The sequence below is a fragment of the Nostoc linckia z4 genome, assembly GCF_002608075.1.
GTDB lineage: Bacteria > Cyanobacteriota > Cyanobacteriia > Cyanobacteriales > Nostocaceae > Nostoc > Nostoc linckia.
The window spans coordinates 1-57,671 of record NZ_LAHA01000048.1 but is presented as its reverse complement, the minus strand read 5'-3'; the positions used below and the strand labels follow the sequence as shown (position 1 = coordinate 57,671).

Below are 57,671 nucleotides of genomic sequence, written 5' to 3'. Positions count from 1 at the left end.
TGTAACTGTTGAGTATGGTCGTGAGACATTTGTCCTGGAGGTAGCAAATTTGGAGGGAAAGCTTGGATTTCCATCACTTCCAAAGCATCTTTAACTTCCATTGTCCCAGTTACTTCGGCTTCAACCACAACACAAATCGAATGAATTCTGGGATCGCGGTCTGGTGAGGAGTAAACTCCTACTAAACGGTTAATTTTCACCAGTTCTAATCCAGTTTCCTCCATCAATTCCCGGCGGACTGTGTTGGGAATATCTTCTCCCCAATCCACAATACCTCCAGGCAATGACCAAAGACCATTGTCCCGCCGCCGAATCAGTACAATCCGACCGTCGGGTAAAATTGGGATAATACTAGTACCAGTAATGGGATGACGAAATATAATACCCAATACTGTTTGTCCAATACGCCATAAGCTACGTGTGGACTCGACAGCTGAAGGAAAAAAAGCAATAACGTTCAATCTTCAAAGTTTATGTGTTGTATTCTATATTTCTCTACCACTGACATCAGCCTCAATCTATAAAATATTATTGAGTTTTGTTTTATACAAAAATGTTTGTGGTTCGAGATTTTATTCTAACGATTTACGTAGAACACTCTCAATTCTAACATCAAGTTTATAGAGAAGCACTGTACTTATATATACATAATATTTTCACATTATTCTCTCTTAGAAAGCTCTCAATGCCAGCAGCCAGCCTTCAGACTTTGCTCTTTATCCATTGCAAATAACTAATATAGGAATCGTATTTGATTTTTGAAATTATTTATCTAATTTCAAAGGCACAATGCAAGCGCGACCTTGGACAAATAAGGAATGGGCAATAGAAAATCAAACTTTTAAATCTTTACAAAGTCTTGTTAAAAATCAAATCATAATTTGATAAAACAAATCATTTACAACTGCTAGATTTGTCAATCAAACTGAACTCAAGTTTTTCATAAATACAATACTACAAAAACTAATTAGCTAATTTATACAACAGATTGCTTGGGAGTCAGGTACAGATAATCCTAGCTAACATGTTCTCTACCTTGTATTTCATTTATCTAAAATACGGTGTGTATATTTTAGATATTTGTGTGTGAAAAACGATATTTTTATCTACCTCTAGTCAGATATTGTTCAATTTTAATTGACAAAATCAAGTCAAGTACGGTAGACTAGAAAATTGTTTAAAGCGTATCGATTAGTCACTAGGCTACAAGTATATCAAAAACATTGGTAACTGATATTACATAAGTTATGCCTAGTTGCGATTTTTTTGTTGTTTATTTATGAGGTGAACATGGCTAAGCGCCGTAACCCGAAAAAAGAAAAGGCGCTACGGAACCAGGCGTATGCCCGGAAGTTTCGTAAACGGACTACGACAGGAAGAATGCAGAGAAGGTTCCAACAAAGACCACCGAAGAGTGAGGAAGATGAAGGCGCAGCAGCAATTGACGCTGAGTAAGTTGCCTGTTAATATACTTACTTTTTAAGTCTTTTAGAATTTGAGGGCGTATATTTTTACGCCCTCAATTATTTTGGGGCATAGGGCATGGGGAAAGGGAAAAGGGGAAAGGGGAAAGGGAAAAGGGGAAAGGGGAAAGATTAAATTTAAGTAGGCCGATGTAAATAATTATTGTTGGGATAAGGCAGGGGGCAGGGGGCAGGGAGCAGGGGGAGAAAGAGTTTGAGCCTTATTTACTTTTCTTTACATAGTTTGGTTTTATTTCACCGACTTACTTATTTCCTTTTCCCTTTAACCTTTAACCTTTTCCCCCTCAATTATTTTAGGAAAAGGGGAAAGATTAAATTTATTTCCTTTTCCCTTTAACCTTTAACCTTTTCCCCCTCAATTATTTTGGGAAAAGGGGAAAGATTAAATTTATTTCCTTTTCCCTTTAACCTTTAACCTTTTCCCCCTCAATTATTTTGGGAAAAGGGGAAAGATTAAATTTATTTCCTTTTCCCTTTAACCTTTAACCTTTTCCCCTGCCCCCCCCATTCCCTCTATTCGCCAATTTGAGCGCGAGCAGCTATGAGTGCTTCACGTACCTGTGCAAAGCCTGTACCACCGTAACTGTTGCGGGCAGACACGACTTGACGGGGGGATATGGCCTGATAAATATCTGCGGCAAATGCTGGATGTAGTTGTTGCCACTCGTCCAGTGTCAAATCTTTTAGGAGTTTACCTGCGGCAATACTGGTTTTTACGACTTTACCCACGAGATTATAAGCTTCTCGGAAAGGGACACCTCGTGCTGCTAGATAATCTGCGACATCGGTAGCGTTGGAAAAGTCTTCTGTCACCGCTTCGGCTAAGCGCTGGGTACGAAATTCTAAGCCTTCTGCCAACAAAATTGTCATTGCTTCTAGTGAGGCTTTGACTGTGTTGACGCTATCAAATAAACCTTCTTTATCTTCTTGCAAGTCTTTGTTATAGGCCAGGGGTAACCCTTTCATAATCACCAACATTGCTTGGAGATGACCAAATACGCGCCCTGTTTTTCCTCGCACCAATTCCGGGACATCGGGATTTTTCTTTTGGGGCATGATACTGGAACCAGTGGCACAGCTATCTTTGAGGGTAACAAAGCGAAATTCTTCAGATGACCAAATGATGACTTCTTCTGCAAGCCGACTGAGGTGAACCATAATTAAGCTAGCAGCACACAAGAATTCGATCGCAAAATCGCGATCGCTCACTCCATCTAGGCTATTAGCATAAATGTTGTCAAAATTCAATAGCTTGGCTGTATAATGGCGATCGATGGGGAATGTAGTCCCGGCTAAAGCACCACACCCCAAAGGTGAAATGTTCACTCGGCGAGAAACATCGCTTAGTCGTTCCCAGTCCCGTTGCGCCATTTGAAAGTATGCCAGCAAATGATGAGCTAAGCTCAGGGGTTGGGCGCGTTGGAGATGAGTATACCCAGGAATTAAAGTTTCTACGTGTTTTTCGGCTATCTCTAAGAGAACGTCTTGAAATCCCCGCAATTGACCTTTGATTTGTTGGATTTGGTCGCGGAGGTAGAGTCTAGTATCAGTGCCGACTTGGTCATTACGCGATCGCGCTGTATGCAGCTTCTTACCCACATCGCCGACAATTTCCGTCAATCGTCGTTCAACTGCAAAATGCACATCTTCAGCATCAACACCAGGCTGAAATTTTCCCTGGCGGTACTCTTGGCGAATTTGGTCTAAGCCTGCAATCAGTTGCTCGGCTTCTTCTTGGGAAATTATCCCCGTGTAACCCAGCATCTTCGCATGAGCTTGAGAACCAGTCAAGTCATATTCTATTAATTCAATATCAAAATTTATACTGGCATTAAAACGAGCGATGGCCGGATGTAATGCTGATTCAAACCGCTGACTCCAAGTTTGTTCTTTAGTCATAGATTATGAGTGATTTGGCATCAATTTTGGATTTTAAATTTTAGATTTTGGATTAATCTAAAATCTAAAATCCAAAATCTAAAATTACTTTAACCGTAGCTAGTTAGATTCCGAATGATATAGCCAATGACTAAACCAATCAACAATGCCCAGACTTGACCTGTTTGTATAAAATGGTTCCAAGCTTTTTGCATTTGACCCATGAGGTCTGGGTCGGTAATGGTTTGTGCTAGTGCCGTGAAATTTACAGGCAAATGCCAAAATAACTGATATATGAAATCGTTGTAGTGGCTCATGTTTGGTGGTTAATTAGGTTGTAGATGCCAAATTTCAGTATCAGTCTATTTATGAAAAAATTACTGATATAGCAGATTTTCAGTAGAGACTTGCAATTGGTAGTCTCTACAGGACGCACAATCCTTGATATTTTCGTTGATTTGGATAATTCACATCAGACGTAATTCTGAATTCTGCTATAAATACTGAAATCTTGGTTATGACTTTAATGTCTTAACTCAAGATCCAGAGGATGCCAACCGCAATTTCTCGGCTGTCCGTAAAATTTGCCCCGCCAAAACTGCTGCGCCAAAACCGTTATCGATATTCACTACACCTACCCCCGCTGCACAAGAGTTAAGCATTGTCAATAAAGGTGCTAGACCGCTAAAACTGGCACCATAACCGATGCTAGTGGGTACAGCAATCACTGGACAATTTGCCAAACCAGCAACAACGCTGGGTAAAGCGCCTTCCATTCCTGCGACAACAATCAACACCGATGCGGAATCAATGACGTGACGATTATTTAGTAAGCGGTGAATGCCTGCAACCCCAACATCCCAGAGGCGTTTGACTTGAAAACCAGAAAGTTCAGCTGTCACAGCGGCTTCTTCAGCAACCGGTAAATCAGCAGTACCAGCAGAAAGAATACCAATTTCTCCTTGAAATTGTGGTTCGATGCTAGGAGGAGTAATGGCACAAATTCGCGCCATTTCGTAATATCGCAAACCTCTAACTTTTGCTTGCAGTGTGCTATAAACTCCTGGTTCAATGCGAGTTGCCATCACCACCGGACTGCGGAGGCGCATCACCTCGATAATTTGAGCAATTTGCTCTGGTGTTTTCCCAGGGCCCCAAATCACTTCTGGGAAACCAGTTCTTAACTGGCGATGGTGGTCAATTTTGGCAAACTCACCGACACTTTCATAGGTCAAATCTTTGAGAGAATCTAACGCTATGTCTGGGGAAACCTTACCATTGGCAACTGCTTCTAAGAGCGATCGCAAATTTTTTTCATTAGTCATTAGTCATTAGTCATTAGTCATTGGGCATTGGGCATTGGGCATTGGGCATTGGGAAGGGGAAAGGGAAAGGGGAAAGGGGAAAAGGGGAAAGATTAAATTTATTCCTTTTCTCTTTAACGTTTAACCTTTTCCCCTACCTCCCCATCTCCCCAGCTCCCCAGCTCCCTCATCTCCCCATACCCCATGCCCCATTTAATCAACTACTTTCAGTTCGTAGAGGTTCCAGAATGGGCCACCAAGAGCAGTATACTCAATACCTTGGAAGCGATCGCGTACTGCTTGTAAATTTAACCCTTCCACTAAATGAATAAACGGTAACTGTTCTGAGGCAATGCGTTGATATTCGTAGTAAATTTCTTTGCGCTTGTTTTCATCTAATATCTGTGCGCCTTTAATATAAAGGCTATCAATTTGTTTTTCCCAATCAGAAACTTCCCAACCAATTAACGGCGGATCTCCTGGTTGTGCCCCTTGATTAAATGCGTGAGATGCACCGTTAATTCTCCAGATATTACTAGCACTGTGGGGTTCAACACCACCCCCAGCGAATCCCCCAAGATAACAATCCCAATTTTGTGTTACTTTCAGTTTTTCTAAATAAGAATTGAAACTGAGGATTTGCAAATCAACTTGAATTCCAATTCTTGCTAAGTCTCGTTGGATTTGAGCCGCCATATCACCTCTGACTTTCCTTTCAGAATTCGTCAAGAGTGTAAATCTAACTCGGTTGCCATCAGCATCTAAGAGTTGATTTTGGGCATTGTATTTAAACCCAGATTCTAATAGTAATTTCTTCGATTTTTCTGGGTCGTAATTATATACTTTTAATCCCTTGTCTGGAGGAAGAAAATAGGGACTTTTCACATAAACAAATGAATTTTGTAGTTCCCCTATTCCCCGATAAGCATTGATTCTCATGGTTTCACGGTCTAGAGCATAGGCTATGGCTTGTCTAAACTCCTTTTGATTAAACCAGCGGGATTTGATGGGATTGACTAAAGGTTGACCCTGAGAATTTTTAGCTTTATTGAGATTGAAAGAAATAAAAGTTGTACTTGTATTTGGGCCGCCGTTATAAATTTTAAACTTACCTCGGTTTTCTTCTCGTTTGATTAAACTAAAACCTTCGGGAGGAATATCTAAATCATCTAATTGTCCAGAGCGAAAATTAATCAATTGGTTTTCAGTAGATTCAATAATTTGCCAAACAACGCGATCGATGTACGGCTGAGAATTACCCTGAGGATCTTTGCGCCAGTAGTATGGATTGCGTCGAAATATAACTCGCTGACTGGGAACATAACTTTCCATAACATAGGGGCCGTTACCAACAATTTGTTTGGGATCTGTGCCTGTTCCCCACATGGAAATAAATTTAGGATTTCCATTAGATTCAGTTGTGCGAATTGCTTCCTGTAGAGCATGAGCAGGCATAATCGGTATGCCGCCTACATATCTGACAAAAGGTGCAAAGGGTTCTTCTATACTGAATTCTACCCGGCGATCGTCGATTTTTTTCACCTTTGGCAAAGTGCCCTTTTCACCAACTCTTAAGCTATCTTTTAAAGAAGTCGGGATTTTGGGATTCAGATAGATTTCGTTATAGGTAAATACAATATCATCGGCGGTCATTGGTTTACCATCTGACCACTTGAGTCCTTCTCGGAGAGTGATTACAATCCTTTGTGCATCTTCAGAAACTTCCCAAGATTCTGCCAAACCAGGTTCTAGTTTTGTAGTTATCGGATTTTCATTAATCAATGAGTCATATATAAACCCAAAAACACTGTATGCTGACTCATTCAAAGCATAATTAAAGGTTGACGGCTCACTCAAAACTGCGGTAACAATTTGTGGAACTTGAGCGGCTGCGGTTTTGAAGTTACTAGGATTACAGGCGCTAACTGTAAATGCTATTGCTGAACCCAGGACTATTGTTAACCAAAAACGTTTAATTGTAAAAAAAATCGATGGTAATTTCATAGAATTAAATGTTGACAGTTGATTGTTGACTGTTAACTGCGAACAGTCAACAGTTAATAACTTTTAGTCGAATGATTTATTTTTGGGAATTCTCCTATACACATTCAGTTCATTAATAAAATCAGACTGCTATATTTATTCCTGTAATAATAAAACTACAGCATAAGCACAAATACCTTCTTCTCTTCCTACTGGGCCTAATTTTTCATTGGTGGTAGCTTTGATGCCAATTTGATTTGGTTGTAACTCTAAAACCGTTGCTAGTTTATCCCGCATCTTCTGAATGTGGGGTTTTAATTTAGGACGTTCTGCCACTACCACCGAGTCAATATTTCCTATTTGCCAGCCTTGCTGCCGAATTAATTGATGTACTTGAGTTAATAGTATTAAACTATCTGCTCCCGCCCATTGGGGATCGCTGGGAGGAAAGTAATGGCCGATATCCCCCAAAGATAACGCCCCAAGCATGGCATCCATAATGGCATGAGTGAGTACATCCGCGTCACTATGACCCAACAAACCCAGTTCATGGGGAATTTGGATTCCCCCCAAAATTAAAGCGCGATCGCTCACCAATCGATGAATATCGTAGCCGTTACCAATACGAATTTTAGTCATTAGTTATTAGTCATTAGTCATTGGGCATTAGTCATTGGGCATTGGGCATTGGGCATTGGGCACAAGAAGTGAAGGTGTAGAGGAGAAAAACTCATCTCCCCATCTCCCCATCTCCCCATCTCCCCATCTCCCCATCTCCCTAATCTCCCTCATCCCTATGCCCCATGCCCCATGCCCTATTCCCCTCTTCCCATTGTTCCAGGAGATCGGGACGGCGATCGCGTGTTTTTTGAATTTGTTGTTCGTAACGCCAACGGGCGATGGCGGCATGATTTCCAGATAGCAGTACCTCTGGAACTTTCAAGCCACGAAAATTTGCTGGGCGAGTATATTGTGGATAGTCCAATAACCCCTCTTCAAAACTTTCTGCTGTCAATGACTCGGTTTTACCTACGGTTCCTGGTAGAAGCCGGACTACGCCATTGATTAAAGCCATTGCTGGAATTTCGCCGCCAGTCAGAATAAAATCTCCTAAAGATACTTCACGAGTTACCAAATGCAGTACCCTCTCATCTACTCCTTCGTAATGCCCACAAATCACTACCAACTGGTCATAATTTGTTGCTAATTCTCGCAACAATGGTTGATTAATTGTTTGACCTTGGGGACTCATTAAAATAACTTCTCTGCGAGGTAGAGTCGGCAGCGACTCCACAGCATTGAAAATTGGTTCTGGCTTCATTAGCATCCCTACGCCACCACCATAAGGCTCATCATCTACCTTACGGTGCTTGTCAGTTGTAAAGTCCCGTGGATTAATCAGATGCACTTGGGCAATCTGTTTGGTTAAGGCTTTACCCAGCAGTCCAGAACTGAGAACAGAGTGAAAACAGTCAGGAAAAAGTGTAACTATATCAAAACGCACAGTAATTCGTATTCAAGGACACTAATCTAAAGAATGAATGTCTAACAAACACAGGAAGCCAATGTTGGGTCAAACTACAGTTAAACTTTATCAATAGTATCTAAAAGTACCAAGAGTCTTGGATTTTAGATGGGATCTAAAGTTTTTCTAATTACTTAATTTATGTTTAAATGTTGTCACAACTACATTTAAATTAATAATCATATCAAGTTAACAACTTTCAGGATGCATCGAGCCAGCCTCAGAAAAAAGCGTGGTCTGATCTGTTCATCCCCAATCTCAAAGGGGAAAACTGATACTTTGATGCCTGTTTCTTCTCTTGACGGAAACGTGAGGCTAACAAGTCGGCAAAACCGACGCCACTTGCTAACCTTTGGAAATCCTAAGGCCAAACAAGTTTGCGAAAGTTCGCAACCAATGTCTCTCCAGCGCACTGGCTCTAAAAGGGGGGTTAACCGCTTGCAAGAAGCGTCCACCCTAGCTTACTAAGTAAGAACTATTTTGCCAGTCTGGAAATGTACAGGTGAAAAACAAGGCGCTAGCAGCATAGGAAGGGCAACAAAAACCTTTAAACTGAGGTCTCGTGTGCGTTAAACAAGAATTTGGAACTGTGGCCCAGGATAATCCAAACTTCACAAAGTGTCCTCTCAAAAGTTGCAAAGCGCAAAATCATCGGACTCCCGATCTTGTTAAATTCACACGCCATTCGCCACAAGCCGGGAAACCCGTTCGGCAGTTACTCATAGGGAAACCCCCTGTTTTGCGGACTGCCTTATCAAGGCGATGGCTCCTGAAGTTGTTGACAGGAGAAACACAATGCCGGAATTAAAAGCTAAATCGCTGGAAATGAGGACACCCCAAGCAACTAAAACCGCCGTTCTAGTTATCGGAGGCGCAGAAGACAAAGTTCACGGGCGCGACATCCTAAGAACTTTTTTTGGACGTGCCGGTGCTAGTAAAGGCTATATTACAATTATTCCATCTGCCTCTCGCGAACCCGCTATCATCGGTGGTCGGTATATTCGGATTTTTGAAGAAATGGGTGCCCAGAAGGTAGAGATTTTAGACATCCGCGAACGAGAACAGTGTGAAGCCTCCCAAATCAAAGCATCCTTAGAAGCCTGTAGTGGGGTATTTTTGACCGGAGGAGATCAACTGCGGCTCTGTGGCGTATTGGCAGATACGCCAGCGATGGAAATTATCCGGCAGCGGGTGAGGTCAGGGCAACTTACCTTAGCAGGCACCAGCGCCGGAGCAGCAGTAATGGGGCATCATATGATTGCTGGCGGCGGTAGTGGAGAGTCGCCAAATCGTTCTTTAGTGGATATGGCAACGGGTTTGGGATTTATTCCTGAAGTGATCGTTGACCAACACTTTCATAACCGCAATCGGATGGGGCGGTTGATTAGCGCCATCGCAGCCCATCCCGATCGTTTGGGTATTGGCATTGACGAAGATACTTGTGCAGTGTTTGAACGTGATGGCTGGCTGCAAGTTATGGGTAAAGGCAGTGTCACCATTGTCGATCCTACTGAGCTGACCCACACAAACGAACCTCACGTTGGTGCTAATGAACCCCTAACGGTGCATAATCTACGTCTGCATATCCTCAGCTACGGCGATCGCTTCCACCTGTACCAGCGCACTGTATTGCCTGCTGTACACCGAATCTCCAGCTGACGGCATAAAGTACCTAAGGTTACACTGAGTTGACCAGAAATTTTAGATTTGGGATTTGGGATTTTAGATGAAAACAGCTTTTTGGTTGATGCTTGGCCACAAAGTTGGCGAAACAAATGTCAAAAATTCTTGTTTCGTAGCGTATCGTCATGCCGACTCGGTTGAGCTACGCTATCGTAAATCTAATAATTCAGAGAGCTAAGTAACCTTGTGGTTTCTTTCATCTAAAAGATACCCCCAGGCTTCTAAAACTCTGCTATTGCCAATCTAAAATCCAAAATTGGTTGACCGCTCATTTATTTCTTGTTGTAGAAAAATGATGAGAATACCATGTAAAAAGAAAAAACTGTTTGCAGTGAACAGTTTAGCGGTCAATTCCAGTAAGAAACTAGAATTTTGGTTCCGAATCTCCATCTACCTATTCCCATGAGAATCCTCAAGATCCAGACCTTACGCGGCCCAAACTACTGGAGCATTCGACGCCACAAGCTGATCGTCATGCGCCTCGATTTAGAAAACCTTGCCGAGACGCCCTCGAATGAAATCCCTGGCTTTTACGAAGGATTAGTTGAGGCGCTGCCTAGTCTGGAGGGTCACTATTGTTCCCCTGGCTGCCGTGGTGGTTTTCTGATGCGAGTGAGAGAAGGCACGATGATGGGTCACATCGTGGAACATGTAGCACTAGAACTCCAAGAATTAGCCCTAATGCATGTCGGTTTTGGTCGCACTCGCGAAACTGCTACACCCGGAATTTATCAAGTAGTGATTGAGTACTTGAATGAGGAAGCAGGGCGTTACGCCGGACGTGCTGCCGTGCGATTATGCCAGAGTATCATCGATCGCGGCCGCTACCCCAAAGCAGAACTGGAGCAAGATATCCAAGACCTGAAAGACTTTAGCCGTGATGCTTCCTTGGGGCCTTCTACGGAAGCGATCGTCAAAGAAGCCGAAAAACGAGGTATTCCCTGGATGCCTCTGGAAGCCCGCTTTTTGATTCAACTAGGCTACGGGGTCAATCAAAAGCGGATGCAGGCAACAATGACCGATAACACCAGCATTTTGGGCGTAGAACTAGCTTGCGACAAAGAAGCCACCAAACGCATCCTTGCAGCCGCCGGTGCCCCAGTACCCAGAGGTACAACCATTAACTTCTTGGACGATTTGGAAGAAGCCATTGAATACGTAGGTGGCTATCCCATTGTCATAAAACCCCTTGATGGCAACCACGGACGCGGTATCACCATTGATATTAGAACCTGGGAAGAAGCTGAAGCTGCCTATGAAGCCGCTAGACAAGTTTCTCGTTCAATTATTATCGAAAGATATTATGTCGGCCGCGACCACAGGGTACTGGTAGTTAATGGCAAAGTAGTGGCAGTAGCCGAACGAGTGCCAGCTCATGTGACTGGTAATGGCAGATCCACCATCGCCGAATTAATTGAAGAAACAAATCAAGACCCAAATCGTGGCGAAGGGCATGATAATGTCCTCACTAAGATTGAACTAGACCGCACCAGTTACCAACTGCTAGAAAGGCAAGGCTACACCTTAAACAGTGTACTACCTAAAGGTACTATTTGCTACCTGCGGGCAACAGCTAACTTGAGTACAGGTGGCATTGCCGTAGACCGCACCGACGAAATCCACCCAGAAAATATTTGGTTGGCACAAAGGGTAGTCAAGATTATCGGTTTGGACATCGCTGGCTTGGATATTGTCACCTCCGACATTAGCCGTCCCCTGCGAGAAGTAGATGGGGTGATTGTTGAAGTTAACGCGGCTCCTGGTTTTAGGATGCACGTAGCCCCCAGCGTTGGCATTCCCCGCAACGTCGCTGGTGCGGTGATGGATATGTTGTTTCCCAACGAACAATCTAGCCAAATTCCCATTCTCAGCGTCACGGGTACAAATGGTAAAACCACCACCACCCGACTCTTAGCACATATTTATAAGCAGACTGGTAAAGTAGTAGGTTATACTACTACAGATGGAACATATATCGGTGATTACTTAGTAGAATCTGGCGATAATACAGGCCCCCAAAGTGCCCATCTCATCCTGCAAGACCCCACAGTGGAAGTAGCAGTATTGGAAACAGCTCGTGGCGGGATTCTCCGTTCTGGACTGGGTTTTGAAGCAGCAAATGTAGGCGTAGTGTTAAATGTAGCTGCTGACCACTTAGGCATAGGCGATATAGATACCATCGACCAGTTGGCTCATCTCAAGAGTGTAGTGGCAGAAGCTGTATTCCCAGATGGCTATGCAGTACTCAACGCCGACGATCGCCGCGTCGCTGCTATGTCAGAAAAAACTAAAGCCAACATTGCTTACTTCACCATGAATCCCGACTCGGAATTGGTGCGGAAGCACATCCAAAAGGGCGGAGTTGCAGCGGTATATGAAAATGGCTATTTGTCCATTGTCAAAGGCGATTGGACACACCGTATAGAAAGAGCAGAAAATATACCTTTAACAATGGGCGGACGTGCGCCGTTTATGATTGCCAACGCCTTAGCGGCAAGTTTAGCAGCATTCGTGCAAAACGTCACAATAGAGCAGATTCGTGCTGGTTTAAAGACCTTCCGGGCTTCCGTGAGTCAAACCCCAGGACGGATGAACTTGTTTAATTTAGGCAACTACCACGCCTTGGTGGACTATGCCCACAACCCCGCTAGTTACGAAGCTGTGGGTGCTTTTGTGCGGAACTGGACTACAGGACAGCGCATTGGCGTAGTTGGCGGCCCTGGCGATCGCCGTGACGAGGATTTTGTCACCTTGGGCAAACTAGCAGCACAAATTTTCGATTACATCATCGTCAAAGAAGACGATGACACCAGAGGAAGACCGCGGGGATCGGCTGCCAAGTTGATTATTCAAGGCATTACACAAGTCAAGCCTGATAGTCGCTACGAATCAATTTTAGATGAAACACAAGCGATTAACAAAGGCTTAGACATGGCACCAGATAACAGTCTGGTGGTAGTTTTACCAGAAAGCGTGAGTCGCGCAATTAAATTAATTAGAGCGCGTGGTGTGGTCAAAGAAGAGACGCAGCAACAAAACACTGGTAATGCGATCGTTGATTCCCAAAATGGAGTTGCACCTTCTTCTGTAGTCAATACATTGCTGTAGTCGAAAGTCAAGAGTCCAAAGTTTAGCATCTCAAAGTTTTTGACTCTTGACCCTTGACTATTGTTTTTCTTGTTCCGGATTAGTTTCGTCACTGGGGGTTTTCATCTCCTCTTTAAAGCCGCGTAGGGTTTTACCTAGTGCAGTTCCCAGTTCGGGAATTTTTTTCGGCCCAAAAATGAGAATAGCGACTACAAGAATTACACCAAGTTCTGGCCATCCTAGTCCAAACAACATACACATTTCCTCTCAAGAATTTTTAATTCGCTGTTCTCTATCAAGACTCATTTCTATAAACGTCTCTACGATGTTTCACTTTAATCACACTCACTAATAGAATCGTATCAAATATTTGATAAATTACTCTATAATCCAATACGATTCAGATAAGACTAAAACCTTTATCCTGCGAACAATGTAGAGATGTTGCATTGCAACGTCTCTACATGTCTATGGTTATTGAAAAAATATTGGACTCTATAATCACCAACTTTCATTCGATATAAAGATTCTTCATTCACCAATTTTTTAACACCAACTAAACGTGGATCTATTGCTAATCAAAAATGCTTTTTGCACCCTTGTGGAAAAAGGGATGTATCTTTATTGGGGAAAGTGAAAATACCAAACCTTTCCCCCTTTTATCGACTTCTGCAAGAAGTCTAATATCTTCTTCATCCTCTAATATCAAATTTTTTATAAAATGCTTTCAGGTGCGATGTTTAAATGTTTAGAACTTACGCAAAAACTCTTTCAACCCCTCTTTCTTCGTGTCCTTTGTGTTCTTTGTGGTTCGTTCTTCCGTGACCTTTGCGTAAGTCATGATGTTTTTAAATTAATTCCATTACGAATTGTATTGTGCTTGTAGTTGACATTTTGAGATTTATTTAAGATTATTCGTTTTGTTTATTCCCGCGTAATTGGTATATCTAACCAATCACTCAATTCCTGAGCTAGCCATTCTATTTCCGGTTCAGAGTTAATCACACCACCATAACCAGCGAGTTGATACTTATTTACTCCAGACCAAAGGATTAATTGCGGCCTCACCTCAACTCTAGTACGGCTGTTTAAATCTATTTCAAAGCGTTTCGGAGTATAAACCAGTTTGCGTACATGTTGTCTTGGCGTTCGCTGGGTACGGTTGAATTTAAATCCCAACAGTTCATTTGTAAAAGTAATTTGCTGAGGATCTAGGCGTAATCGGACGCGTCCAAACAGCGGAAACAAAATTTTATACATCATGGAAAAACCTGCACCCCAAAATGGGAGTGAGAACAAGGCAAAAGGGATATTGACTGGAAAAGGAGCCAAAAGAGCGCCAATTGTCCAAGTAAGAATAAATGAATTCCAAGCGATGGCAAATACTCCTGAAAGCATTATTGATGAGTGAAAACCAACAGGTGGAATCAGAATTTCTAAAGAATCCCTATTTTTGGTGAGTTGAATTTTGCTATCAGGTGGTTTACTAACTGCTAAAGCTCTAGTGGTGGGAAACTCGGCTTCATCTATGGCTTTGAGTACTTCCAGTGCAGAAGTCAAACGCTTTTCTAAACTCGGTTCAGTCATAGACTGGAGAACGCGAGTCAAACTCGGACTGAGATTAGCTACTCGCTCAAACTGAATGCGGAAATCCTTTTGGGGTAAATCCGCGGGGTGAGTACCCGTCACCAAGTAAATTAAAGTCGCGCCTAAACTATAAATGTCAGAAGCCGCAACAGTACGTCCCCCAAATTGTTCCTGGGGCATATAGCCGTAGGTTCCCACCACAGTCCTAGTTCCGGTTTCTGTGGCGAGGACAGTTTGCACCGAACCAAAATCGATGAGATAAACTTGGCCGACACTATTCCCAGAGCGATCGCTCAATAAAATATTGCTAGGCTTAAGATCGCGATGGATAACTGGCGGATGCAGCCCATGTAAGTAAATCAGAATTTCTAACACAGCCTTGGCTATCTGTTTTACCTCAGCTTCCGTAAAAGTCCGTCCAGTTTGTAAGTATTGCTCTAAAGTTTGTGCTGGAATATAAGTTTGTACTAAAGCAAATCCTTTGACGTTTGGTGAATTTACCTCAAAATAGTCTAAATAGCGAGGTATCAAAGGATGTGACAAAGATTTTAGCGTTTGGGCTTCTCGTTCAAACAGCTTGAGATCGTCCCATTCAAAGTCACTACCGAAAGAGAGTAACTTGATGACGACTAATTCCTGAGTTTTCAAGTCACGAGCTAACAGCGTCCGCCGGCCTGTTTTTTTTCCTAATAGCTGCTGAACTTCGTAGCGCTCGTCCAATATTTCGCCAATCATTATTGTTTGTGATAAAGCTACGTTTGAAAAGTTTTCATAATTAATGGCTTTTCAATGTAGTTTGCCAATATCTTTAGTATAATTGCGTAGTTCTATGCCTTCCCAACTTTGGCCTTATATTACCCCTGGTATTCCCGATGAATTGTTCGAGCATTTGCCAGGAATTCCCCTGAGCCAGCGAGAAGTCCGACTGTTGTTAATTGCTCAACTGCGGCTACAGCCAGATTCGGTATTGTGGGACATTGGTGCGGGAACAGGTACAATTCCCGTAGAAGCAGGATTGCTCTGTCCAAAAGGAAAGATTATTGCTGTTGAAAGGGATGAAGAAGTCGCTAATCTGATTAAGCGTAACTGCGATCGCTTTGAAGTCAAGAACGTCGAAGTTATTGAAGGTAGCGCCCCAGAGTGTTTGCAGGATCTCAAGGTAACCCCTCACCGCGTTTGCATCGAAGGAGGACGCCCCGTTCAGGAAATTCTGCAAGCAGCTTGGCAATATTTACCCCCCTCAGGTCGGGTTGTAGCCACAGCTGCTAATCTAGAGAGTCTATATGCTATTTCTCAGAGTTTTTCCCTGTTAAGGGCTAGAAATATCGAAGTCGTCCAATCTGCTGTTAATCGCTTAGAAACGCGAGGCTTTTCTCAAACCTTTACCGCCGTCGATCCCATTTTTATCCTCAGTGGTGAGAAACTGGATTAAGGCATAGGGCATGGGGACTGGGGCATGGGGAGATGGGGAGACAAGGAGACAAGGAGACAAGAAGAATAACTCCCAACTCCTAACTCCTAACTCCTAACTCCTAACTCAGCACTCATCACACCCCATGCCCAATGCCCCATGCCCCATGCCCAATATTTAATACTTCTATGCCTTGGTCTCGGATTATTAGTGGAATTATTGCCATCGCTCTTGCTCTGAGTGCGACCCTTTTGGGGGGTTGGTACTTTACCATCATGTTTGCGGTTGTTGTGTTTTTGGGTCAGCAGGAATATTTTAATTTGGTGCGAGCCAGAGGTATTGCCCCTGCTGCTAAGACTACTATGGCTGCTAGCCAAGTCTTGTTAATAATTTGTACCCTTGATGGCAGTTTAGCCGATGCCGTGATGCCAATAGCTGGCACACTGATTTGTTTTTACCTGCTATTTCAGCCCAAATTCGCCACCATCGCGGATATTTCCGCTTCCATCATGGGGCTATTTTACGTGGGCTATTTACCAAGTTATTGGGTGCGCTTGCGAGCAATTGACACTGCTGCTTTTAGTAATCTTCCTTTCGGAGGCTACTGGCCCACAACTTGGACAGGCTTTTGGGAAAAGGCAAATTCTACTTCTCTACCACAAGGTTTGACAGCAACACTGCTGACTTTACTATGTATTTGGGCAGCCGATATCGGTGCTTACACAATTGGCAAATTCTTTGGCAAAACCCGTTTGTCTGAAATTAGTCCGAAAAAAACCGTAGAAGGTGCAGTATTTGGTATTACCTCCAGCGTTGCTGTAGCTTTAGCTGGAGCCTATTATTTACACTTGCCTAAATCTCTGCTTACTGGTTTAGCATTGGGCTTGCTAATTGGTATTGCTAGTCTTTTAGGGGATCTCACTGAATCTATGCTCAAACGTGATGCTGGAGTCAAGGATTCTGGACAGTTAATCCCTGGTCACGGTGGTATTTTAGACCGTACTGATAGTTATATTTTTACAGCACCTTTGGTTTACTATTTCGTAACCCTACTTTTGCCCCTGATTACAGATTAACGTGGGCATGGGGCATCTTAAGGATTAACGTTAATCCGCCCACGACACACTAGCCGACCTGGGATCGAAGTGAGTTCTTGGATATCAACATCTGAGCCAAGATCGAAACTATGGGTATGACGATCTGCCAATAAATCTTTCTGCTCATCGTTGATTTGGATATCTGTCAAATGCAACTGGCGACCGTTGAGCAAATTAAAGTCCAGAGAGATTTTCAAAAGGGTTGTTTGACTATTGGTGAGTCTAGAACCGAGCAGTATAATTTGGTTGTTCTTGAGAATAATCTCTTGCCAGTTGATGGGTTGTGTTTTTGGGGAATATGTTGGTAAAACTTTAACCAATAGCTCGCTCAAAGCATTTGATAATAAGCCAGATGAGAGAGAAGCATTGAGATCTTTCTCGTCTATGGTTAAATCGCCAACAACTGGTACTGTTTGTAACAATCGCAAGGGCTTTCCCTTGAGTATCGAACCGATATTTATCTGAATATTTTCTGCTATTAATTGAATTTTTGTAATTAGGAGTCCTTGATAAACTGCATGACTAGCAAAAATAGATACCGAAGGAATGCGTCCAGAGAGAATCTGGCGATCGCTGGCTTTAATCTCCACTTCTAATTCAGATATCTCACTGACTTGGCCCCTCAACCACAGCTTTAATGCTGTTGTGAGTACTTGCGTAATTATTCGGATTTTGTTTACATTTGTGGTTTGGGAATTTTGCTCTGACATCTAACTAATGGAGTTTATGAGTATTTGTTCAACAACTGACAAATTTAAACAAGCCTTAAATGTAACATTTATGCCTAGTCACTACAAAATGCAAATATCATTTAATAGTTAACAGTAAATCAGTAATTTATACATGGAGGCACGGTTACAAAAAGTTCTGGCTCAATGGGGTATTGCCTCACGTCGTGAAGCTGAAGAAATGATTAAGCGATCGCGAGTGCGGATTAATGGAGTATTGGCACACTTAGGCCAAAAAGTCGATCCCGAAAAAGATGCGATCGCTATTGATGGCAAGCTGATATCACCAAAGCAGCGCCCAGCCTCAATTTATCTGTTGCTGCACAAACCAGCTGGTGTAGTTTCAACCTGCTACGATCCTCACCACAGACCAACAGTTCTGGATTTACTACCACAAGAATTACGCGGTGGTTCTGGTATTCATCCAGTTGGGCGTTTAGATGTAGACTCCACAGGGGCATTAATCCTGACAAATGACGGAGACTTGACATTTGGACTAACCCACCCACGTCACAGCATTTCCAAGACGTATCGTGTTTTGGTAAAAGGACATCCTCCAGAAGCAGTATTGCGGATGTGGCGTCAAGGTGTGGTGCTAGAGGGTAGAAAAACACGACCGGCTAAGGTACAGATCGTAGAACGTTCTGCCCAAGGAAGCTTTTTAGAAATTGTTTTACAGGAGGGAAGAAATCGTCAAATTCGCCGAGTCGCACAACAACTAGGATACCCAGTGATCCAGCTGCATCGGAGTGCCATCGGCTCAATTCAATTACAAACGCCAAAAGAACCATTTTTATCAGAAGGTAAATATCGGTTCCTCAACGATCGTGAAATTCAGTTTTTGCGAGAACAGATAAACCAGAATTCAGAATTCAGGAGTCAGAATTCTGAATTGAAGTAGGTGGGACTTCAAACAACCATCTAATTGTAAACAAGCTTTTGGGTGAGGCTCAATCATTAGGAAACGCTCTTAATTGCGTCAAGCATTTACTATAAAGAAAATCTTCTTGCAATGCTGTTCGTCAAATCGTAGATTTGTTTAGGGGTTTTAAACCCATTTGTTCTTGATAAAAAGAGCTACAAGTTCATTCTGAATTCTGCATTCTGAATTCTGAATTCTTGTTCAAGCAACCTATTAAAGATTTAGTTGAGTTAAGGAGTGTCAGAAGGCATGAAATGGCCAAGAAAGAAAAATAATCAGCAGCCCCCACTTTCATTAGAGCAACAAAGATCTCAAAAGTTGGCAGAAATTGGCGCTCGACTTTGGGCATTACGTCAAGAACAAGGTCTATCTCTAGAACAAGTGGTTGTATTAACCATGATTCCGCGACGGTTATTGCAGGCGATCGAAGAAGGTAATTTAGACGATCTTCCAGAACCCGTTTATATTCAAGGTTTGATCGGGCGATTTGCCGACGCATTAGGCTTGAATGGAACCGAATTAGCTGACACTTTTCCGATTAATTCTGCACAAGTAAACTTCCAACCTATAGCGAATCCTTCACCCCTGAATCAACTACGTCCTATTCATCTTTACTTTCTTTACATATTGCTAATTTTATGCTCCGTCAATGGCTTATCCTACTTATTAAATAACGCCATACTACAAGCAAGTTATGGTCAAAGTGAGCCACAGCCACAACAAAAGCCCATTGTTAAACCAGAAATCGTGAGACCAGAATTAGCCGAATCAAAACACTCACAAGAAATTCAACCTGTTAGCGACACCTCAAATGGCGTCCAACAAAAAGAAGCCGTACAAATTGGTGTTACCTTGAAAGCTTCATCCTGGATTCGGGTAATCGCTGATGGTAAAACTGAGTTTGAAGGTACTCTACCAGAAGGCACTTACCGAGTTTGGAAAGCCCAAGAGCAATTAACAGTCAAAACTGATAATGCTGGCGGTGTTTTGATGAGCGTTAATCAGCAGCAAGCCAAAGAAATGGGAGAACTAGGGAAAGAACAAGAAGTTATGATTGCGGCTGCTAAACCAAAGGTTTTGAGATGAGGGTAAGAAGACGCGGGGACATAGAGACGCGGGGACGCAAAGAAAAGAGAGAATGCAGAAAATGGGAAACGGGATGAAAGAATTCTCAGTGTCCCCTTGTCCCCTTGTCCCCTTGTCCCCGCGTCCCCGTGTCCCCGCGTCCCCTTGTCTCCGCGTCCCCGCGTCCTCAATCTGCTTTCGGGGCACGTCCATTTAGTCTGGTGAGAGTTTTCAGCCTTGAGCTTAATTCCTGTGTTAACTCTGCTGTTTGATAGCGCCACCCCCAGTTACCTTCAGCAACACTAGGAAAATTCATTCGGGCTTCGTTTCCTAATCCCAAAATATCTTGCAAAGGAATAATCGCTTGGTTGGCTACGGAACTCAATGCTAGTCGAATTAAATCCCAGTGGATGCCTTCAGGGCTGACACAACCTAAATACAGCAATAAGTTTTGCTTTTCGTAGTCGTTAGCTGTGTTGAACCAGCCAACGGTTGTGTTATTGTCATGGGTTCCGGTATAGACTACAGCATTTCGCGGGTAATTAAATGGTAAAAATGGATTGGCAGGATCGGAACCAAAGGCAAATTGCAAAACTTTCATTCCCGGAAATTCAAACTTGTCTCGCAGTGCTTCCACCTCTGGTGTAATTACTCCCAAATCTTCTGCCAATACGGGTAGTTTGCCGAGTTTTTGCCCAATTACTTCAAAAAAAGCTTCTCCAGGAGCTTCCACCCATTGGCCATTCATGGCTGTTTCTTCGCCTTGGGGTACAGACCAATAAGCCTCGAAACCTCGGAAGTGGTCAATGCGAATTATATCTACATAATCCAGCATGGCCTCAAAGCGCTGTACCCACCATTTAAAGTCTTGTTTTTGCAATTCCTCCCAGTTATAAACTGGGTTTCCCCACAGTTGACCGGTGGCACTAAAGTAATCTGGTGGAACTCCTGCCATTTGTGCTGCTTCTCCCGTCTCTTCATCTAAGGCAAAAATGTCGGGATTTGCCCAGACATCGGCGCTATCATGAGCTACATAAATGGGTATATCGCCGATAATGTCTATACCGTGGGTGTTGGCGTAATTTTTCAGATTAGACCACTGGCGGAAAAATTCAAATTGGATGAACTTGTAGTAAAAAATTTCTCCATTGAGGCGACGCTGTACTCTATCTAAGGCTTCTGGCTGGCGCTTGGCAAATTCTGTTTCCCATGTATACCAGCTTGCACCTTCGTTAGCATCTTTCAATGCCATAAATAAGGCATAATTATCCAGCCAATAGGCTTTGGTGTCACAAAAAGCTGCAAACTCTTTCTGTTGCTCAGGCGTAGCATTAGCTCTAAAGTTTTCACATGCTTTTTTTAGTAGCCCAACTTTTACTGGCACAACCGCATCGAAATCTACCTTTTCCGCCGCAAATGCTGGTAAATTAGCAAAGTCTTCTTCAACTAACAAACCCTCATCTAAAAGTTTTTCTGGGCTAATTAGCAAGGGATTTCCCGCCATTGCCGAGTAACACATGTATGGGGAATTGCCGTATGCAGTGGGGCCTAAAGGTAAAACTTGCCAATACTGTTGATAGCTTTCTTTAAGAAAATCAATGAAACGATAAGCTTCTGAGCCTAAATCCCCAATGCCAAATCGACTGGGAAAAGAAGTAGGATGCAGCAAAATGCCACTAGATCTAGGAAAAGGCATATTTAACCTGAATTATAGGAGCAAGCGATCGCCACAACAAAATGCTACGCGATCGCATCGAATTTATCATGAAAGCTGTCGGCAGTGGGGATTGGGGACTGAGGGATGAGGCAGGGGCTAGGGAGCAGGGAGCAGGGAACAGAGGTAAGAATTCCTAACTCCTAACTCCTAACTCCTAACTCCCAACTCCTAACTCCTAACTCCCAATCCCTAATTAATCCAAAATCCAAAATTTAAAATCTAAAATTCCATGTCTTACCGAAATCCTGCACCGACAGTTGATATCATCATTGAACTAGTAGATCGACCTCATCGACCAATAGTGTTAATTGAAAGACATAATTCACCCTTAGGTTGGGCTATTCCTGGCGGTTTTGTGGATTATGGAGAAGCTGTGGAAGTGGCGGCACGGCGAGAAGCTGAGGAAGAAACTGGTTTACAGGTAGAATTAATTGAACAATTACTGGTGTATTCTGACCCCAATCGCGATCCGCGTCAACATACCATTAGTATTGTCTTTTTGGCGACGGCCATGGGAGAACCTGTGGCTGGGGATGATGCTAAAGGCCTAGGAATTTTTGAGTCTTGGCGCGTACCGAGTAATTTATGTTTTGACCACGATCGCATTTTGCAGGATTATTGGCGATATCGGCATTATGGGATACGTCCGAGGTTGGGCTAGAGAAACGAACCGCAGAGGACGCAGAGGGCACAGAGAAGAGGTGAGGAGAATATCTGGAATTCTTTGCTATACAGTTTGGGTAAATGTTGGGAGGATGTCAAAGCCAAGATTCTAAAGCTAGGGCTTGCACCTGTTGTATCCTTTGAAAATCGCTGTCCCCTGAAACAAATGGTGAGTTTATAGTGCAGAGCAGTTGAAGCTATCCACAAATCGTTATCACTAAAACCCAAATCTTGAACGGTAAACTTTCTACGCTTTGCTTTGTCTTTGGGGCCAAAATGTTCGACAATTTTTCCTTTGAGGCTACCGTAAACATCGGCAACCCCTCCATTAATGGGATAAAGATCGATGGTTTGCAAAAAAGTTCTGACAAAGCGAAGATTTGCTTCATATTGAGAAGACTTTTGCACCATGTAAAGGAGTTCACCTTGCACAATAACGCTAGTTGCAACCCCTAAACCGATATGTTCTTGTAAGCCACGAATGACGTTTGTTTCTCCAAAAATGATACGGCTACAATGATTGGTATCTAAGAGGTACATTACTAAAATTCAGCCGGAGAACGGGTTTGATAAACAAGCTGCAAGCACTCTTCAAAATCATCACCTTGCCAAGTGCTGGCAAATTTTAACAAATCTTCTGCTTTAGAGCCTCTAATAATTGGTGTTGCTTCTTGTATTTCCGGTTTCATTTTCTGGTTGGAAGTATCATTATTTTTTTCCGTTGACGGGTCAACAGATATTTCCTCGGTTGTTGGTTTTGTTTTGAGAAAACGCAAAAAATCTAGCGTTTGGGCTAGTAGAACATCTGAGGATGATTCAATTTCTTGGAGCAGTAATTCTTTAATATTCATCAATTATGTTTTGGAGTTTGTCGTAACAGTATTATACGATTGCGATCGCGATGCCGATCTGATGGCATTATCGAATACGTCCGAGGTTGGGGTAAGAGGAACGAACCGCAGAGGCGCAGAGGGCGCAGAGTAAGAAAAGAGTGGAATACCTGTGACACAAAGTTTTTGTGATTATACTGTGTCAGTGGTATTTAAAGGTGCATTATGGATGCTGAGGAGCTTTTAAAACAATACGCCGAAGGACAACGGAATTTTCGTTCTCAAAATTTGAGCCAAGAAAATCTTGAAGGTGCAGATTTAAGCGAGATAGATTTATACAGTGCAAATCTGACTGGAGTTGACTTAAGTGGAGCAAACTTAACTGAAGCGAACCTTAATAGTACAATTTTCACTAAATCTTCTCTAACAAATACAAAGTTAAATTCGGTAAAGGCTTCTTCAGCAATTTTTGCTTGGACTGACCTTGATGGTGCTGACTTAAGTTGGTCAAATCTGAATAACGCAAATTTCAATCATGCAAACTTAGAACAGGCAAATCTGATAGGTGTAGACCTCAGTAGTGCAAAATTAATTTATGCAAATCTAGATACAGCAAATTTGCGTGGAGCAAATCTTAGTAGTGCAGACCTGACTGGGGCTTCCCTAGCTGAAGCTAATCTCAGTAAAGCTAATCTAACTAAGACAGATTTGGGTCAGGCGTACTTAACTGGATGTGACTTAACTTTGGCAAACTTAAGTGAGGCAATATTGCAAAGTGCCAAACTCGAAGGAAGTATATTTTATAGAGCAAATCTCTACCAAGTTGATCTCTCAGGTATGAATTTGGCTGATATGGATTTCACAGCAGCATCTCTTCAAAGTGCAAACCTTAAAAAAGCATTACTCCAAGGAGCGAATTTAGAAAAAGTTAACCTGCGATGGGCAAATTTAATCAAGGCAAATTTAGACGGAGCAAACTTGAGAAGGGCTGATTTAACTGGGGCAGATACCTATGGGGCAACTTTTAAAGATGCTGACCTGACTGGTGCGATAATGCCTGATGGAGAGGTTTATAAACCGATCGCCTCCCAAATCGAAATCGGTAAACAGGTAGCATCGTTAGACAAAGTGATATCTATGACTCGTAAAGTAATTCGTACTGATAACGCACCCGCACCAGTCGGCCCTTATAATCAAGCGATCGCTGCTTCTGGTCAATTGTTATTTGTAGCTGGACAAATTGCCATCGATCCCCGCCTCGGTGATGTCGTCTACACTGATGATGTCAAAAAACAAACCGAGCAAGTAATGGCTAATCTAGAAGCCATCCTCACAGCAGCCGGGGCGACTTTTGCAGATGTGGTGAAAACTACTGTATTTCTGGCTGATATGAATGATTTTGCAGCCGTGAATGCCGTTTATGCCAAATATTTCCCGGAAAATACAGCCCCGGCGCGTGCTTGTGTAGAGGTGTCACGCTTACCTAAGAATGTGTTGGTGGAAATTGAATGTATAGCGGTGATTAGCGGTTAGCATTGCTACATAACTTTAGGAATACTGAAATTCAGTACCCTAAAGGAGTATTAAAAATGTCAGAAAGTTGCATCAGTGCTAGCTTAACCCATAAGATTAGCGGTGGGGCAAACTTATGGGTTAAGTCACAGTTTTTACTAACTGATAAATCTAAATTAAATGGGGGTGGAGGGACTTGAACCCACACGACCTTTTACGGTCAACGGATTTTCATTCTCCCGCAGTTTTCACGGCTACTTGATGGCAATAACCACTCCAAGTTTTGAGAATTGGACTCTCCCTTTACCCTCGACTTTACGTTAGGGTAGCTCCCGTCGAGTCTCTGCACCTTCCGAATAGTTATGAGTTACAAATTATGAGTTTTTAGTTTACTCATTACTCATGACTCAGGACTTTTTTCGGCTTGGCTCAGGATTGCCGTGTCTGTTGCCAGATTTAGGTTTCCCTGAATTTGAGAGCTGCCACTTAAAGGATTTCTCCCTTAAGGCTCAGTTATCTAAGTCCGTAGCGTCTACCATTCCGCCACACCCCCGCAGGTGTTCGGTAACTATTTATTTTTTAGAGGCAGCAAATACCCCCTCATCTATTCCACCACCAATTGTGTCATTTGTCCAACAAGATTGAAAATATTTTTTCCAATTGGAAGTTTTTTGTTTTTTCCTAACCAATTTGGATAGAACTTTCCACCTTTTTTGACAGTAGCACTGATTTGGCACTGGGCTATTTATCATAGCATCATATACAGGACGTATGTCAATTTTTCTGGCAGCTTTTCTCAAAATGCTTTTATAGGGCATGGGGCATTGGGCATGGCGCATGGCGCATGGGGAAAGGTTAAATTTATTCCTTTTCCCTTTAACCTTTCCCCTTTAACCTTTCCCCTTTAACCTTTTCCCCTACCCCCCATCTCCCCATCTTCCCCCTCTCGACTTTCCTGAGTCCCGCTCTTCGCCTTATGATGAGGAATAGATGCTTAGACAAAAAAGTTATGATCGTCGCCCTGCTGTATCTGATTTTGGCTGGAGCTTATCTTCTAGTAGTTCCCATCGCTGTTTTGCTCTACTTGAAGCAGCGTTGGTATGCAGCTAGCTCCATTGAGCGTGTGTTTATGTACTTTTTGGTGTTCTTCTTCTTTCCAGGTTTGTTGGTTTTATCGCCGGTTGTAAATATTCGACCACGACCGCGACAAATTGAAGTTTAACTAAATTGGTAGGTCATAACTCTCATGCGACGGATTGACGCTATTGGAATTGGCTTAGGCATTTTTATTGCTGGTGGCTTGGCGTATGTAGGATTGCAGTTAGCCGGTTTCGATAATCAGCAAGCTGGTATATGGAGCCAAGTGCTACTAGTGGCTGTGTTAGTTGGCTGGTTAGCTACCTATTTTTTCCGTGCGGTGGGACAAAAAATGACCTACCACCAACAACGGGAACAGTACGAGCAAGAATTTCTGCAAAATCGCTTGGAAGAACTAACTCCCGAAGAACTAGCACGAATTCAAGCCGAGATAGAACAAGAAGAGCAGTCTCAGGTGTAAAGTGATCATTGGTCAGTTGTTATTTGTTCTTTGTCATTTGTCCTTTGACCTTCGCCTAAGGCTAATGACCAATGACCAATGGCTAATGACCAATGACCAATGACCAATGATCAATGACTAATGACTAATGACTGCAATTTCTGATTGCTTTGAAACCCTGAGGCACAATCGTGAGTGTGCTTTGATTCCGTTTATCACTGCTGGCGATCCAAATTTAGAGACAACAGCAGCAGCTCTGCAAATCCTCGATCGCAACGGAGCAGATATTATTGAACTGGGCGTACCATACTCCGATCCTCTAGCGGATGGGCCAGTGATTCAAGCAGCTGCTACCCGCGCCCTGCAAAGAGGAACGAAATTTGAGCAAGTGCTGGAAATGCTGCGAGCAACTACTCCCAAAATGCGATCGCCCATTGTCCTATTCACCTATTACAACCCAATTTTGCACCAAGGAATTGATAAATTTCTCCAGCAAGTTGCTGCGGCTGGGGTGTCAGGATTGGTAGTACCTGACTTACCTTTAGAAGAGGCCGCAGGGTTACTTGAACCAGCTGGTGAGATGGGAATTGATATAACTTTGTTGGTAGCTCCCACAAGTTCTGCCGAACGAATACAAGCCATCGCCCAGTCTTCCCAAGGATTTATTTATTTAGTCAGCGTCACAGGTGTGACAGGAATGCGAACGCAAGTAGAAACGCGGGTATCTGATTTACTAAAACAAATTCGTAGTGTTACTGATAAACCCATTGGTGTGGGCTTTGGAATCTCCGAGCCTGGTCAAGCTCGTCAAGTACGGGAATGGGGAGCAGATGGGGTGGCTGTAGGCAGCGCTTTTGTAAAGCGCTTAGCAGAAGGTACACCAGAACAGGGACTAAATGCGATCGCCCAATTTTGCCAAAGTCTCAAAACAGCCATCAAAACCGCCAACAGTACAAATACTCATGTTGATGAGAGCGAAAAAGTAGATTAAAAAAGTGTAACAGCGTAGTTTTTTTATCCTAAGTTTAGTAGACAATTTGACTGTTCTGGTCTTGAATATTAACATCAGATATCATCATGTAAAAAAACTAGCTGATACAGTCGCTTATAGTCTGAGTATTATGTGAAGCGGTCAAAATTTATGAGTGTGAGAGTGATTCATTCACAGATGGTTATAGTTATATTGCAGTTGAGGGGCAAAGGCGATGAGTGAAAGTATGGCATTTATCGGTGGGGTCGCTGTCGCTGGGTTAGCGGCTCTAGTATTGCTCAAAGGAACAAGTATACAACCCAACTTCGCTGTTGCTCCCCAAATGCCGAATACTGTGGTAGCGCCCCAGGTGATGCCGCCACAAATGCAATACCCAGGAGGGTATTACGGGCAACCACAACCAATTTATCCCAATCAGCCACCAACTGCACCCAATTCCGATCAGCGCCTAGAAATGGAAAAGCTGAACATGCAAATGGAGAGTTTGAAAAAGGACAACGAACAACTGAAGTTGCTCAACCAACAACTCCAAGGTCAAGTCCAAAATTTCAATACTCAGCAGCAGTGGCAATTAGCTCAGCAAAATAACCAACAAAAAGCAACAGCATTCCAGCCACAAAGTCCCTGGTGGTCTTCACCTATGCTGTGGGCAGTGGGAGGCGCAGCTCTCACCATTGGTGGTGGTGTTGTTGTGGCCGGGGTGCTGGCTTTATTCTCACCACGCCAGCGTCCAACCCGCACCGTACAAGTAATTCATCCTTATCAAGGGCCTACACCACCCTTAGTCCCTGTACGTCGTGCTGAGTTTTTACCCGCCTCTCGTGTAGATGCAAGACGAGTTGAAGCCCCAGAATACGACGAAATGCATTGATGGTGTGAAAGGGATTGGGGAGGTAGGGTAAAGGGAAAGGGGTAAAGGGTAAAGGGTAAAGGGATAAATTTAACCTTTCACCCTTACCCCTTTCCCTTTCACCATTACCTGGAAAGCCCTGTTTGGCCAATACCCTATGCCCCATGCCCCATGCCCCATACCCCACACCCACAACTTTCCTACTTGATAAAAACCGTACATCGCGCTAGTCTTCATGGACGTAACTCCACGCAATGACATCAGGCGATGACACATCAATCCTCCCCGACAATTCCCCCTTGCACTTGGAATCGTCCCATCGGTTTAGGCTGGGATAAGCCCTATACTGTGCGTTATGCTAGTAATCTTGATGATGGCCCCTGGCATGGTGCGCCATTAGGTGGCTTTGGTGCAGGTTGTATCGGTCGTTCTTCACGGGGTGACTTTAATCTATGGCACATTGATGGTGGCGAGCATATCTTCAAAAACGTGCCCGCCTGCCAATTTAGTGTATTTGAGTCTAATGGTACATCTACCCAAGCTTATGCTTTATCTACCCAAGCATCTGAGGATGGTAGCCTCAAAGCATGGCAATGGTATCCAGGAAGCACAGGAGTAGGGGAAGCAAATATTAATGAAAACAAAACTGGCGAATATCATGCTCTGTATCCCCGTAGCTGGTTTGTATATGAAAATGTTTTTCAAACACAGTTAACTTGCGAGCAGTTTTCCCCTGTGTGGGCTGATAATTACCAAGAAACTAGCTATCCTGTGGCGGTGTTCCATTGGAATGCTCATAACCCGACAAATGCACCTATTACTCTTAGCATCATGTTCACTTGGGAAAATATGGTGGGTTGGTTTACTAACTCTCTCAAATCTCCGAAAGTGCGGGTGCGCGATGATGGTAGTCCAGCTTATGAATACCAACCACGCTTGGGTGAAAGTCAAGGAAATTACAATCAGATAGTAGAAAATCCAGAATACTTTGGTTGTCTTTTAGGTCGGGTTGATAACGGCAAACCATTGCAAGAAGGGGATGGAACCTGGTGTATTGCCACTTTGAAACATCCAGGAGTAGAGGTATTTTATCACACTCGCTGGAATTCCATTGGTACGGGTGAAGATGTATGGCGAACCTTTGCTGAAGATGGTTCTTTACCTAATTATCAAGACACCACTCCAGCCGCAGAAAACACACAAATAGCAGCTGCCATTGCACTTCGTTTTACTCTCCAACCAGGGGAAACTCTAGAAATCCCCTTTGTTCTGGCTTGGGATTTGCCGATTACAGAATTTGCCGCCGGCATCAACTACTATCGCAGATACACAGACTTTTTTGGTAAAGATGGTAGCCATGCTTGGACGATCGCATCTACCGCTTTAGAACAATACCAAAGTTGGCGATCGCAAATTCAAAGTTGGCAACAACCCATTCTCCACCGAAAAGATTTGCCTTCTTGGTTTAAGATGGCTTTATTTAATGAACTTTACGACCTCACCTGTGGCGGTACTCTCTGGAATGCAGCATCAGAACTTGACCCCATCGGTCAATTTGCGGTGCTGGAGTGCCTAGATTATCGCTGGTATGAAAGTCTAGACGTGCGGTTGTATGGTTCTTTTTCTTTGTTGATGCTGTTTCCAGAATTGGAAAAGTCAGTGATACGCGCATTTGCACGGGCAATTCCCCAAGGTGATGACACGCCCCGAATCATCGGCTATTACATGACAATCAAAGCAGAAAGTCCCCTTGCAGTTCGTAAAGCCTTTGGTGCAACACCCCACGATTTAGGCGCACCTAACGAACACGTTTGGGAGAAAACCAACTATACCAGCTATCAAGACTGCAATTTATGGAAAGATTTAGGTAGCGACTTTGTATTGCAAGTATACCGAGATTTTCTGTTTACGGGTGCTGAGGATGTGGAATTCTTAGCAGAGTGTTGGAATGCAGTAGTTCAAACTCTCAACTACCTAAAAACTTTTGATTTAGATGGCGATGGTATTCCCGAAAATTCTGGTGCGCCTGACCAAACATTTGATGACTGGCGGTTGCAAGGTGTCAGCGCCTATTGTGGTGGGTTGTGGTTAGCGGCGCTAGAAGCTGCCATCGCCATTAGCCAAGTTTTATTAAATCACAACGTTGGCGATCGCAACGACTTAGAATTTCAAAAATCTACCTATGAAGCTTGGTTAGCACAATCTTGCCCAATCTACCAACAAAAGCTTTGGAATGGGCAGTACTATCGACTCGATAGTGAAAGCGGTTCCGATGTAGTAATGACAGATCAATTATGCGGACAGTTCTACGCCCGATTACTAGGACTACCAGATATTGTAACGAGCGATCGCGCCCTCTCTGCCTTGAAAACCGTTTACGATGCCTGCTTTTTGAAATTTTGCGATGCTAAATTCGGTGCTGCTAACGGTGTTCGTCCCGATGGTTCGCCAGAAAACCCTAAAGCAACTCATCCTTTGGAAGTCTGGACAGGAATAAACTTTGGCTTAGCCGCTTTTCTGGTGCAAATGGGAATGAAAGATGAAGCATTTAAATTGACACAAGCTGTAGTCCAGCAAATTTATGAAAATGGACTACAATTTCGCACACCCGAAGCCATCACCGCAGCTGGCACTTTTCGCGCCTGCACCTACCTACGACCAATGGCAATCTGGGGAATTTATTTAGTCATTGGTGATTAGTCATTAGTCATTGGGCATGGGGCATGGGGCATGGGGCATTGGGCACAAGAGGAGAGGGGAAAACTCATCTCCCCAGATCCCCACCTCCTCATCTCCCTACCTCCTCATCTCCCCACTTCTCCCTATGACGCATAACGTCATAGTCTAATTTGTGATTTTATTTTCCGAGTGTTTCCGGAAGGGAAAGAAAATTTCAGTAATGGTAAGAGTTAAAGGAGTGAGAATTTAAGACTACGTTTCAAAAAATGCAAATATTACTAGCTTTAGCGATAAATATTGCTAACACTATCCAGGCTGTTTTCCAGAGAAAGCTGGCAACATCCCAAATGCAAGCGCTAAGACATCTAGACTTTGCCTAAGTTTGAAGCCATAGACTATGCAAAGTTTTTCTCTCGGTTTTATCAGCAGTTGCCCAAACTTGAGAATTATGAAGTGCTAGTAGTTTAGGTCAGCTTTCATTAGCCGGGAATCATATCATAACCTGTAGATAGCTTATTGGCAAGAAATTTCCTATCTATGTTGTTTGGCAAGGATAAAAATTGCCTGGGTCTAGTCCGCAGCAGTGATTCAGAAGCCAACTATTCTGACTTGGAATCAAGCTAGCTATTGAATAAGAACACGACTCATAGCAATTCGCCAACGTCTTATTAAATTAATTATCTCTCACCGTCTCTGCATCATTACTGATACAGAGCAGATTTTTTTGATATACAAGTATTTATTAATACAAATTACTAAAAATATCTATCCTAGTTAAAAGTTTTGATTAATCTTTTTGCTATTAGAGACAGAAATATATTTTTATTTATTTCAATAATTTATACTATTTCATAAATACATATTTTTTTAAAAATATTTTCAATTCATTTATATTCATTCACAATATCGTTCCTAATTGTCCAATTAAATTTTGATTTTTGATGTTTATGCTAAATATAATTTTTCTTGTGATTGATTAAAAATATTCTTATATTTACCTTAACTTTATTTATATAAAATCACAATAAAAATGATATTAATGCTAAATAGTTTATTTTGAAAATAACTATACTTAGCGTGTGTGAAAAATAAAAAACATATTTTCAATTTAAAAACTAATTTTCTAAAATTCTGTGATAATAAGGCTTACAAGCAAAAATATTACTCTTCACTTGGCGGATTATAAAAAATATTTTCAATAAATACTACGGCGGATTTTTTGGATAATGCTATATATACTCCTAAAATACGATGTTGTTTGAGATGAGAGTTGATGGTATTATCATTGAACCACTACACAACATAATAAGGGTTTAAAATTCATATTGTCTGGGGGGTGTTACCCCTCATTAATTAGCAAATATGACAAATATCGAAGTTGCACAATAGATAAGTAAATCTTGAAGAAATTTTCGTAAATTTAACTGATAAATCTGCTATATTAGCAGGTGGCGTTAACTGCAAAAAATAGTATAAATACAAATGGTCTTTGAAATGCCTCAAAAGTAAATATTTTTTGTAGTAGTCTAAAAAATTTTAAAAATTTCCCGGAAATGATTTCATTATTAAAGTAGTAATTTATACGGCAAGCAACCCAAAAAAGTTAATTGAATTAGGGGTTGAGAAAGTTAGAAGAGGACAATCTGCATCTACCAATAGCTATACCGAGACTTAAAAGCAGCGATCGCTATTGATAATTTGGGAAATTTATCTAGGCGTCTGTTGATGGATGCTTATTCTCTGTCAACATCCAAACATCATCCGTTATTGATTACTTCTCCCAAGCGATTAAACAGCTGCAAAAAGGCCAGTGTAGTTTGTAAGTCTGAATTGAAACACCAAAAATTGCAGAGACCAAACTAGTTTACTTTACCCAAGAGAACTAAAAACTATGAATCAAGACATTGCTAGTATTAGTAGTAACTTAGACAAGACAATGAAGGCTCAACAATTTGATAAAGTAGTTGAAGCAATTTTGGCTGGAAAGTATTCCTGGGCGTGTGTTTTAATGCTGCGATTTGCTGGTTATAATCCTCTTCACTACATTCCATATCGGACTTATAATCGATTGTTGAAAGAAAACTCTCAAGCAAGCAGAGTCAACCAACAGCAAAATGAAAACATAAAATTGCTCAAACAGCCCAACGATTCCAGAACTGATAGCAATGTATCATCAAATTGCTTAACCAAAATTAAAGACATACCTTATCTTGAAGTAGTGGGAAAGCAAAAAACAGAAATCCGTGGAAGTAGTTTAGATCGCAGGCTAGCACAGTAAATTAAAGAACATCAATCCAATCACAAATAAAACAGAAAGTACTCAAAACATCTATTTGAGATACTTGAAATGGAATTAAAAAATATTTTGCATCAATAGATTTTGGTTGAGACTTGATTCAGTCTCTCAATTTCTGCCATGTCATTTTTTAATGAGTGGCAGATTTTTCATATATAGTAATGCTATTTCAATACTTGTCGGTTAAGGGGAAAAGGGGAAGGGGGGGGCCCTGAGGGGGATAAGGGGCAGGGGAAAGGGGAAAGAAAAAACCTTTACCCTTTACCCTTTAACCCCTTCGGGGTTCGCCAGTCGCTCATGGGGGAAACCCCCAAGACCGCGCTGGCTCACCTTTTCCCAAAACCAAATTCCGAGTTGAAAATGCACAAAGCGAGCAGTATTGAATGCTATTTGAGTTGTGAACAATATCGCTGTTGACTGTTAACCGTTAACAGTCAATAACCCTAACATCTAATATTTCACAAATTATTTGGGATTGCTATGGCAGTCTCCAAAGCGAGATAAGTTTGAATAAGGGTTTTTGTAATCTGTTGAGTTGACGTTAAATAAGTTAAAAATCAAAATAAATGACTATAAATATGCCATTTTGGCAGATTTATAGTGACAAAATTGCTAAACTAAAAATGATAACTTTAATCAAAATAGAGGTGACTGGCAAGCAAGGTAATTTAAAAAATAAAATCAATCATTAGTTTTCAACATGAAATACATCAACTGATTATAAAAATAATCAGCATTTCATGTATTAAATAATTCTTACACCAAGACCAACTATCAAACCGTTGCTACTGGTGGTTCTTTTTCCGAAAAAGCTCAAGCAAAGAGAATTTGAAGAGGTGGCTTCCCCCAAACCAAATTTTCTTCACCTTTCACCGAGTTGCAGACGGTGGGAGTGCTGCTGAGAAAGCTTTTTATCTTGTGGTTGATGTTGCTTTAGTTAATAAAGCGAACGCTTAGCATCAACATCAAGAACGGAAATAGAAAAGTTACGGTGAAAATATTGTCTTGGCTGGTAGAACTAGTGGCTTACTTGCTTCTCTTTCGACTATTGTAATCCTAGTCCTCCCAACCTGGATTATTTATAGTTTATAAACTTCAATTTATATTGCAATGCCTGGAAGTTCTAAACTTAAATAGCTTCCAGTTTTTTATGAATAAGAATTCAGAATTCAGGAGTCAGAATTCTGTATGATTCATGACTTCTGTTTATTTCCAATAAAAATAGGTCGGGCAATTAATTTGCCTAACCTAGCTTTTATAAAATATGGTCAATGGAAAAATGAATTAAACTTTCGCCAATTCTGGAGTAGGACGCTTGCTATTGCGAATTGCTGTAATAGCCTGTGCATAGTCACTGGTGTTAAATACAGCCGAACCAGCTACGATGGCATTGGCTCCCGCTTCCAAAACTTGCCAGGTATTATTAGCCTTGAGACCTCCATCCACTTCAATCCAAGGATCGAGACCGCGTTCGTCGCATAATTGGCGCAGCTTTTGGATTTTGGGCAATACACCAGGGATAAAGCTTTGACCGCCAAAGCCAGGATTTACGCTCATAATCAATATTAAATCGCACAGATCTAGAACGTATTCAATTAACTCTAGAGGAGTGCCAGGATTAAGTACGACTCCAGCTTTTTTACCAAGTTCTTTAATTTGGCCTAGAGTGCGGTGCAAGTGTGGAGAAGCATTGTGTTCTGCATGAACAGAGATGATATCAGCACCTGCCTTAGCAAATCCTTCTACATACTTTTCTGGTTCCACAATCATCAAGTGGACATCTAGTGGCTTGGTTGTAACCGGACGAATTGCCTCCACAACCAGAGGGCCTATCGTAATATTGGGTACAAAACGACCGTCCATTACATCAACATGAATCCAGTCAGCTCCAGCCTCATCTACGGCACGAACTTCGTCACCCAGACGACTAAAATCGGCTGATAAGATAGATGGAGCAATTACAATGGGCTTTTGAGATGGGTTTTGGGTCATGGCTAGTGGGTTTTTAAGCGTCCTCGTCTGTAATCATTGTAACAAAATATTGAGCCGCATATTATAACTTTGATCCCAGGTTTTTGGGGGTGGGGAATGGGGATTGATGAGGGAGATGGGGAGATGGGGAGATGGGGAGATGGGGAGATGGGGAGATGGGGAGATGGGGAGATGGGGAGATGAGTTTTTCTCCTGGAGCCTCTTCTGCCCCATGCCCCATACTTCGGCTACGCTCAGTACAAGTGCCCCATGCCCAATAACTAATGACTAATGACCAATGACTAAATAACTAATGACTAAAAAACTAACTTGGATAATTTGGGGATTGAGTGCTTCGTGTTTGAGTGCGCCGGTGATTGCTTCAGTTTTAGAGTCTCCCTTGGGAACTAACGGTATTGATGCTATCAAGCTACACCAAACTCCTTATAATTTAATCGGTCGCAAGATTGCTATTGGTCAAGTAGAAATCGGCCGGCCGGGAATGTTTGGTTGGGATAAGGCGGTGTCTAAAAACCGCGCTATATCTTTGGCTGCGGTGTTCTTACGCAATGGGCCAGCTAAGTCTAATAGCGGTGTTGACTCCCATGCTTACAATGTTGCTGGTGTGATGGTAAGTCAAGACAAAGGCATACCAGGAGTTGCTCCGGGAGCGCGACTTTATTCGTCTGCTGTCGGCTCTACTAAAAATATGGGTCAGCCAGAAGAGTGCTTGTCGGCACAGCATATAGCACTGCAAAATAGTGGTGATGTCCGTGCAATTAACTTTAGTTTTGGCGAACCTCTGAGCCGCGATCCTCGACCACAGGCGGCTCTAGATGGCAATGCTTTGTTAACTTTATGTGTTGATTGGTCTAGTCGCGTTCATGATGTTTTGTATGCCATTGCTGGCAACCAAGGAAAAGGTGGTATTCCCATTCCTACAGATAATTTTAACGGAATGAACGTGGCTTTTTCATCCCGCAGGGGGGGAGTTTTTAATAAAGTAGATGTTGCTAATCTGGCTGGTGTCAATCAAGGAGCCACTGGTCGGCTAGCTGGGAAAGAATTTAATATTGGTGGGCGTCGCGCTGTCAGTTTAGTTGCTCCTGGTAGTAACATCAATTTACTTAATGCAGATGGCAAATTGAATAAGGTTACAGGGACAAGTTTTGCAGCACCTCAAGTTACTGCTAGTGTTGCTTTGTTGCAGGAACTTGGCGATCGACAGTTGCGAAAAAAACAACATCATTGGAGTACAGATTCTCGGCGTCATGAAGTGATGAAAGCTGTATTACTTAATTCAGCAGACAAAATCCAAGATAGCGGAGATGGTTTGCGTTTGGGAATGACTCGGACATTAATTGATAAACAAAATCAAGATTGGCTGGCTTCTGATGCTTACAAAGATCCAAAGATTCCTTTGGATGCTCAAATGGGAGCAGGTCATTTGAATGTGTTTCGCGCTTATCAGCAATTTAATGCTGGTCAATGGCAGCCTTCAGATGTGGTACCTTCCATTGGATGGGATTATCGCACAATCGATGTTGGAGGTTCTGTTGATTATTCTTTAGCGAAACCCTTAAAACAAGGTAGTTTTGTAGCGATTACTCTGAATTGGGATCGATTGGTAGAACTCAATGATAGCAATAAGAATCAGCAGTATGACGTAGGGGAAAATTTTCGCAATCGCGGCTTGAATAACCTCGACCTCTACTTAGTAAAAACTGATGCTAAAAAAGATGATGGTGTTGTTTGTTCTTCAATCAGTCAAATCGATAGTGTAGAACATATTTTTTGTCCCGTTGCTGCGGCTGGAAATTACAAAATCCGCGTCCAGTTTCGTCAAAAGCTCAATGATGCAACTCAACCTTATGCTTTAGCTTGGTGGACTGTACCCATTAATTGAAGTAGGAACGGACAACTACACACAGAACTTAGGCAATAGGGAATAGTTAAAAGCTATTGTCAATTGCCCTTGTGTAAATAATTCTGTAGGGTTACTTATTTGGTGATTGCGTAGTCTACAATACGTTTATAGATAATTAGCCAATGTTGGTACAAATCAAAATTGGTGATAATTCCTTTGCACAGTCGCCTCAAGCAGCAATTTGGAATTGACAATCTGAAAATTTGTGTTTAATTTATCTGACCTAATTTTTTGCTGTTACAAAAACTGTAACAGTGCCATTCTTCTATGACAGCAAGTGCAATAGTTAATCATTGACATGGCTTTGCGTCAACCCTGAGACACAGATTAATAATCTTTGGCAAGTGAGGTAGGAGAATGAATCGGCAAAAATTTACTGATGTGAAAGAAAATTTTCTGCAAAGACGTTACGGGGTTAGTCTTGGCAGACGTTATGTTTTGGCCGCTGCAAGTGTTGTTCTCTTTGGTGTATTAGGGTGTTCTCAGGTCGATAGTAATAAAAGTGCCCTTGCTCAATCTAGTTTACCCCAGCCAGAAACCCCATTGGAAAAAAAAACAGTTAAGACTGATACTAAAATTATTCAGTCAAATAATAAGTTTGGTTTCCAGCTTTTTTCAGAAGTTAATAAAAATGATGCTGGAGAAAAAAATGTTTTTATCTCACCTTCGAGTGTAGCGATCGCTTTAGCAATGACCTACAATGGCGCTAGTGGTTCGACTCAACAAGCAATGGCAAAAACCCTGGAACTACAGGGCATGAGTTTGTCAGAAATTAACTCTGGATACGCAGCATTATTAAAGCAAATTTTAGAGAATGCCGATGCCAAAGTGCAGATCAAAATTGCTAACTCCCTTTGGGCAAATCAAGAGGTAAAATTTCAGCCAGACTTTCTGCAAAGAACAGAGGACTTTTATCAAGCCAAGGTCAGTAATTTAAACTTTAAAAATCCTACAGCAGTCAATAATATCAATGATTGGGTAAAGGATAATACTGCTGGCAAAATTAATAAAATAGTCGAAAAAATTGAACCCAATCAAGTTTTGTTCTTGATTAATGCCATATATTTCAAAGGTAATTGGACTAACGAATTTGACAAAAATCAAACTGCTGAATATCCGTTTTACATCACATCTGGCAAGCAAAAAAAACACCAGATGATGTCACAAGAGGGTGATTACAAATATTATGAAAATCAACAATTTCAGGCAGTGAGTTTACCTTATGGTAAAGATGGTAAAGTGAGTTTTTATATCTTCTTACCCAAGGAAAACTCTAATCTCAAAGCCTTTTCTCAAAGCTTAAATGTTGAGAACTGGGAAAAATGGATGACTCAGTTCAACAAACAAAAAGGATTTATCCGTTTACCCCGCTTCAAAACGGAATACGATATTTCACTTAACAATAGTTTGAAAGCTTTAGGTATGGAAGAAGCTTTCAGCAACAAAGCCAATTTTTCCGGCATGGGTCAAAATTTTGCCATTAGCCAAGTTAAGCATAAAACTTTTTTGGAAGTGAATGAAGAAGGCACTGAAGCCGCTGCAACTACTTCTGTAGGAATAGTAGCAACATCTTTAAGACCAGAGCCAGAACCATTCCGTATGATTGTCGATCGCCCCTTCTTTTGTGCCATCAGAGATAATCAAACAGGAAGCATTTTGTTTATGGGTTCAATTGTTGATCCATCTTGATGCAGCTACCCTTAGAGGTTGTTTGAAAAGTGATTGACTGCGATTTGAATTACATTTTTACCCCCCTTAGTTCCCACTTATAAAGGGGGGAAACTAGAAAAAACCAGCTCCCTCACCTTTCCAAGGGCCGGGTTATGAAGGGGTGAAAAATATTTTTATACATCAATCATGACTTTTCAAACATCCTCTTAAAAAGTTGTTTTAAAAGTTTTTGAGTGTGAATTTAAGCACTTATTGATACCCTTTTACTCACTTTTAAAGGAAAATTAAAATTCAACTCCCGCTTTTTAAGAGAATTTAGGGTATCGAAAAGTATTTGATGCATCATTCAGGGCTTTTAAAACATCCTCTCAGGATGAGAAAGTTTTCTCGACTTCCTATTTTCTATTCCTCAGCTTCACTTAGCAATTTTAAGTTGCTGACTATCAAGGTAATGTTGGTTCTGAAATGCTGAGAGGGTTTTTAGCATCAGTTTCCGGAGGTTGCTTTGGTGCAACCGACGCAGTTATTTCTCCTATAGTGTCTTCTTCGGTTTCACTACTGAACCCTCCAATCCGCACTGCAATTAAAATAGTCTTGATGACAACAGCTGTGGGTACTGCGACAATTACACCTAAAAGCCCACCAATTCTTGCGCCTGTTAAAACTGAAATTAACACCCAAACGGGGTTTAAACCAGTAAAGCTACCTAAAATTCGCGGAGCAATTAAGTTTTCGAGAATTTGTTGTACGATGACAGCCGCAATCAAAACTTTCACACCCATTGAAAAATCTTGCAATGCTACCAATAATGTAGTCAAAGCAATGCCTACAGAACCACCAAAGGGCACGAGAGCCATGATGCCAATAGTTAAGCCAAATAACAAGCCAAACGGCACTTTCAGCCACAAAAAACTTGGAATCATGGCTGAAGCCATACAGGTAGATAAAATTAACTGGGTGATGAAGAAATTTTGAAAGCTCAAGCGCACGGTTTTAGAAAACGGATCTCGAAATCTAGCAGGTAGCCATTCCACCAGACTTTGCCAAAGTTCGCCTCCATGCTGTAAAAGATAGAAAGTCAAAACCATCGTCAACAAAAAATCTAGCAGACTGGTAAATGTGACTACAGCCAGATTTAAAACTTGTCCAGCAATGGCTTGCAATTGTCCTTTGACGCGATCGTTAATTTGCACTACCAACGCATCGAGGTTGATGGGTAAACCGAAAGTCTCAGCTTTTTCGTTTAGAATCATCAGCTGAGACCGTCCAGAGTCAATTAACTCCGGTAAACGAGCCACCAATTGCTGCGCTTGGGTGAGGGCTAAAGGAAAAAGTGTCACACCCAATGCTAATAAAACCGATAAAGCGAGGAGAAATACTAAAATAGCAACTTGCTCTCGCCTTGCGCCATGATGCTCCATCCAGCTTACCGGGTAGTTGAGCAGAAATGCTAGCACCGAGGCTCCGACTAAAATGACTATGAGAGAATGGAAATAATTAAAAAATACCGAAATTGCCCAACCATTGAGAACTAGCAGCGGAACGAATAACGCGATCGCCGTGATTCGCGCCATTGGTGTAAATGTCTGCCACCAGTCAAGTAGCTTACGTGTCTGCATTTTCAGCTGATTGCGGAATAGAACAAGATTAAATCTTTCTTTACAGTTTATTATCTCTAACTATACGAGTCTTATTCATCCTTCTAGTTTAGGAGTTAGACTAAGCCCAATGGAAAATTGTTAAAAAAGTGTGGGGAGATGAGGGAGATGGGGAGATGGGAAGATGGGGAGATTAGGGGAGATGGGGAGAATGGCACAAGGAGACAAGGGGGACAAGGAGACAAGGGGACAAGGGGAATAATAACTCCCCAGTCAACAGTCAACAGTCAACAGTCAACACTCCCAATGCCCAATGACCCATACCCCATACCCAAAATACAGCTAATTTTATATTTAATTCCGATTATCGGTTTTTTTCCATCTTTGTGGACTCTCTATCGCCGCCAAGGTGGTCGGGAACAACTCGCTATTAGTCGTCTGTCTATTACTTTGGCACTTACTTGGCTGTTGGGATATTCATTATTGACTACCGGAGCAGCAACTTCAGATTTTTTTACACTACGTTTATTTATCCTCAATAGTTTTCTGACATCAGGTTATTTTGTAGTGAGTATCTGGTTGATTTTCCGTCTCATACAAGGCAAATCTGGGCGTTTACCAGGATTTAGTAGTTTAGCAGAACGGGTGGTTGGCAAGTACTTATCTTAATTTTTGGAAGTGAAAATTAACGGTAATTCTACTGAGATTAAAAAAATTACGATTGATTTCTTCATACTATCTAGTCAAATCCAGTTTATTATTGCCATACTTCAGTAAAACATCTCCAGATTTACCCAAAAGAAGGAAAAATACTGCTATAAGTGTTGTGGTTGACACTGCATTAAAAAAGTGAACACTAATAATTAAGAGTTAGGTATTATGGGTTGATTTGTCTTTCGTATTTTAGTCTGCAAATTTACCGAATTTGATTAGTGAGTAAGTGTGAGGAAGTCTGTGACCATTCAAAGAAGTTCGGCAGAAGAAAACCAATCGGGAAAAGCCTCAAAGTCCGTGAAAAAAATTCCCCACAACTCGAAATCCGGACGTTGGCTGTGGTTTTGGGTGGGTATGAGTGGGATTGCAATGGTGTCAGCAACAGCGGGGGCGTTGTTGGCAGTTTCTTTGACTAGTACGCCTTTGCAGCAAGCCCAACTCAGCCCACAGGATGAAGCGGTGTTTGATAGCGATCGCATTTCTGGAGGCGTGTTGCGATTTTCTGAATTAACTCGCCCGGTTAATCTGTTAGTTATGGGTATGAGCGTATTACCGCCAGATATCCAAAACCCTCCTGAAGAAACTAAAAATCTCAAGTACCTACCCCAAGTCAACTCCTTTGATGGTCTTTCTGATGTGATGCTCTTGGTCAAATTCGATCCAGAGACGAAAAAAATAATTATGCTCTCCATTCCCAGAGATACACGCACAGAAGTAGAGGGTTATGGAGTCAAAAAAATTAATGCTGCCAATGTCGATGGCGGGCCAGCTTTGACAGCTAAAACCATCAGCAATCTCTTGGGTGGCGTCGGCATCGATCGCTATGTCAGAATTAACGTTTTGGGAGTTGGCAAACTAATTGATGCTTTGGGTGGTGTAACAGTTTATGTCCCCAAAGATATGAAGTATCAAGATGATTCCCAGCACTTGTACATCAATTTGAAAGCAGGTAAGCAGCATCTCAACGGCGATCAAGCACTACAATTGCTACGTTTTCGTCATGACGAACTCGGAGATATTGGTCGGATTCAGCGCCAACAAATGGTAATGCGTGCTTTGATGGATCAGACTCTCAACCCGGCCACTGTGGCTCAATTGCCTAAGGTTCTTGATGTCGTTAAAGAACACATTGACACTAACTTGACAGTTGAGGAATTAGTGGCACTATTGGGTTTTGGAGTGCGGACAAATCGCTCCAACATGCAAATGCTCATGCTACCAGGTCGCTTTAGCGAAAAGAATGAGTTTGAGGCTAGCTATTGGTTACCCAGCAAAAGGGGTATTGCTAAACTCATGACTCAGCACTTTGGTCTGGAGTCAGAGGAACAACAGCAACGGCAGATGGCCGATCCACGTTCTTTACGTGTAGCAATTCAAGATAGTACAGGTGGCGATCGCTCCAATCTCCAACCATTAATTCGAGCTTTGGAAAAATCTGGTTATCGCAATATTTACATAGCCAAGGCATGGGGTGAACCTCTTGAGGTAACTCACATCGTCGCCCAACAAGGAGATGGTGACAGTGCCGAATCAATTCGCAACACTTTGGGATTTGGAGAAGTGCGTGTGGAAAGTACTGGTAACCTTGGCTCGGATATCAGCATCCAAGTCGGTCAAGATTGGTTACAACAAAAATCTATTTTGGAGAATTCCCTCACACCTTAAAGGATATGGCCCCAGCTGACACTCAATTTTTGTAGTTCTTGGAGTTTAGCTGCTACCACACCACTGGTGAATAATTCTTCTGCCTTAGCTAAAGCCTCTGGTATATTTGGACAAATTCCACTGCGCCATAGGTAAAATCCACCATTCCATAAAGCGGTTTGCATTAATTCCCCTGGTTTACCTGCCAAAACCTCTCGAATATCCGCTAACAGTTCTTCAGTAGTTCCAAGGGGTACGTTTTTGGTGGAAAAACCATAATCGCGCGGTACTAAGTGCAATCGTTCTATCTCTTGGGATGTTACCAATGAAGATAAACCAATGATTGCAGTGCGATCGCGTGGTAAGTCACAACTACCTTCTAATCCCTTCACTAATGTAAACTTTGTTACTTTCCGTAGTTCTAAGGCTATCTGAAACATCCCTTCAGTGGGCGGATGAACAAACCCCGCAATTACGTGAGCATCTCCAGCATAAGGACACCAAATTAACTCCATTGTTGCCAAAGGCGGACGTTTACCAAGTTGGGCGCGGTACTCCCAAATACTTGTAGTTAAGGGGAAATACTGGGGTAGATAAATAAAGCCGATTCCCGTTTGTGCAAAAACTTGCTGGGTTTTAGTTAAAGGTAAGGCAGTCCAATCAACTCCTAAACCCTGCCAAATATCTATTAAAGGTAAACCATACTTAGTTGGCAGGCGATCGCCACCGTGCATTATTACTGGTTGTCCAGCCGCAGCGAGTAGTAAAGCTATCACCGGACTAATTGGTGCAGTACGCGTTCTGCCATCATAAGGGACACCAAAAACCATCACCGGCCGTTCACAAACAATGGGTTGCAGTTTGGGGCCGAGTTCATCATAAGCATCCAACATTCCCGCTAACTCTTCCCCCGTAGGACGCTTGATTCGATGAGCAATTAAAAACGCTCCAATTTGAGCCGGTGTCGCCTCACCCAGCAGCATCATTTTAGTAGCGGTGGCAGCTTGGGCACGAGTTAAATTTTCCCCTGTGTGGTTCCCGCCGCCTACTTTTTGCACAAATTCCCTAAATAGATTGGTCATTAGTGATTAGTCCTTAGTCATTAGTCATTTGTCCATTGTGCTTTCTGATAAATAACTAATCACACTTAAAACTAAACTAAAAAGTTTTTCCAAATAGGAATATCTGGGGTGGACTACGCCTGTGCTAATTCAGTTTACGTAATTTAAAGTCTTATATAGTACATACTGTATAATTATTTTTTCAGAAGATAAGCAATAATCAAATAATATCTAGATTCAGGGGTTGGGGTATGAAGCACAACACAGAGGACACAGCTAACGAACTCAAGCTCAAAGCCTCTCGAAATCAAGTGATCGTGGCTCCATTACCAGACCCGATAGCCAAAAATATTGAAGCGATTATTTCACTTCATACCCAGGAACTTCAAGATATTCCCACCCACCGACGGATACTAGAAGCGATCGCTACATTCTTTGGGCGATCGACATTTCTATATAGTTTGCTAGTCATACTGGCTATCTGGATTTTTGGCAGTTTTTTTGATGGCTTTTTGCCATTTCATCTACCCTCCTTTAGCTGGTCAGGTCAAGGCTTAGATGCAGCGGCATTGGTGATTTCAACTGGGGTGCTGGTGCGACAAACTCGCCAAGAAAACTTTGCCGAACAGCGGGCACAATTGATGCTACAGCTTAACTTGCTCTCCGAGCAAAAAATTGCCAAGATTATTGCTTTATTAGAAGAACTCCGTACCGATTTGCCTAACGTGATAAATCGGCATGATTATGAAGCCCAATTGATGCAGGAACCGGCTGACCCGATCGCAGTCTTGGAAGCACTCCAGAAAAACCTAGCAGAAGAACTGTCATCCACAGAAGGAGACAATGTAAGTTAATCATAGTTCTTTAGAAACTTTTTTTACCTCTTGAGGGAGAAGCACAAAATATAAATTCAGCTTTAATCTTGATGATGACAATATATCTTCCCAAAGGGATACACATGGCTCAGCTGAATGGTGTAATGATGCAGTTTTTTCATTGGTACATCCCTCCCGATGGGAATCTTTGGAATGAGTTTAAAGAGAAAGCCCAAGAGTTAGCTGATGCAGGTGTTACATCTGTTTGGTTACCCCCAGCTTACAAAGGAACAGGAGGTGGCTACGATGTCGGCTATGGGGTCTACGATATGTACGATCTCGGCGAGTTTGACCAGAAAGGCTCGGTTCGCACAAAGTACGGCACAAAAGACGAGTATATCGCTGCTATCAAGGCGGCAAAAGCTGCTGGCATTCGAGTCTATGCTGATGTTGTTCTTAACCACAAGTTAGGTGCAGACGAACCCGAAGAAGTGGAAGCAACGCCTTATAATCCAGACGATCGCCGCCAGGCGATTGGTGAAATGCAAAAGATTAAAGTCTGGACTCACTTTACCTTCCCAGGTCGCCAGGGCAAATACTCCGATATGGAATGGCACTGGTGGCACTTCGATGCAGTTGATTACAACGTTTACAACGAAGGTGAAAATGCCGTTTATCTGTTCAAAGATAAACATTTTGACGACAACGTAGACCTAGAAAAAGGCGCTTTCGACTATCTCATGGGGTGCGATCTGGATATGGAGAGTCCAGAAGTGCGCGAGGCATTGAATGACTGGGGTGAGTGGTTTGTAGAAACCACTGATATAGATGGCTTTCGTTTTGATGCTGTTAAACACGTTAGAGCTAACTTTTTTCCAGAATGGCTCAATCACTGTCGCCAAAAGGCAGGTCGGAATCTCTTTGCCGTTGGTGAATATTGGTCTTATGAAGTTGAAGCGCTACACCATTTCATTAGCCTCACTGGTGGGGACGTGCTGTTGTTTGATGCGCCATTGCACTATAACTTTAGCGCTGCCAGCAAACAAGGCAACGACTACGACATGCGGCAGATATTTGATAACACCTTGGTGCAACAGCAACCTGCTTTAGCTGTCACCTTAGTTGATAATCATGACTCTCAACCCTTGCAATCGTTGGAGTCTGTAGTAGAAGGCTGGTTCAAACCACTGGCTTATGCATTGATTTTACTACGAAGTGAGGGTTATCCCTGCATCTTCTATGCAGATTACTATGGCGCTCATTACAAAGATAAAGGCCCAGATGGCAATGAGTATGAGATTTGGCTCGATAGTCATCAATGGATCATTGATAAATTTTTGTACGCTCGTCAAACCTATGCCTATGGCGACCAATATGATTATTTCGATCATGCCAATACCATCGGCTGGACACGCTTAGGAAATGAAGAAAATCCTGGTGGGATGGCGGTTGTTCTGAGTAATGGGGGAGAGGGAACTAAGTGGATGGAAGTTGGGCAACCCAACAGCACTTACATTGACATCACCGAACATATCAGCGAACCCATCACAACTAATGATGAAGGCTGGGCTGATTTTCGATGCAGTGCTGGTTCCGTTTCGGTGTGGGTTCCAAAGTCGTAGTCCGGGTTTTATGATGGGTGGCAGCGATGGCGTATCCCCCAGCTTGATAGCGATCGCTGTTCCGTTAAAAACTTTTTGGTTGACTGACTTAACAAGCCGATCGCTGCTGGTTAATTTGTAATGGGATATTTTCTAGTACGAGTTGCCAAAAGTGCTTGATGGGAGGAATTTGCAGACGGTCTTGAGTGGTAACCATTACTACCCGACGAGTGAAAGTAGAATTATCTGGTAAACTACCAATACCATTGCTAGCTAGAGAACGAATGGCTAGGGTGGGGTCTTGGCGTGCTTCTACTAATGCTGATTGAGGTAGTAAAGCTATCAGTTCCCCTTGGCGCACCACTCCCCGAAAGGCATCTAGGGTATTTACCTCTAAAGCTGCTTGGAGTGTAGCTTCCATTCGCTCAAATCTATCTTGTACTAAACGTTGCATCCCATAACCATCTTTAAAAACCACTTGGGGATAACGAATTAATTCTGACCAAGGAACTAATTCATATTGGGCTAAAGGATGATTAGCTGCGGTGAGAACTTCTATAGGTTCATCATAAAGTACTTCTACTACCATTTCTCTACCAGTAGTTAAAAAGCGATTATTCATCACAATTGCTAAATCTACTAATCCATCCTTGAGGACTTTCAAGGCGCGATCGCTTCCCAATGATGTCACCCGCAATTGCACATCTGGATAATCATGGCAAAACTTTTGTAACACTGGTGGTAAGTAAGAACCGCAAACTGAGTGAATAGCCGCAATGCAAAGTTCTGGCTGTTTTCCAGCTATTAAATCGGCTAATTCTTCAGTAGCAGTTTGCCATTCTTGGCAAATTTTACGGACACGAGGTAGTAAACGTTCACCTGCTAGCGTTAACTTGGCATGGCTTGTTCTGTGAAACAGTTCTATTCCCAAATCCGCTTCTAATGCTTGGATTTGACGGCTAATGGTCGATTGCGTGACACCACATGTTCGCGCTGCTTGTTGAAAGCTGCCGGTTTGGGCGATCGCTAGAAAGGCTTGCAACTGCTCTAAGCGCATTTTTATGTAGCCTGCATTACATTATATCGGTTTCATTAAGTTAATGGATTTTCCCCCACAATTTAGTAGGGTTTGTTACAGGTCTTTTTTTCGGATTTACATTTGTCTCAATCAGAATTTACTAGTTTTCTGGTTAATTATCAGCTTTCCACGGCATTTTTCAGCAAATATCACCAAAAAAGACTTAACTACTTTTTTCTGGAATATCTTAAATTTTAGATAAACTTTTCAATTCATTCAGGACTTACGCAAAAATAACGTAATTCGGTCATTACGAGCGATAGCGTACTCCTACGGAGAAGCAAGCTACGCGGAGCGTCTCGTAGAGAAGTAATCCCCCCTGACGCTGGGATTGCTTCCCTACACTCCGTTTCGGTCGCAATGACAATATCGGCGTTGCGTAAGTCCTATCATTATGTTATACGGCAGATTATGAGGCCTGAATCCAACCCTAATTTTGGAATACTTTAGTCTGTATAACTAGGAATTGTTGAGAGACCTTTGAAGAGAAATTTTGCTTGACTCTCACTTGCCCCATAGGATAATTTACCACTCCGCTAGAGCGATGGCGATTCCTTGTTGCAAATCTGGTGTTAGTGCAGCGTTATTTGCTAACTGCTGCAATTGTTGATGTGCGGCTTGTTTATCGAGATTTTTCAGTGCAGCGATCGCATGTAGTCTCACTGATGCATTAGAGTCAGCTAGCAGCGAAATTAATGGTTCAATTGCCTGAATTTTGCCTAACTGTCCTAAAGATAAAGCGATGGCACTTTTGATATTAGTGATTTTTGTAGCTAGATGTTGGGATTCCAGTATTTGCAATAAAATTTCTGCGGCTGGTGTTGTTAGCTGGGGCTTTTGTACTCGCCCTAAAACTGTGACAATTTCTTGCCATATTGTTTCTGATGCACTTTGATAAAATGCTGTTTGTAAATATTCCAAGCTTGATGGTGTGTTCATCCAACTTAAAGCGCGGATAGTTTCTAATTGCAGCGTTATCGGTGTCTGGGGTGAAATTAGCAAATCAAATAAATGTTTAGCAGCCTCATCACAACCCATACGAGAAAGGGTAACGACTGCTGCACAACAAACATCAAGGTTAATATCGTAAAGCTTTGGTTGTAGTCTCGTCACTAAATCGAATACTTGGCGTAAGTCGGGGCGAAAACCTAAACCAACTACTGCTGCACGTCTAACTGTAGCGGCTACATCATCCAAAGCATTGACCAAAATTGCTGGTATCCGTTCATCGTCGAAGTTAGCGAGGGCTTCAATTGCAGCAGCGCGAATTAGTGGTTGTGGATCTTGGACTACACTTAACAACGGTGCAATGGTTTCTGTTTGGGGAATACAACAAAGCGATCGCACTGCCAAAAGTCGTGTATCTTCATCTTTTAGCAGTTCTGTGAGGGAAGTAATAGCAATACTACCCATTTGTCCTAGTGCTGTTGCAGCAATTTTTTTCAGTTCTTCATCCGCATCATTTCTCAATAATTCTACTAAAACTGTAATAGCATCTGGGTGCTGAAATTCCCCTAAAGTCCGGGCTGTATACCAACGTAATTCTTCCTCTGCGTCTTCATCTTTTAATATTTCAATCAGTGGTGGAATGGCAATATTTCCCAAGTTAATTAATACCTTGGTAATTTCCCAGCGTTGCTTAAAATCTCCAATCTCTAACATTGAAAGACATAATGAGAGCAGATATTCTCGATTTTTAACTATCTCTGGATGCTGAGAATTCACCCCTAAAATTAATTGTTGTAAATATTCAATTAGTGATGACCAATCAGCTGCATTATATGAGGTCTCGACTTGTGTCAAAAGCTCGTTGATGTTGTTCACAATTCTAAAAGTGAGTGGGGAGATGGGGAGAATGGGGAGAAGGGGAGAGGGGGAGATGGGGAGATGGGGAGAATGGGGAGAAGGGGAGATGAGAGACAAGGGAGACAAGGGAGACAAGGAGAATAAATCCTGATTTTCCAGTCAACAGTCAACAGTCAACAGTCAACATGCCCCATGCCCCAATTTATTTAACCTAGTTTAACTACAACCGAATCACCTTCAATTTTGGTGGCAAAGGTTTTCAGGGGTTCTTTTGCTGGGCCTCTTTGGACTTTACCGTCAACCCCAAATTCTGAACCGTGACAGGGACAGACTAATTTTTTGGTGTCAGCTTTCCATCCCAAGGTACAACCTGCGTGAGTACAGCTAAGGCTGACAGCCGTCAGATTTCCAGATTTAGATGTGCCGAATACCAACACAGGCCCAACAGGTGACTCCTTCGCCAGCAATTGACCTGTTTTATCTAATTCTGCTGATGGCCCTACCGATACCCAGTCTTCTAATCCTATATTTTTCAGGGAAGAACAAGCTGCGATCGCCACAGGCAAAGAACTCCCTATCAAACCCAAACCTACCCAATTAATAAAATCACGACGTTTCATAGCTACTGAAATAATCTTTATGTCTCAGCTGATATCTGTAAGGGACTTCCAAGTAAAAAAATATTCCACGGAAGATTGTTAACTGTTGACGGTTGACGGTTGACACTCAGCAGTCAACGACGGGAACCGGAATAATTCATTTTTTGGAGTTCCTTAACTCAATCTGCGATTTTTGCTCACGTATTGAACTATACCAGCCCTAAATTATTTGTGAAATATTTTTCTTTTGGCTGTCAACAGTCATCAGTCAACAGTCATCAGTCAACAGTCACCAGTCAACGCTTAAATACCATTGCTACATAGTATTTGAAAATTCCTTCAGTCATCTCAAATACCTTTGCTATAAGCACTTTGCATTACTTAGAAGTCAATGTGATGTAAAAAATGCATATATATCATACATTTTCTGCATTTTTACTAAAAAACCGTAACAATTTATACGATTTTAACAGAAATCTGACCTTAACTTATGAGTATCGAAATTGTTACATAAACAGCGGCCAAAACTCCTTGACAAATTCCCAAAATGTCAATGGCAACAAATTTGCCTCAACAAAGTACGGATTTTAAGTTTCACTTTGGAATTTTCGCAAGTATAAATAATCAGCCGTAATTGCATATCTCAGTTTTTCAATTCTAATCTTCGTAGATACAACACCTAATGGGACTACGGGTTGATTGGTATTGGGTAATCAGCACAAATTTTGACGCTTATTAGTAATTTGCAACGAGAGTCAGCCTCATGACAGACACAGCAACTACCACCGCCAACTTGAATAAGTTCGAGAAATTCAAGGCCCAAAAAGATGGACTCGCTATTAAGAGTGAGATCGAAAAATTTGCCGCCTTGGGTTGGGAAGCAATGGACGAAACAGACCGAGATCATCGACTCAAATGGGTGGGTGTATTTTTTCGCCCAGTCACTCCAGGTCAATTTATGATGCGGTTGCGGATGCCGAACGGTATTCTCAGCAGCACTCAGATGCGTGTTTTAGCCCAAGTAGTGCAGCGTTACGGAGATGAGGGGAGTGCTGATATTACCACCAGACAAAATATTCAATTGCGGGGAATTAGGATTTCTGATTTACCAGATATTTTTAATAGATTTCACGCAGTTGGCTTAACCAGCGTCCAGTCAGGGATGGATAACGTCCGCAATATCACAGGCGATCCTGTGGCGGGGTTAGATGCAGATGAGTTGTACGACACGCGAGAGTTGATACAGCAAATTCAAGATATGCTCACCAACAAAGGCGAAGGCAATCCAGAGTTTAGCAATCTACCACGGAAGTTTAACATTGCCATCACTGGTGGAAGAGACAATTCAGTTCACGCGGAGATTAATGATTTAGCTTTCGTACCAGCATTTAGGGAAGACGGGGGGACACGGGGACGCGGGGACACGGGGAATTTATCACCAACACTCTCCGCGTCCCCAATATTCGGATTTAACGTTTTAGTCGGTGGTTTTTTCTCTGCTAAACGTTGTGAAGCGGCGATTCCTTTGAATGCTTGGGTGGCTCCAGAAGATGTGGTAGCTGTGTGTAGAGCTGTTTTAGAAGTTTTTCGCGATCGCGGTTTACGTGCTAATCGGCAAAAATCCCGTTTGATGTGGCTAATTGATGAATGGGGTTTAGAAAAGTTTCGCCAAGAAGTAGAAAATCGCTTGGGTAAATCATTGTTACCCGCAGCGCCAAAAGATGAAATCGACTGGCAAAAACGCGACCACATTGGTGTATATAAACAAAAGCAACCAGGATTAAATTACGTAGGCTTGCATATTCCTGTCGGTCGGTTATATGCCGAAGATATGTTTGAAATTGCACGGCTGGCAGAAGTTTACGGCAGTGGCGAAATCCGCTTGACAGTGGAGCAAAATATCATTATTCCCAACGTTAGTGAATCAAGGTTAGCAACATTTTTAACAGAATCATTGCTAGAAAGATTTTCCATTAACCCTGGTTTATTGACGCGATCGCTAGTATCTTGCACAGGCGCACAATTTTGCAACTTCGCCCTCATCGAAACCAAAAACCGCGCCCTGGGGATGATTAAAGCCTTAGAAGAAGAGTTAATCTTCACCCATCCCGTGAGAATTCACTGGACTGGTTGTCCTAATTCCTGCGGACAGCCTCAAGTTGCAGACATCGGTTTGATGGGAACTAAAACCCGCAAAAATGGTAAAACCCTCGAAGGCGTTGACATATATATGGGTGGCAAAGTTGGTAAAGATGCCCATCTCGGAACTTGCATTATCAAAGGCATACCCTGTGAAGATTTACAGCCAATATTGCAAGATTTACTCATCAAAAACTTTGGGGCAAAAGTTAAGGAAGAAGCTTTGGTTGTTGATTGATGAGTGATGACTGATGACTGTTGACTGTTGACTGATGACTAATGACTAAGGACTAATAACAAATGACAAATTTTTCGAGAAGAAAATTTATTTTTACTACAACTACTGCGGCTGCGGCTTCTATTTTGGCTCACGGTTGTTCTTCTAATAGTAGTACAAGTTCAACAAGTAGCGATGCTCCTTCTGCTGCTCCAGCTGCTAATGTTTCTACTGTGGCTAATGCACCGAAGGTGGAAACAACGAAAGCTAAGTTAGGATTTATTGCTTTAACTGATTCTGCTCCTTTGATTATTGCTAAAGAAAAAGGTTTATTTGCTAAGTATGGGATGACGGATGTTGAGGTTATCAAACAAAAATCTTGGCCTGTTACCCGTGATAACTTGAAAATTGGCTCAGCTGGCGGTGGTATTGATGGGGCACATATCCTCAGTCCTATGCCTTATTTGATGACCATTAACGATAAAGTGCCAATGTATATTTTGGCAAGATTAAATACTAATGGTCAGGCTATTTCTGTAGCCAATAAATTTAAGGAAATGAATGTCAATTTAGAAAGTAAAGGGCTAAAAGAAGCTGCTAGCCAAGCTAAAGCAAATAAAAAATCTTTAAAATTTGGCATTACATTCCCTGGCGGTACTCATGATTTGTGGATGCGCTATTGGCTAGCGGCTGGTGGCATTAATCCAGACCAAGATGTGGTTTTAGAACCAGTACCACCACCACAAATGGTGGCGAATATGAAAGTTAACACCATCGATTCCTTTTGTGTAGGAGAGCCTTGGAATGCTCAATTAGTTAACCAAAAATTAGGTTATTCAGCTTTAGTGACAGGGGAATTGTGGAAAGATCATCCAGAAAAAGCTTTTGCAATGCGAAAAGATTGGGTGGATAAAAATCCTAATGCTGCCCAAGCATTGTTAATGGCAATTTTGGAAGCTCAACAATGGTGCGATCGCTTGGAAAATAAAGAGGAAATGTGTAAAATTTGTTCTGATAGAAAATACTTTAATGTTGCGGCTTCCGATATTTTAGAAAGGTCGAAAGGTAATATTGACTTCGGCGATGGACGTACTCAGCAAAATTTCCCATATCGCATGAAGTTTTGGGAAAATAATGCTTCCTATCCTTACAAGAGTCATGATGTTTGGTTTTTAACAGAAGAAATTCGCTGGGGTTACTTACCCAAAGATATCAACATTCAGGAAATAGTCGCTCAAGTAAATAAGGAAGACTTGTGGAAACAAGCAGCCAAGGCTATTGGTGTGACTGATGCTCAAATTCCTCAAAGTAGTTCCCGTGGAATTGAGACTTTCTTTGATGGTGTGAAGTTTGACCCAGAAAAACCAGAAGAATATTTGCAAAATTTAAAAATTAAGAAAGTTTAGCTTGTAGTGAGCGATTTATCGCTCATCAACAAATTATCGGGACTAAAGTCCTTACTACAAACTTGAATTTTGATGCACAAGAGAAATAAGAAAAATGGCAGCTATCCTTGGGAATCGTAGTATCAAAAAAAATCGGCGCAGGCAGTTAAATAAATTAGTTTCACAAAAAATTCTGCCGCCAGTGTTAGCTTTAGCTATTTTTTTAGTGATTTGGCAATTGCTTTGTTTAAATCCTAACTTTAAATTACCTGGGCCCATAGAAACATTTTCAGAAACTTGGAACCCTTTTATTATTCATCCATTTTTTGATAATGGTGAAAGTGATAAAGGTCTGGGTTGGCAAATACTTAGTAGTTTGGGAAGAGTTGGTTTAGGCTTTTCTTTAGCGGCAATTGTTGGCATTTTTTTGGGAATTGTCATCGGTGCTAATAAGTTACTTTATAATGCAGTAGACCCAATCTTCCAAGTTTTACGAACTGTACCACCTTTGGCATGGTTGCCAATTTCCTTAGCAGCATTTCAACAAGCTAATCCCTCAGCTATTTTTGTAATTTTCATTACGTCAATTTGGCCGATTATCATCAACACAACTGTAGGCGTACAACAAATTCCTCAAGACTACATAAATGTAGCTAGAGTTTTGCGTTTGAAAGGAGCAAAGTATTTCTTAAAAGTGGTATTTCCTGCCACCGTTCCTTATATCTTCACAGGCTTACGTATTGGCATTGGTTTATCTTGGTTAGCCATTGTTGCCGCAGAAATGTTAGTCGGCGGTGTCGGCATTGGTTCATTTATTTGGGACGCTTACAATACCACCACAGAAACTAATTTAAGCGAAATCATTCTCGCACTTATTTATGTTGGTTTAGTCGGCTTAATGTTGGATAGATTAGTTGGCTTTATCGCCAGCAAAGTTGTACCGGAGTAGGGGAAAAGGTTAAAGGGAAAAGGTTAAAGGGAAAAGGGTAAAGGGAAAAGGTTAAAGGGAAAAGGTTAAAGGGAAAAGGTTAAAGGGAAAAGGGTAAAGGGAAAAGGTTAAAGGGAAAAGGGAAAGGGAAAAGGGAAAGGGAAAAGGAATAAATTTAATCTTCCCCTTTCCCAATGCCCCATGCCCAATGCCCCATGCCCAATGCCCAATGCCCTATAACCAATCCAAAATCCAAAATCTAAAATCCAAAATTGCTATGAGTACTTTTGTTGAAGTTGACCACGTTGACCGTGTATTTGAACTTCCAAATGGGGGCAAATATATTGCTCTGAAAAATATTGAATTGAAAATTCGGCAAGGGGAATTTGTTTCTTTAATTGGACATTCTGGTTGTGGTAAGTCTACTTTGCTGAATATCATTGCGGGTTTAGATAGAGCGAGTATTGGCGGTGTGACTTTGGAGGGGAGAGAAGTTAGAGATCCTAGTCCAGATAGGATGGTGGTGTTTCAAAATTATTCTTTGCTACCTTGGTTGACAGTGCGGGAAAATGTCGCTCTTGCTGTGGATGAAGTGTATAAGGGTAAGTCTAAAAGCGATCGCCGCAGCATTATCGAAGAACATATTGATATGGTGGGGCTGCGTTTAGCGGCGAATAAGCGTCCGAGTGAGTTATCTGGGGGGATGAAACAACGGGTAGCCATCGCCCGCGCTTTAGCTACTCGTCCGAAGTTGTTATTGCTGGATGAACCTTTTGGAGCGTTGGATGCGTTGACGCGGGGGAGTTTGCAAGAACAATTGATGAAAATCTGCAATGAACACAACGTTACTTGTGTGATGGTAACTCATGATGTGGACGAGGCGTTATTGTTGAGCGATCGCGTTGTCATGCTCACCAATGGCCCAGAAGCCCATATCGGGCAAATCCTCGAAGTCCCGATCCCCCGCCCGCGTCAACGCCTGGAAGTGGTCAAACATCCCAGCTACTACAGTCTGCGGAATGAAATGATTTACTTCCTCAACCAACAAAAGCAACTCAAAAAACGCCAAGCAACAACGAATATATCCCGCAACGGCTTAGAAAAAGTCAATCTCCAAATTGGCTTTATGCCCTTAACTGATGCTGCACCTTTAATCGTTGCTCAAGAAAAAGGCTTTTTAGCCAAATACGGTTTAGATAATATCACCCTTACTCGTGCCTCTAGCTGGAAAGAAATCGCTCAAGGAATTGCTATCGGTAAATTAGACGCAGCCCAAATGCTGGCGGGAATGCCCTTAGCTTTGACTTTGGGCGCTGGCGACAAAAAACCTATTCCTGTAGTCAATGCCCTAAATATTTCTCGCAATGCTAACGCCATCACCTTAAGCAAAAGATTGTATAGCCAAGGCGTGAGAAACTTAGTTGACTTAAAAACCGCCATTAATGCAGCTCCCGACCAAATTTTAACTTTGGGTGTAGCTCATCCAACATCAATGGTCAACTTAATGCTGCGTTATTGGCTAGCGGCTGGCGGTATAGATCCCGATAGCGATGTCAGCATCATGGTGATTCCACCAATGGAAATGGTTTCTCAACTCAAAGCCGGAAATATAGACGGTTACTGCGCCGGAGAACCTTGGAACTACCTCGCTGTTCATCAAGATTTAGGCTTTATTGCCGCCACAGCCTTAGAAACGTGGTCAGGACAACCGAAAAAAGTCTTGGGAGTGCGGGAAGATTGGGCGCAGCAGTACCCAGAAACTTATCTAGCCCTCGTCAAAGCACTATTAGAAGCTTGTCAATACTGTGACGACCTCCGCAACCGCGAAGAAATCTTAGAAATACTCTGCCGTTCTCAGTACCTCGACATCGATCCTGTGTATGTTCGTCCTGGTTTCCTTGACCCCTACGATCGCGGCGACGGTACAGAACCACAAGAATTTAAATCATACAACCAGTTTTTTGTCAATAAAACCAATTATCCCAACCGCACCGAAATTTTGTGGATGATTACTCAGCTAGCACGTTGGGGCTTAACTCCTTTCCCCAAAAACTGGGTAGAGGTAATTGAAAGAGTGTGTCGCACAGACATATTTGGTGCAGCTGCCCGCGACCTCGGCTTACTAGATATCGGTGAAGACGACCCGATTCACTTATTTGATGGTAAAGTTTTTAACCCATCAGAGCCGATAGAGTATCTCAAAAATTTGGAAATTAAACGGCAAATCCGGGTTGAAGAAGTATTTATTTAGTTATTGGGAAGGTAAGAGGCAATGGGCAAAAGGCAACAAAGAAACTCCATTAATAAAACTCAAAGAAATAAATTATCCAATATTGTGGGGTGRAYATSYTGTYYKYCCTATGGACTGGGCGGGCGAGACGCCCACCCCACAAGAATAACTGGATATTTTTTGATTTGTCAGTCATTAATGAGGCTTTGAACTCCATTAATGAGTATTTGAACTCCATTAATGAGTATTTGAACCCCATTAATGAGTATTTGAACTCCATTAATGAGTATTTGAACTCCATTAATGAGTATTTGAACTCCATTAATGAGTATTTGAACTCCATTAATGAGGCTTTGAACTTCATTAATGAGTATTTGAACCCCATTAATGAGTATTTGAACCCCATTAATGAGTATTTGAACTCCATTACTCCCTTCCGTCCACAAGATTACCTATCTCTTCCTTTGCGTCCTTTGCGGTAGCCTGCGGCAAGCCGCTGCGCGTCTACATTCAAAAAAATTCTAATTAAAAATTGATTGGTATAAATTCATCATGCAAACAGTAAACGGAACCAGCAGCAAAATTCAAATCAATCAACAGCAAACCCAAAAAGCCGAAGATTTTTTAGTCATAGAAGGCGTAAGCAAAATTTATCCAACTCCCGAAGGCCCTTACACCGTACTCGATGGAGTTGACTTAAAAGTGCGAGAGGGCGAATTTGTTTGCATAATTGGTCATTCTGGCTGCGGCAAATCAACCCTCCTGAATATGATTTCCGGCTTTAACACTCCCACCGATGGCGTCGTCCTCCTGCAAGAAAAACCAATCACCGAACCAGGCCCCGACCGGATGATGGTATTCCAAAATTATTGTCTATTACCTTGGCTGAATGTTTTTGACAACGTTTACCTAGCCGTTGATTCCGTGTTTCCCAAAAAAACCAAAGCAGAAAAACGCGCAATTGTCAGAGAACATTTAGCAATGGTGGGACTAACAGAAGCCGCCGACAAAAAACCCAGTCAAATTTCTGGTGGGATGAAACAGCGAGTAGCCATCGCCCGCGCCCTTTCCATTCGTCCCCAAGTTTTGATTCTCGATGAACCCTTTGGTGCGCTAGACGCCATCACCAAAGAAGAATTACAAGAAGAACTCCTGCAAATCTGGCGCGAACATCAAGTCACCGTACTCATGATTACCCATGACATTGATGAAGCCCTTTTCCTCGCCGACAGAGTTGTGATGATGACAAACGGCCCAGCCGCCCACATCGGCGAAATCCTGAATATTCCCTTCTCCCGCCCCCGCAACCGTCGCCGCATCATGGAAGACCCGGAATACTACAACCTGCGGAACTACGCCCTAGACTTCCTCTATCGCCGATTTGCTCATGCTGACGAATAGAAAATTGGGCATGGAAAGAGGATGGGGGGATGGGGGGATAAGGGGATGGGGAGATAA

At 42.2% G+C, this 57,671-nt stretch carries 46 protein-coding genes and 1 pseudogene (1 of these 47 running past the window's edge); 28 read left to right on the top strand and 19 right to left on the bottom strand.

All coding sequences use genetic code 11. From position 1 onward, the window contains the following. Positions 1-461, bottom strand: partial view of an NUDIX hydrolase gene (locus VF06_RS28415; RefSeq protein ID WP_099070882.1) — the 5' portion only. 34 nt of this gene lie to the left of the window's left edge; the window shows 461 of its 495 coding nt (coding positions 1-461); it begins with the start codon at positions 459-461; its stop codon lies beyond the left edge, outside the window. Positions 462-1,290: 829 nt separating this feature from the next. On the opposite strand from VF06_RS28415, the gene VF06_RS43680 reads away from it, so the two are divergent. Then, entirely contained in the window at positions 1,291-1,455 is a 165-nt protein-coding gene (locus tag VF06_RS43680) for an Asl3888 family RNA-binding protein (protein WP_009457656.1), read from the top strand. A 542-nt stretch (positions 1,456-1,997) separates the two neighbouring features. Here VF06_RS43680 and argH read toward each other — a convergent pair. From argH to trmD, 6 genes are all read right to left on the bottom strand, one after another. Beyond that, the gene (argH, locus tag VF06_RS28410; RefSeq protein ID WP_099070883.1) at positions 1,998-3,383 is read right to left on the bottom strand and encodes an argininosuccinate lyase; all 1,386 of its coding nucleotides are present in this window, start codon (positions 3,381-3,383) and stop codon (positions 1,998-2,000) included. 89 nt (positions 3,384-3,472) lie between these two features. Then, positions 3,473-3,679 carry a hypothetical protein gene (locus VF06_RS28405; protein ID WP_099070884.1) on the bottom strand — a complete coding sequence of 69 codons (207 nt, stop codon included), beginning with the start codon at positions 3,677-3,679 and terminating at the stop codon, positions 3,473-3,475. 219 nt (positions 3,680-3,898) lie between these two features. Continuing rightward, the gene (gene larB / locus VF06_RS28400; RefSeq protein WP_099070885.1) at positions 3,899-4,687 is read right to left on the bottom strand and encodes a nickel pincer cofactor biosynthesis protein LarB; all 789 of its coding nucleotides are present in this window, start codon (positions 4,685-4,687) and stop codon (positions 3,899-3,901) included. 192 nt (positions 4,688-4,879) lie between these two features. After that, positions 4,880-6,670: an ABC transporter substrate-binding protein gene (locus tag VF06_RS28395; protein WP_099070886.1), complete on the bottom strand. Its 1,791-nt coding sequence runs from the start codon at positions 6,668-6,670 to the stop codon at positions 4,880-4,882. A gap of 135 nt (positions 6,671-6,805) precedes the next feature. After that, positions 6,806-7,288, bottom strand: coding sequence for a 2-C-methyl-D-erythritol 2,4-cyclodiphosphate synthase (gene ispF / locus VF06_RS28390; RefSeq protein WP_099070887.1), 483 nt, complete (start codon positions 7,286-7,288; stop codon positions 6,806-6,808). 139 nt (positions 7,289-7,427) lie between these two features. Further along, positions 7,428-8,153: a tRNA (guanosine(37)-N1)-methyltransferase TrmD gene (gene trmD, locus VF06_RS28385; protein ID WP_099070888.1), complete on the bottom strand. Its 726-nt coding sequence runs from the start codon at positions 8,151-8,153 to the stop codon at positions 7,428-7,430. 816 nt (positions 8,154-8,969) lie between these two features. On the opposite strand from trmD, the gene VF06_RS28380 reads away from it, so the two are divergent. Both VF06_RS28380 and cphA read left to right on the top strand, forming a co-directional pair. Then, entirely contained in the window at positions 8,970-9,833 is an 864-nt protein-coding gene (locus VF06_RS28380) for a cyanophycinase (RefSeq protein WP_073641765.1), read from the top strand. A gap of 426 nt (positions 9,834-10,259) precedes the next feature. Beyond that, positions 10,260-12,965, top strand: coding sequence for a cyanophycin synthetase (gene cphA, locus VF06_RS28375; RefSeq protein ID WP_099070889.1), 2,706 nt, complete (start codon positions 10,260-10,262; stop codon positions 12,963-12,965). Between the two features lie 57 nt (positions 12,966-13,022). Here cphA and tatA read toward each other — a convergent pair whose 3' ends face one another. Next, the gene (gene tatA / locus VF06_RS28370) at positions 13,023-13,196 is read right to left on the bottom strand and encodes a twin-arginine translocase TatA/TatE family subunit (protein ID WP_099070906.1); all 174 of its coding nucleotides are present in this window, start codon (positions 13,194-13,196) and stop codon (positions 13,023-13,025) included. Positions 13,197-13,868: 672 nt separating this feature from the next. After that, a complete protein-coding gene (locus VF06_RS28365; RefSeq protein WP_099070890.1) occupies positions 13,869-15,266 on the bottom strand; it encodes a serine/threonine protein kinase in 1,398 nt (465 codons plus the stop codon). 94 nt (positions 15,267-15,360) lie between these two features. On the opposite strand from VF06_RS28365, the gene cbiT reads away from it, so the two are divergent. Beyond that, positions 15,361-15,963: a precorrin-6Y C5,15-methyltransferase subunit CbiT gene (gene cbiT / locus VF06_RS28360; RefSeq protein WP_099070891.1), complete on the top strand. Its 603-nt coding sequence runs from the start codon at positions 15,361-15,363 to the stop codon at positions 15,961-15,963. 167 nt (positions 15,964-16,130) lie between these two features. Beyond that, the gene (locus VF06_RS28355) at positions 16,131-17,018 is read left to right on the top strand and encodes a phosphatidate cytidylyltransferase (protein ID WP_099070892.1); all 888 of its coding nucleotides are present in this window, start codon (positions 16,131-16,133) and stop codon (positions 17,016-17,018) included. Positions 17,019-17,035: 17 nt separating this feature from the next. Here the strand turns inward: VF06_RS28355 and VF06_RS28350 are convergent, their stop codons facing one another. Continuing rightward, positions 17,036-17,749 (bottom strand): LmeA family phospholipid-binding protein, encoded by a 714-nt coding sequence (locus VF06_RS28350; protein ID WP_099070893.1) that lies wholly within the window; start codon positions 17,747-17,749, stop codon positions 17,036-17,038. Between the two features lie 133 nt (positions 17,750-17,882). On the opposite strand from VF06_RS28350, the gene VF06_RS28345 reads away from it, so the two are divergent. Continuing rightward, entirely contained in the window at positions 17,883-18,668 is a 786-nt protein-coding gene (locus VF06_RS28345) for a pseudouridine synthase (protein WP_099070894.1), read from the top strand. Positions 18,669-18,938: 270 nt separating this feature from the next. Beyond that, complete coding sequence (locus VF06_RS28340) at positions 18,939-19,775, top strand: helix-turn-helix domain-containing protein (protein WP_099070895.1); 837 nt, start codon at positions 18,939-18,941, stop codon at positions 19,773-19,775. A gap of 166 nt (positions 19,776-19,941) precedes the next feature. On the opposite strand, the gene malQ is transcribed toward VF06_RS28340, so the two are convergent. Further along, on the bottom strand, positions 19,942-21,450 hold the full coding sequence (malQ, locus tag VF06_RS28335) for a 4-alpha-glucanotransferase (RefSeq protein ID WP_099070896.1): 1,509 nt from the start codon (positions 21,448-21,450) through the stop codon (positions 19,942-19,944). Here malQ and VF06_RS42985 point away from each other — a divergent pair. Both VF06_RS42985 and VF06_RS28330 read left to right on the top strand, forming a co-directional pair. Then, complete coding sequence (locus VF06_RS42985) at positions 21,425-21,559, top strand: hypothetical protein (protein ID WP_257207643.1); 135 nt, start codon at positions 21,425-21,427, stop codon at positions 21,557-21,559. The two genes, malQ and VF06_RS42985, sit on opposite strands and share 26 nt — an antisense overlap. Before the next feature lie 141 nt (positions 21,560-21,700). Continuing rightward, positions 21,701-22,132, top strand: a complete 432-nt coding sequence (locus VF06_RS28330; protein WP_099070897.1) for an NUDIX domain-containing protein — start codon at positions 21,701-21,703, stop codon at positions 22,130-22,132. 97 nt (positions 22,133-22,229) lie between these two features. On the opposite strand, the pseudogene VF06_RS28325 reads toward VF06_RS28330, so the two are convergent. Then, positions 22,230-22,674: pseudogene (locus tag VF06_RS28325) on the bottom strand (type II toxin-antitoxin system VapC family toxin). 2 nt (positions 22,675-22,676) lie between these two features. Next, positions 22,677-22,985 (bottom strand): hypothetical protein, encoded by a 309-nt coding sequence (locus VF06_RS28320; RefSeq protein ID WP_099070898.1) that lies wholly within the window; start codon positions 22,983-22,985, stop codon positions 22,677-22,679. A gap of 204 nt (positions 22,986-23,189) precedes the next feature. On the opposite strand from VF06_RS28320, the gene VF06_RS43410 reads away from it, so the two are divergent. From VF06_RS43410 to VF06_RS28280, 7 genes are all read left to right on the top strand, one after another. Then, a complete protein-coding gene (locus tag VF06_RS43410; protein WP_099070899.1) occupies positions 23,190-24,497 on the top strand; it encodes a Rid family detoxifying hydrolase in 1,308 nt (435 codons plus the stop codon). Between the two features lie 958 nt (positions 24,498-25,455). Beyond that, positions 25,456-25,698, top strand: a complete 243-nt coding sequence (ndhL, locus tag VF06_RS28305; protein ID WP_257207647.1) for an NAD(P)H-quinone oxidoreductase subunit L — start codon at positions 25,456-25,458, stop codon at positions 25,696-25,698. A 24-nt stretch (positions 25,699-25,722) separates the two neighbouring features. Next, positions 25,723-26,034, top strand: coding sequence for a DUF3007 family protein (locus VF06_RS28300; RefSeq protein ID WP_099070902.1), 312 nt, complete (start codon positions 25,723-25,725; stop codon positions 26,032-26,034). A 127-nt stretch (positions 26,035-26,161) separates the two neighbouring features. Then, entirely contained in the window at positions 26,162-27,004 is an 843-nt protein-coding gene (trpA, locus tag VF06_RS28295; RefSeq protein ID WP_099070903.1) for a tryptophan synthase subunit alpha, read from the top strand. A 214-nt stretch (positions 27,005-27,218) separates the two neighbouring features. Beyond that, entirely contained in the window at positions 27,219-27,875 is a 657-nt protein-coding gene (locus VF06_RS28290; protein ID WP_099070904.1) for a heterocyst differentiation related protein, read from the top strand. A gap of 246 nt (positions 27,876-28,121) precedes the next feature. Continuing rightward, positions 28,122-30,554, top strand: a complete 2,433-nt coding sequence (locus tag VF06_RS28285) for a GH116 family glycosyl hydrolase (protein WP_099070905.1) — start codon at positions 28,122-28,124, stop codon at positions 30,552-30,554. A gap of 1,870 nt (positions 30,555-32,424) precedes the next feature. Continuing rightward, complete coding sequence (locus VF06_RS28280) at positions 32,425-32,811, top strand: HetP family heterocyst commitment protein (RefSeq protein ID WP_099071668.1); 387 nt, start codon at positions 32,425-32,427, stop codon at positions 32,809-32,811. 1,302 nt (positions 32,812-34,113) lie between these two features. On the opposite strand, the gene rpe is transcribed toward VF06_RS28280, so the two are convergent. After that, a complete protein-coding gene (gene rpe, locus VF06_RS28275; protein ID WP_099071669.1) occupies positions 34,114-34,821 on the bottom strand; it encodes a ribulose-phosphate 3-epimerase in 708 nt (235 codons plus the stop codon). Between the two features lie 131 nt (positions 34,822-34,952). On the opposite strand from rpe, the gene VF06_RS42970 reads away from it, so the two are divergent. The 3 genes from VF06_RS42970 (at position 34,953) to VF06_RS28265 (ending at position 38,416) form a co-directional block, all read left to right on the top strand. Further along, positions 34,953-35,081, top strand: coding sequence for a hypothetical protein (locus tag VF06_RS42970; protein ID WP_257207645.1), 129 nt, complete (start codon positions 34,953-34,955; stop codon positions 35,079-35,081). 32 nt (positions 35,082-35,113) lie between these two features. Further along, on the top strand, positions 35,114-36,706 hold the full coding sequence (locus VF06_RS28270; protein WP_099071670.1) for a S8 family serine peptidase: 1,593 nt from the start codon (positions 35,114-35,116) through the stop codon (positions 36,704-36,706). 378 nt (positions 36,707-37,084) lie between these two features. Beyond that, complete coding sequence (locus VF06_RS28265) at positions 37,085-38,416, top strand: serpin family protein (protein ID WP_099071671.1); 1,332 nt, start codon at positions 37,085-37,087, stop codon at positions 38,414-38,416. A gap of 425 nt (positions 38,417-38,841) precedes the next feature. Here VF06_RS28265 and VF06_RS28260 read toward each other — a convergent pair whose 3' ends face one another. Then, positions 38,842-40,017 (bottom strand): AI-2E family transporter, encoded by a 1,176-nt coding sequence (locus VF06_RS28260; RefSeq protein WP_099071672.1) that lies wholly within the window; start codon positions 40,015-40,017, stop codon positions 38,842-38,844. A gap of 285 nt (positions 40,018-40,302) precedes the next feature. Here VF06_RS28260 and VF06_RS28255 point away from each other — a divergent pair, with 285 nt between their 5' ends. Both VF06_RS28255 and VF06_RS28250 read left to right on the top strand, forming a co-directional pair. Further along, positions 40,303-40,665: a hypothetical protein gene (locus VF06_RS28255; RefSeq protein ID WP_099071683.1), complete on the top strand. Its 363-nt coding sequence runs from the start codon at positions 40,303-40,305 to the stop codon at positions 40,663-40,665. A 285-nt stretch (positions 40,666-40,950) separates the two neighbouring features. Continuing rightward, complete coding sequence (locus VF06_RS28250; protein ID WP_099071673.1) at positions 40,951-42,375, top strand: LCP family protein; 1,425 nt, start codon at positions 40,951-40,953, stop codon at positions 42,373-42,375. Here the strand turns inward: VF06_RS28250 and VF06_RS28245 are convergent. Then, positions 42,372-43,436, bottom strand: coding sequence for an anthranilate phosphoribosyltransferase family protein (locus VF06_RS28245; RefSeq protein WP_099071674.1), 1,065 nt, complete (start codon positions 43,434-43,436; stop codon positions 42,372-42,374). The two genes, VF06_RS28250 and VF06_RS28245, sit on opposite strands and share 4 nt — an antisense overlap. A gap of 230 nt (positions 43,437-43,666) precedes the next feature. Between VF06_RS28245 and VF06_RS28240 the strand changes: the two genes are divergently transcribed. Continuing rightward, positions 43,667-44,269, top strand: coding sequence for a DUF1003 domain-containing protein (locus tag VF06_RS28240; protein WP_099071675.1), 603 nt, complete (start codon positions 43,667-43,669; stop codon positions 44,267-44,269). A gap of 104 nt (positions 44,270-44,373) precedes the next feature. Then, positions 44,374-45,852 (top strand): alpha-amylase, encoded by a 1,479-nt coding sequence (locus tag VF06_RS28235; protein WP_099071676.1) that lies wholly within the window; start codon positions 44,374-44,376, stop codon positions 45,850-45,852. An 88-nt stretch (positions 45,853-45,940) separates the two neighbouring features. Here VF06_RS28235 and VF06_RS28230 read toward each other — a convergent pair whose 3' ends face one another. The 3 genes from VF06_RS28230 to VF06_RS28220 form a co-directional block, all read right to left on the bottom strand. After that, the gene (locus VF06_RS28230; protein WP_099071677.1) at positions 45,941-46,888 is read right to left on the bottom strand and encodes a LysR family transcriptional regulator; all 948 of its coding nucleotides are present in this window, start codon (positions 46,886-46,888) and stop codon (positions 45,941-45,943) included. A gap of 546 nt (positions 46,889-47,434) precedes the next feature. After that, entirely contained in the window at positions 47,435-48,736 is a 1,302-nt protein-coding gene (locus VF06_RS28225; RefSeq protein ID WP_099071684.1) for a HEAT repeat domain-containing protein, read from the bottom strand. 185 nt (positions 48,737-48,921) lie between these two features. Next, entirely contained in the window at positions 48,922-49,335 is a 414-nt protein-coding gene (locus VF06_RS28220) for a QcrA and Rieske domain-containing protein (RefSeq protein WP_099071678.1), read from the bottom strand. 742 nt (positions 49,336-50,077) lie between these two features. Here VF06_RS28220 and VF06_RS28215 point away from each other — a divergent pair. The 5 genes from VF06_RS28215 (at position 50,078) to VF06_RS28190 (ending at position 57,614) form a co-directional block, all read left to right on the top strand. Continuing rightward, complete coding sequence (locus tag VF06_RS28215) at positions 50,078-51,691, top strand: ferredoxin--nitrite reductase (RefSeq protein ID WP_099071679.1); 1,614 nt, start codon at positions 50,078-50,080, stop codon at positions 51,689-51,691. Between the two features lie 62 nt (positions 51,692-51,753). Then, positions 51,754-53,076, top strand: a complete 1,323-nt coding sequence (locus tag VF06_RS28210; protein WP_099071680.1) for a CmpA/NrtA family ABC transporter substrate-binding protein — start codon at positions 51,754-51,756, stop codon at positions 53,074-53,076. A gap of 94 nt (positions 53,077-53,170) precedes the next feature. Then, the gene (gene ntrB / locus VF06_RS28205; protein WP_099071681.1) at positions 53,171-54,004 is read left to right on the top strand and encodes a nitrate ABC transporter permease; all 834 of its coding nucleotides are present in this window, start codon (positions 53,171-53,173) and stop codon (positions 54,002-54,004) included. A gap of 256 nt (positions 54,005-54,260) precedes the next feature. Then, complete coding sequence (locus VF06_RS28200; protein WP_099071685.1) at positions 54,261-56,234, top strand: ABC transporter ATP-binding/substrate-binding protein; 1,974 nt, start codon at positions 54,261-54,263, stop codon at positions 56,232-56,234. Positions 56,235-56,765: 531 nt separating this feature from the next. Then, a complete protein-coding gene (locus VF06_RS28190) occupies positions 56,766-57,614 on the top strand; it encodes a nitrate ABC transporter ATP-binding protein (RefSeq protein ID WP_099071682.1) in 849 nt (282 codons plus the stop codon). The last annotated feature ends 57 nt before the right edge of the window (positions 57,615-57,671 follow it).

What these genes read in the sequence shown, in the direction of transcription:
- VF06_RS28240 (WP_099071675.1), top strand. Translation starts at nt 43,667, where the DNA reads ATGAAGCACAACACAGAGGACACAGCTAACGAACTCAAGCTCAAAGCC.
- VF06_RS28380 (WP_073641765.1), top strand. Translation starts at nt 8,970, where the DNA reads ATGCCGGAATTAAAAGCTAAATCGCTGGAAATGAGGACACCCCAAGCA.
- cbiT (WP_099070891.1), top strand. Translation starts at nt 15,361, where the DNA reads ATGCCTTCCCAACTTTGGCCTTATATTACCCCTGGTATTCCCGATGAA.
- VF06_RS28280 (WP_099071668.1), top strand. Translation starts at nt 32,425, where the DNA reads ATGAATCAAGACATTGCTAGTATTAGTAGTAACTTAGACAAGACAATG.
- VF06_RS28395 (WP_099070886.1), bottom strand. Translation starts at nt 6,670, where the DNA reads ATGAAATTACCATCGATTTTTTTTACAATTAAACGTTTTTGGTTAACA.
- VF06_RS28265 (WP_099071671.1), top strand. Translation starts at nt 37,085, where the DNA reads ATGAATCGGCAAAAATTTACTGATGTGAAAGAAAATTTTCTGCAAAGA.
- VF06_RS28220 (WP_099071678.1), bottom strand. Translation starts at nt 49,335, where the DNA reads ATGAAACGTCGTGATTTTATTAATTGGGTAGGTTTGGGTTTGATAGGG.
- ispF (WP_099070887.1), bottom strand. Translation starts at nt 7,288, where the DNA reads ATGACTAAAATTCGTATTGGTAACGGCTACGATATTCATCGATTGGTG.
- VF06_RS28320 (WP_099070898.1), bottom strand. Translation starts at nt 22,985, where the DNA reads ATGAATATTAAAGAATTACTGCTCCAAGAAATTGAATCATCCTCAGAT.
- VF06_RS43410 (WP_099070899.1), top strand. Translation starts at nt 23,190, where the DNA reads ATGGATGCTGAGGAGCTTTTAAAACAATACGCCGAAGGACAACGGAAT.
- VF06_RS28245 (WP_099071674.1), bottom strand. Translation starts at nt 43,436, where the DNA reads ATGACCAATCTATTTAGGGAATTTGTGCAAAAAGTAGGCGGCGGGAAC.
- VF06_RS28330 (WP_099070897.1), top strand. Translation starts at nt 21,701, where the DNA reads ATGTCTTACCGAAATCCTGCACCGACAGTTGATATCATCATTGAACTA.
- VF06_RS28405 (WP_099070884.1), bottom strand. Translation starts at nt 3,679, where the DNA reads ATGAGCCACTACAACGATTTCATATATCAGTTATTTTGGCATTTGCCT.
- VF06_RS43680 (WP_009457656.1), top strand. Translation starts at nt 1,291, where the DNA reads ATGGCTAAGCGCCGTAACCCGAAAAAAGAAAAGGCGCTACGGAACCAG.
- VF06_RS28345 (WP_099070894.1), top strand. Translation starts at nt 17,883, where the DNA reads ATGGAGGCACGGTTACAAAAAGTTCTGGCTCAATGGGGTATTGCCTCA.
- ntrB (WP_099071681.1), top strand. Translation starts at nt 53,171, where the DNA reads ATGGCAGCTATCCTTGGGAATCGTAGTATCAAAAAAAATCGGCGCAGG.
- VF06_RS28210 (WP_099071680.1), top strand. Translation starts at nt 51,754, where the DNA reads ATGACAAATTTTTCGAGAAGAAAATTTATTTTTACTACAACTACTGCG.
- cphA (WP_099070889.1), top strand. Translation starts at nt 10,260, where the DNA reads ATGAGAATCCTCAAGATCCAGACCTTACGCGGCCCAAACTACTGGAGC.
- argH (WP_099070883.1), bottom strand. Translation starts at nt 3,383, where the DNA reads ATGACTAAAGAACAAACTTGGAGTCAGCGGTTTGAATCAGCATTACAT.
- VF06_RS28215 (WP_099071679.1), top strand. Translation starts at nt 50,078, where the DNA reads ATGACAGACACAGCAACTACCACCGCCAACTTGAATAAGTTCGAGAAA.
- VF06_RS42970 (WP_257207645.1), top strand. Translation starts at nt 34,953, where the DNA reads ATGGGGAGATGGGGAGATGGGGAGATGGGGAGATGGGGAGATGGGGAG.
- VF06_RS28270 (WP_099071670.1), top strand. Translation starts at nt 35,114, where the DNA reads ATGACTAAAAAACTAACTTGGATAATTTGGGGATTGAGTGCTTCGTGT.
- VF06_RS28290 (WP_099070904.1), top strand. Translation starts at nt 27,219, where the DNA reads ATGAGTGAAAGTATGGCATTTATCGGTGGGGTCGCTGTCGCTGGGTTA.
- VF06_RS28190 (WP_099071682.1), top strand. Translation starts at nt 56,766, where the DNA reads ATGCAAACAGTAAACGGAACCAGCAGCAAAATTCAAATCAATCAACAG.
- VF06_RS28230 (WP_099071677.1), bottom strand. Translation starts at nt 46,888, where the DNA reads ATGCGCTTAGAGCAGTTGCAAGCCTTTCTAGCGATCGCCCAAACCGGC.
- ndhL (WP_257207647.1), top strand. Translation starts at nt 25,456, where the DNA reads ATGAGGAATAGATGCTTAGACAAAAAAGTTATGATCGTCGCCCTGCTG.
- VF06_RS28235 (WP_099071676.1), top strand. Translation starts at nt 44,374, where the DNA reads ATGGCTCAGCTGAATGGTGTAATGATGCAGTTTTTTCATTGGTACATC.
- VF06_RS28260 (WP_099071672.1), bottom strand. Translation starts at nt 40,017, where the DNA reads ATGCAGACACGTAAGCTACTTGACTGGTGGCAGACATTTACACCAATG.
- rpe (WP_099071669.1), bottom strand. Translation starts at nt 34,821, where the DNA reads ATGACCCAAAACCCATCTCAAAAGCCCATTGTAATTGCTCCATCTATC.
- VF06_RS42985 (WP_257207643.1), top strand. Translation starts at nt 21,425, where the DNA reads ATGCCACTAGATCTAGGAAAAGGCATATTTAACCTGAATTATAGGAGC.
- VF06_RS28300 (WP_099070902.1), top strand. Translation starts at nt 25,723, where the DNA reads ATGCGACGGATTGACGCTATTGGAATTGGCTTAGGCATTTTTATTGCT.
- VF06_RS28355 (WP_099070892.1), top strand. Translation starts at nt 16,131, where the DNA reads ATGCCTTGGTCTCGGATTATTAGTGGAATTATTGCCATCGCTCTTGCT.
- VF06_RS28350 (WP_099070893.1), bottom strand. Translation starts at nt 17,749, where the DNA reads ATGTCAGAGCAAAATTCCCAAACCACAAATGTAAACAAAATCCGAATA.
- VF06_RS28200 (WP_099071685.1), top strand. Translation starts at nt 54,261, where the DNA reads ATGAGTACTTTTGTTGAAGTTGACCACGTTGACCGTGTATTTGAACTT.
- VF06_RS28365 (WP_099070890.1), bottom strand. Translation starts at nt 15,266, where the DNA reads ATGATTGGCGAAATATTGGACGAGCGCTACGAAGTTCAGCAGCTATTA.
- VF06_RS28285 (WP_099070905.1), top strand. Translation starts at nt 28,122, where the DNA reads ATGACACATCAATCCTCCCCGACAATTCCCCCTTGCACTTGGAATCGT.
- VF06_RS28340 (WP_099070895.1), top strand. Translation starts at nt 18,939, where the DNA reads ATGAAATGGCCAAGAAAGAAAAATAATCAGCAGCCCCCACTTTCATTA.
- larB (WP_099070885.1), bottom strand. Translation starts at nt 4,687, where the DNA reads ATGACTAATGAAAAAAATTTGCGATCGCTCTTAGAAGCAGTTGCCAAT.
- VF06_RS28255 (WP_099071683.1), top strand. Translation starts at nt 40,303, where the DNA reads ATGCCCAATGACCCATACCCCATACCCAAAATACAGCTAATTTTATAT.
- malQ (WP_099070896.1), bottom strand. Translation starts at nt 21,450, where the DNA reads ATGCCTTTTCCTAGATCTAGTGGCATTTTGCTGCATCCTACTTCTTTT.
- trpA (WP_099070903.1), top strand. Translation starts at nt 26,162, where the DNA reads ATGACTGCAATTTCTGATTGCTTTGAAACCCTGAGGCACAATCGTGAG.